54 protein-coding genes and 2 pseudogenes are annotated in these 57,005 nt (G+C 62.5%); 21 read left to right on the forward strand and 35 right to left on the reverse strand.

The window, feature by feature from the left end; genetic code table 11:
• Window positions 1-153 precede the first annotated feature (153 nt).
• From THEVEDRAFT_RS08200 to THEVEDRAFT_RS08215, 5 genes are all read right to left on the reverse strand, one after another.
• Window positions 154-738, reverse strand: a complete 585-nt coding sequence (locus tag THEVEDRAFT_RS08200) for a nucleoside deaminase (protein ID WP_006584259.1) — start codon at window positions 736-738, stop codon at window positions 154-156.
• Between the two features lie 141 nt (window positions 739-879).
• The gene (locus THEVEDRAFT_RS08205; protein ID WP_006584260.1) at window positions 880-1,191 is read right to left on the reverse strand and encodes a YcbK family protein; all 312 of its coding nucleotides are present in this window, start codon (window positions 1,189-1,191) and stop codon (window positions 880-882) included.
• Complete coding sequence (locus tag THEVEDRAFT_RS09395; protein ID WP_245522791.1) at window positions 1,184-1,342, reverse strand: YvrJ family protein; 159 nt, start codon at window positions 1,340-1,342, stop codon at window positions 1,184-1,186. The genes THEVEDRAFT_RS08205 and THEVEDRAFT_RS09395 overlap by 8 nt, the downstream gene beginning before the upstream one ends.
• 128 nt (window positions 1,343-1,470) lie before the next feature.
• A complete protein-coding gene (locus THEVEDRAFT_RS08210) occupies window positions 1,471-1,668 on the reverse strand; it encodes a DUF2922 domain-containing protein (RefSeq protein ID WP_006584262.1) in 198 nt (65 codons plus the stop codon).
• 43 nt (window positions 1,669-1,711) lie between these two features.
• Window positions 1,712-1,930 carry a DUF1659 domain-containing protein gene (locus THEVEDRAFT_RS08215; RefSeq protein WP_006584263.1) on the reverse strand — a complete coding sequence of 73 codons (219 nt, stop codon included), beginning with the start codon at window positions 1,928-1,930 and terminating at the stop codon, window positions 1,712-1,714.
• Between the two features lie 297 nt (window positions 1,931-2,227).
• Here THEVEDRAFT_RS08215 and THEVEDRAFT_RS08220 point away from each other — a divergent pair, with 297 nt between their 5' ends.
• The gene (locus tag THEVEDRAFT_RS08220) at window positions 2,228-2,935 is read left to right on the forward strand and encodes a glycerophosphodiester phosphodiesterase (protein ID WP_006584264.1); all 708 of its coding nucleotides are present in this window, start codon (window positions 2,228-2,230) and stop codon (window positions 2,933-2,935) included.
• Between the two features lie 84 nt (window positions 2,936-3,019).
• Complete coding sequence (locus THEVEDRAFT_RS08225; RefSeq protein WP_006584265.1) at window positions 3,020-4,288, forward strand: MFS transporter; 1,269 nt, start codon at window positions 3,020-3,022, stop codon at window positions 4,286-4,288.
• A 145-nt stretch (window positions 4,289-4,433) separates the two neighbouring features.
• Here the strand turns inward: THEVEDRAFT_RS08225 and THEVEDRAFT_RS10280 are convergent, their stop codons facing one another.
• The 3 genes and pseudogenes from THEVEDRAFT_RS10280 to THEVEDRAFT_RS08235 form a co-directional block, all read right to left on the reverse strand.
• A complete protein-coding gene (locus tag THEVEDRAFT_RS10280) occupies window positions 4,434-4,523 on the reverse strand; it encodes a hypothetical protein (RefSeq protein ID WP_342610160.1) in 90 nt (29 codons plus the stop codon).
• A gap of 109 nt (window positions 4,524-4,632) precedes the next feature.
• A pseudogene (locus THEVEDRAFT_RS08230) lies at window positions 4,633-5,913 on the reverse strand (AMP-binding protein); the annotation flags it as partial.
• Window positions 5,914-5,977: 64 nt separating this feature from the next.
• Window positions 5,978-7,534: an ABC transporter substrate-binding protein gene (locus THEVEDRAFT_RS08235; RefSeq protein ID WP_006584267.1), complete on the reverse strand. Its 1,557-nt coding sequence runs from the start codon at window positions 7,532-7,534 to the stop codon at window positions 5,978-5,980.
• 192 nt (window positions 7,535-7,726) lie between these two features.
• Between THEVEDRAFT_RS08235 and THEVEDRAFT_RS08240 the strand changes: the two genes are divergently transcribed.
• The gene (locus tag THEVEDRAFT_RS08240; protein ID WP_245522653.1) at window positions 7,727-8,860 is read left to right on the forward strand and encodes an HD-GYP domain-containing protein; all 1,134 of its coding nucleotides are present in this window, start codon (window positions 7,727-7,729) and stop codon (window positions 8,858-8,860) included.
• Between the two features lie 234 nt (window positions 8,861-9,094).
• On the opposite strand, the gene iadA is transcribed toward THEVEDRAFT_RS08240, so the two are convergent.
• A complete protein-coding gene (iadA, locus tag THEVEDRAFT_RS08245; protein WP_006584269.1) occupies window positions 9,095-10,267 on the reverse strand; it encodes a beta-aspartyl-peptidase in 1,173 nt (390 codons plus the stop codon).
• Window positions 10,264-11,001 (reverse strand): GntR family transcriptional regulator, encoded by a 738-nt coding sequence (locus tag THEVEDRAFT_RS08250; protein WP_006584270.1) that lies wholly within the window; start codon window positions 10,999-11,001, stop codon window positions 10,264-10,266. Before THEVEDRAFT_RS08250 ends, iadA begins: the two co-directional genes overlap by 4 nt.
• Before the next feature lie 205 nt (window positions 11,002-11,206).
• On the opposite strand from THEVEDRAFT_RS08250, the gene yfcC reads away from it, so the two are divergent.
• A complete protein-coding gene (gene yfcC / locus THEVEDRAFT_RS08255; protein ID WP_006584271.1) occupies window positions 11,207-12,733 on the forward strand; it encodes a putative basic amino acid antiporter YfcC in 1,527 nt (508 codons plus the stop codon).
• A 63-nt stretch (window positions 12,734-12,796) separates the two neighbouring features.
• Here the strand turns inward: yfcC and THEVEDRAFT_RS08260 are convergent, their stop codons facing one another.
• The 3 genes from THEVEDRAFT_RS08260 to THEVEDRAFT_RS09985 all read right to left on the reverse strand — a co-directional run bounded on the left by THEVEDRAFT_RS08260 (window position 12,797) and on the right by THEVEDRAFT_RS09985 (window position 15,627).
• Window positions 12,797-14,440, reverse strand: a complete 1,644-nt coding sequence (locus THEVEDRAFT_RS08260; RefSeq protein ID WP_040825435.1) for an alkaline phosphatase — start codon at window positions 14,438-14,440, stop codon at window positions 12,797-12,799.
• A gap of 97 nt (window positions 14,441-14,537) precedes the next feature.
• A complete protein-coding gene (locus tag THEVEDRAFT_RS09980; RefSeq protein WP_342610195.1) occupies window positions 14,538-15,230 on the reverse strand; it encodes a M24 family metallopeptidase in 693 nt (230 codons plus the stop codon).
• A complete protein-coding gene (locus THEVEDRAFT_RS09985) occupies window positions 15,154-15,627 on the reverse strand; it encodes an aminopeptidase P family N-terminal domain-containing protein (protein ID WP_245522654.1) in 474 nt (157 codons plus the stop codon). The genes THEVEDRAFT_RS09980 and THEVEDRAFT_RS09985 overlap by 77 nt, the downstream gene beginning before the upstream one ends.
• Before the next feature lie 141 nt (window positions 15,628-15,768).
• Between THEVEDRAFT_RS09985 and THEVEDRAFT_RS08270 the strand changes: the two genes are divergently transcribed.
• The 7 genes from THEVEDRAFT_RS08270 (at window position 15,769) to THEVEDRAFT_RS08300 (ending at window position 25,019) form a co-directional block, all read left to right on the forward strand.
• A complete protein-coding gene (locus tag THEVEDRAFT_RS08270; protein WP_006584274.1) occupies window positions 15,769-16,446 on the forward strand; it encodes a response regulator in 678 nt (225 codons plus the stop codon).
• A gap of 19 nt (window positions 16,447-16,465) precedes the next feature.
• Window positions 16,466-18,178 carry an ATP-binding protein gene (locus THEVEDRAFT_RS09240; protein WP_006584275.1) on the forward strand — a complete coding sequence of 571 codons (1,713 nt, stop codon included), beginning with the start codon at window positions 16,466-16,468 and terminating at the stop codon, window positions 18,176-18,178.
• A 76-nt stretch (window positions 18,179-18,254) separates the two neighbouring features.
• Entirely contained in the window at window positions 18,255-18,728 is a 474-nt protein-coding gene (locus THEVEDRAFT_RS08280; RefSeq protein ID WP_006584276.1) for a (2Fe-2S)-binding protein, read from the forward strand.
• 62 nt (window positions 18,729-18,790) lie between these two features.
• On the forward strand, window positions 18,791-19,549 hold the full coding sequence (locus tag THEVEDRAFT_RS08285; RefSeq protein ID WP_083830718.1) for an FAD binding domain-containing protein: 759 nt from the start codon (window positions 18,791-18,793) through the stop codon (window positions 19,547-19,549).
• A 1-nt stretch (window position 19,550) separates the two neighbouring features.
• Window positions 19,551-21,815 carry a xanthine dehydrogenase family protein molybdopterin-binding subunit gene (locus THEVEDRAFT_RS08290; protein ID WP_006584278.1) on the forward strand — a complete coding sequence of 755 codons (2,265 nt, stop codon included), beginning with the start codon at window positions 19,551-19,553 and terminating at the stop codon, window positions 21,813-21,815.
• 2 nt (window positions 21,816-21,817) lie between these two features.
• Window positions 21,818-23,320: an HAL/PAL/TAL family ammonia-lyase gene (locus THEVEDRAFT_RS08295; RefSeq protein ID WP_245522794.1), complete on the forward strand. Its 1,503-nt coding sequence runs from the start codon at window positions 21,818-21,820 to the stop codon at window positions 23,318-23,320.
• Window positions 23,321-23,423: 103 nt separating this feature from the next.
• Window positions 23,424-25,019, forward strand: a complete 1,596-nt coding sequence (locus THEVEDRAFT_RS08300; RefSeq protein WP_006584280.1) for a BCCT family transporter — start codon at window positions 23,424-23,426, stop codon at window positions 25,017-25,019.
• 122 nt (window positions 25,020-25,141) lie between these two features.
• Here the strand turns inward: THEVEDRAFT_RS08300 and THEVEDRAFT_RS08305 are convergent, their stop codons facing one another.
• Window positions 25,142-25,939: an ADP-ribosylglycohydrolase family protein gene (locus THEVEDRAFT_RS08305; RefSeq protein ID WP_006584281.1), complete on the reverse strand. Its 798-nt coding sequence runs from the start codon at window positions 25,937-25,939 to the stop codon at window positions 25,142-25,144.
• A gap of 138 nt (window positions 25,940-26,077) precedes the next feature.
• Entirely contained in the window at window positions 26,078-27,478 is a 1,401-nt protein-coding gene (locus THEVEDRAFT_RS08310; RefSeq protein WP_245522655.1) for a DNA recombination protein RmuC, read from the reverse strand.
• A 154-nt stretch (window positions 27,479-27,632) separates the two neighbouring features.
• On the opposite strand from THEVEDRAFT_RS08310, the gene THEVEDRAFT_RS08315 reads away from it, so the two are divergent.
• Both THEVEDRAFT_RS08315 and cls read left to right on the forward strand, forming a co-directional pair.
• Window positions 27,633-28,877 (forward strand): Glu/Leu/Phe/Val family dehydrogenase, encoded by a 1,245-nt coding sequence (locus THEVEDRAFT_RS08315; RefSeq protein ID WP_006584283.1) that lies wholly within the window; start codon window positions 27,633-27,635, stop codon window positions 28,875-28,877.
• A 14-nt stretch (window positions 28,878-28,891) separates the two neighbouring features.
• Window positions 28,892-30,481, forward strand: a complete 1,590-nt coding sequence (cls, locus tag THEVEDRAFT_RS08320) for a cardiolipin synthase (RefSeq protein WP_006584284.1) — start codon at window positions 28,892-28,894, stop codon at window positions 30,479-30,481.
• On the opposite strand, the gene THEVEDRAFT_RS08325 is transcribed toward cls, so the two are convergent.
• From THEVEDRAFT_RS08325 to THEVEDRAFT_RS08335, 3 genes are read right to left on the reverse strand one after another with little or no spacing between them, the layout of a single operon-like run.
• The gene (locus THEVEDRAFT_RS08325) at window positions 30,452-31,654 is read right to left on the reverse strand and encodes a metallophosphoesterase (RefSeq protein WP_156787149.1); all 1,203 of its coding nucleotides are present in this window, start codon (window positions 31,652-31,654) and stop codon (window positions 30,452-30,454) included. The two genes, cls and THEVEDRAFT_RS08325, sit on opposite strands and share 30 nt — an antisense overlap.
• Window positions 31,641-32,102 (reverse strand): nucleoside recognition domain-containing protein, encoded by a 462-nt coding sequence (locus THEVEDRAFT_RS08330; RefSeq protein ID WP_006584286.1) that lies wholly within the window; start codon window positions 32,100-32,102, stop codon window positions 31,641-31,643. The genes THEVEDRAFT_RS08325 and THEVEDRAFT_RS08330 overlap by 14 nt, the downstream gene beginning before the upstream one ends.
• Before the next feature lie 2 nt (window positions 32,103-32,104).
• Entirely contained in the window at window positions 32,105-32,545 is a 441-nt protein-coding gene (locus THEVEDRAFT_RS08335; RefSeq protein ID WP_006584287.1) for a nucleoside recognition domain-containing protein, read from the reverse strand.
• 145 nt (window positions 32,546-32,690) lie between these two features.
• On the opposite strand from THEVEDRAFT_RS08335, the gene THEVEDRAFT_RS08340 reads away from it, so the two are divergent.
• The gene (locus tag THEVEDRAFT_RS08340) at window positions 32,691-33,587 is read left to right on the forward strand and encodes a DMT family transporter (protein ID WP_006584288.1); all 897 of its coding nucleotides are present in this window, start codon (window positions 32,691-32,693) and stop codon (window positions 33,585-33,587) included.
• A gap of 1 nt (window position 33,588) precedes the next feature.
• Here the strand turns inward: THEVEDRAFT_RS08340 and THEVEDRAFT_RS08345 are convergent, their stop codons facing one another.
• Entirely contained in the window at window positions 33,589-33,999 is a 411-nt protein-coding gene (locus THEVEDRAFT_RS08345) for a hypothetical protein (RefSeq protein WP_006584289.1), read from the reverse strand.
• 70 nt (window positions 34,000-34,069) lie between these two features.
• On the opposite strand from THEVEDRAFT_RS08345, the gene THEVEDRAFT_RS08350 reads away from it, so the two are divergent.
• Window positions 34,070-35,287 carry an MFS transporter gene (locus THEVEDRAFT_RS08350; RefSeq protein ID WP_006584290.1) on the forward strand — a complete coding sequence of 406 codons (1,218 nt, stop codon included), beginning with the start codon at window positions 34,070-34,072 and terminating at the stop codon, window positions 35,285-35,287.
• Here THEVEDRAFT_RS08350 and THEVEDRAFT_RS08355 read toward each other — a convergent pair.
• Together THEVEDRAFT_RS08355 and THEVEDRAFT_RS08360 are read right to left on the reverse strand one after the other, a co-directional pair.
• A complete protein-coding gene (locus THEVEDRAFT_RS08355; RefSeq protein ID WP_006584291.1) occupies window positions 35,259-35,933 on the reverse strand; it encodes a GntR family transcriptional regulator in 675 nt (224 codons plus the stop codon). The genes THEVEDRAFT_RS08350 and THEVEDRAFT_RS08355 overlap by 29 nt on opposite strands.
• Window positions 35,927-36,370 carry a ribonuclease HI family protein gene (locus tag THEVEDRAFT_RS08360; protein ID WP_245522656.1) on the reverse strand — a complete coding sequence of 148 codons (444 nt, stop codon included), beginning with the start codon at window positions 36,368-36,370 and terminating at the stop codon, window positions 35,927-35,929. Before THEVEDRAFT_RS08360 ends, THEVEDRAFT_RS08355 begins: the two co-directional genes overlap by 7 nt.
• Before the next feature lie 100 nt (window positions 36,371-36,470).
• Here THEVEDRAFT_RS08360 and THEVEDRAFT_RS08365 point away from each other — a divergent pair, with 100 nt between their 5' ends.
• Entirely contained in the window at window positions 36,471-36,860 is a 390-nt protein-coding gene (locus tag THEVEDRAFT_RS08365) for an ATP-binding protein (RefSeq protein ID WP_006584293.1), read from the forward strand.
• A gap of 81 nt (window positions 36,861-36,941) precedes the next feature.
• Window positions 36,942-37,244 (forward strand): STAS domain-containing protein, encoded by a 303-nt coding sequence (locus tag THEVEDRAFT_RS08370; protein ID WP_006584294.1) that lies wholly within the window; start codon window positions 36,942-36,944, stop codon window positions 37,242-37,244.
• 49 nt (window positions 37,245-37,293) lie between these two features.
• On the opposite strand, the pseudogene THEVEDRAFT_RS08375 reads toward THEVEDRAFT_RS08370, so the two are convergent.
• The 8 genes and pseudogenes from THEVEDRAFT_RS08375 to THEVEDRAFT_RS08410 form a co-directional block, all read right to left on the reverse strand.
• A pseudogene (locus tag THEVEDRAFT_RS08375) lies at window positions 37,294-38,461 on the reverse strand (permease).
• Window positions 38,462-38,571: 110 nt separating this feature from the next.
• Window positions 38,572-38,808: a thioredoxin family protein gene (locus THEVEDRAFT_RS08380; protein WP_006584296.1), complete on the reverse strand. Its 237-nt coding sequence runs from the start codon at window positions 38,806-38,808 to the stop codon at window positions 38,572-38,574.
• A 91-nt stretch (window positions 38,809-38,899) separates the two neighbouring features.
• Entirely contained in the window at window positions 38,900-39,235 is a 336-nt protein-coding gene (locus THEVEDRAFT_RS08385) for an ArsR/SmtB family transcription factor (protein WP_006584297.1), read from the reverse strand.
• 191 nt (window positions 39,236-39,426) lie between these two features.
• Window positions 39,427-40,113: a cytochrome c biogenesis CcdA family protein gene (locus THEVEDRAFT_RS08390; RefSeq protein ID WP_006584298.1), complete on the reverse strand. Its 687-nt coding sequence runs from the start codon at window positions 40,111-40,113 to the stop codon at window positions 39,427-39,429.
• Window positions 40,110-40,619 (reverse strand): thioredoxin family protein, encoded by a 510-nt coding sequence (locus THEVEDRAFT_RS08395; RefSeq protein ID WP_006584299.1) that lies wholly within the window; start codon window positions 40,617-40,619, stop codon window positions 40,110-40,112. The genes THEVEDRAFT_RS08390 and THEVEDRAFT_RS08395 overlap by 4 nt, the downstream gene beginning before the upstream one ends.
• A 46-nt stretch (window positions 40,620-40,665) precedes the next feature.
• Window positions 40,666-40,878 (reverse strand): trimethylamine--corrinoid methyltransferase, encoded by a 213-nt coding sequence (locus THEVEDRAFT_RS08400; protein ID WP_040825440.1) that lies wholly within the window; start codon window positions 40,876-40,878, stop codon window positions 40,666-40,668.
• A gap of 199 nt (window positions 40,879-41,077) precedes the next feature.
• A complete protein-coding gene (locus tag THEVEDRAFT_RS08405) occupies window positions 41,078-41,308 on the reverse strand; it encodes a (2Fe-2S)-binding protein (RefSeq protein WP_006584302.1) in 231 nt (76 codons plus the stop codon).
• A gap of 6 nt (window positions 41,309-41,314) precedes the next feature.
• A complete protein-coding gene (locus THEVEDRAFT_RS08410; protein ID WP_006584303.1) occupies window positions 41,315-42,463 on the reverse strand; it encodes a PP2C family protein-serine/threonine phosphatase in 1,149 nt (382 codons plus the stop codon).
• 86 nt (window positions 42,464-42,549) lie between these two features.
• Between THEVEDRAFT_RS08410 and ybaK the strand changes: the two genes are divergently transcribed.
• Genes ybaK through THEVEDRAFT_RS08425 form a run of 3 tightly spaced genes read left to right on the forward strand, consistent with a single transcriptional unit; the run spans window position 42,550 to window position 45,888 of the window.
• A complete protein-coding gene (gene ybaK, locus THEVEDRAFT_RS08415) occupies window positions 42,550-43,029 on the forward strand; it encodes a Cys-tRNA(Pro) deacylase (RefSeq protein WP_006584304.1) in 480 nt (159 codons plus the stop codon).
• Between the two features lie 49 nt (window positions 43,030-43,078).
• The gene (gene trkA / locus THEVEDRAFT_RS08420; protein WP_006584305.1) at window positions 43,079-44,443 is read left to right on the forward strand and encodes a Trk system potassium transporter TrkA; all 1,365 of its coding nucleotides are present in this window, start codon (window positions 43,079-43,081) and stop codon (window positions 44,441-44,443) included.
• Window positions 44,440-45,888 (forward strand): TrkH family potassium uptake protein, encoded by a 1,449-nt coding sequence (locus tag THEVEDRAFT_RS08425; protein ID WP_006584306.1) that lies wholly within the window; start codon window positions 44,440-44,442, stop codon window positions 45,886-45,888. Before trkA ends, THEVEDRAFT_RS08425 begins: the two co-directional genes overlap by 4 nt.
• 34 nt (window positions 45,889-45,922) lie before the next feature.
• Here THEVEDRAFT_RS08425 and THEVEDRAFT_RS08430 read toward each other — a convergent pair whose 3' ends face one another.
• The 6 genes from THEVEDRAFT_RS08430 to THEVEDRAFT_RS08455 form a co-directional block, all read right to left on the reverse strand.
• Entirely contained in the window at window positions 45,923-47,971 is a 2,049-nt protein-coding gene (locus tag THEVEDRAFT_RS08430) for a bifunctional diguanylate cyclase/phosphohydrolase (protein ID WP_006584307.1), read from the reverse strand.
• Between the two features lie 2 nt (window positions 47,972-47,973).
• Window positions 47,974-49,215, reverse strand: coding sequence for an HDOD domain-containing protein (locus tag THEVEDRAFT_RS08435; protein ID WP_006584308.1), 1,242 nt, complete (start codon window positions 49,213-49,215; stop codon window positions 47,974-47,976).
• 99 nt (window positions 49,216-49,314) lie between these two features.
• The gene (locus THEVEDRAFT_RS08440; protein ID WP_245522657.1) at window positions 49,315-50,616 is read right to left on the reverse strand and encodes a glycosyltransferase family 2 protein; all 1,302 of its coding nucleotides are present in this window, start codon (window positions 50,614-50,616) and stop codon (window positions 49,315-49,317) included.
• Between the two features lie 2 nt (window positions 50,617-50,618).
• Complete coding sequence (locus THEVEDRAFT_RS08445; protein ID WP_006584310.1) at window positions 50,619-51,971, reverse strand: TackOD1 domain-containing metal-binding protein; 1,353 nt, start codon at window positions 51,969-51,971, stop codon at window positions 50,619-50,621.
• Window positions 51,972-51,983: 12 nt separating this feature from the next.
• Window positions 51,984-53,066 (reverse strand): HlyD family secretion protein, encoded by a 1,083-nt coding sequence (locus tag THEVEDRAFT_RS08450; protein ID WP_006584311.1) that lies wholly within the window; start codon window positions 53,064-53,066, stop codon window positions 51,984-51,986.
• Entirely contained in the window at window positions 53,063-55,282 is a 2,220-nt protein-coding gene (locus THEVEDRAFT_RS08455; protein ID WP_006584312.1) for a TolC family protein, read from the reverse strand. Before THEVEDRAFT_RS08455 ends, THEVEDRAFT_RS08450 begins: the two co-directional genes overlap by 4 nt.
• A gap of 282 nt (window positions 55,283-55,564) precedes the next feature.
• Here THEVEDRAFT_RS08455 and THEVEDRAFT_RS08460 point away from each other — a divergent pair, with 282 nt between their 5' ends.
• Window positions 55,565-56,968 carry an alanine/glycine:cation symporter family protein gene (locus tag THEVEDRAFT_RS08460; protein WP_006584313.1) on the forward strand — a complete coding sequence of 468 codons (1,404 nt, stop codon included), beginning with the start codon at window positions 55,565-55,567 and terminating at the stop codon, window positions 56,966-56,968.
• Window positions 56,969-57,005 lie beyond the last annotated feature (37 nt).

Here is a 57,005-nt window from a genome sequence, read left to right on the forward strand (position 1 = left end):
ATCGAGAGGGCCGCCCGGGGCAAATCCCGGGCGGCCCTCTCTAATTCGAACGCGCTTCCCCCTAAGGGGGCGCCCCCGGTGCCCATGGCCATCAAGGTTGAAAGCCCAGGCCGGGACGGAGGGGTGAGGGGCGGGGTCGAGTTAAAAGGGTTGTCACTTAAGTATCATCTTCTTCTCCCCCGCCTGGTAGACCTGGGACATCCCGGCGTAACCCTCCCTTATGGAGCTCACCCTAGCCTCCAGCTGGGACCTCTCGGGCTCCTGGATGGACTTGATCATCTCCATTATGGAGTGCTTGGTGTAGTACTGGTTCTTAGGGGTTGGATGGTCGCAGCCGAAGACCTCCTTCAGCATCTTGAGGTCGTGTGGTATGTTGAAGTCCTCCTTGGTGTGCTCGTAGCCGAAGAAGTAGAAGATGTCCTTGAAGCCGGACCAGGCGAGGGCGGATATGCACATGGAGCAGGGCTCGTGGGTGGACAGGAAAAGGCAATCCGATGGGTCCGGATGCCCCTGAAGCTCGTAGAAGAGCTTTATGGTGTACACCTCCCCGTGCCACAGGGGGGAGAACGCATCCTGGTTGGTACCCGCCACCACCAAGGACAGGTCATCCCGCCTCAACACCGCGGCGCCAAATACCTTGCAGCCTATCCGTACCGCCTTCTCCGTGAGGGGCATTATGTCCTGCTCGATCACGTCGAGGAACCTCGTTGCAAGTGCTAGGTGGTCGTACTTCTGCAACACACATCACCCCCTTGGATTTTATTTGATTATACACGATGAAAATCCATGTCCTGGGGTACCCCATGTGGGTAGGGCTAGTTAAACGCCAAGGCCCTTAGGGACCTATCCCCAAGGCCCGTACGGATGCCCCGCCGGGCCTTAGGTTTTCACGCCCAGGTGCACGAACCCCCGCATGGGGTACAGCACCACCTGGTTGAACCCCAGCGCTTTGGCCATCTCCCCAAGCTCGGGCTGCCTAGCCTTAACGCAGGCCACGTCCGCCGCTAACCCCTTGGTATGCAGGCTGTGAGCCACCCCGCCTACCGCCCGGTTGTGCCTTTGACACCGGTAGCCGCTGGTCACCCTAAGCGGTCCCCACCGGTCCTCCAGGGCATCGAATAGCTTAAGGTACCGCGGGTCCATGCGGCACTCGCCGCAGCAACGGCACTTAAAGCGCCTAAGGTCAGCCATTCCCTCCCACCTCCAACTGGAAGGTCCTCTCTATGGCGGATTTGAGATCCGACACCGCCTGGGTCAGCCCCTCTATCCGGGCCTCCATCCGGACCAAGAGGTATGAGGCCACCAGGATGGAGAAGGCGGTCTGAACGCCGGACGCTATCATCTCGTTCACTGCCGATCCCCCTTCCAGGGTCTAGAAAAGAGCCGGGGGCAAGCCCCCGGCGTCACACGAATCAGACATAGGTCACCGGCATCCCCAGGGCCCAAGGGCCCCGGAGGGGAATGGGGAACCTAGAACAGCTTGCTCGTCCCCGTATCCACCAGCAGGCAGGAGTCCACCGCTACGGGGACCGGGAAGATCCCCTTGGAGGCCATGAGCTCCATCACCGGGCGCACCTGCTCAGCGGTGAGATCCCCCTTGGGATGCTTAAGGTTCACCGTAAGCCCCTTGCCCTCCTGGGTAGTAAACCTCATGCGCAGCGTCTTCATCTATGGATCACCTCTCCGTGTATCCGTGTATTGGTGTTAAGCTTTAGGCCACAAGGCCGTCGGTATCCTGCTTCAGGACCTCCAGCACCGGGAGCTCCAGCAGGCCCCCAAGGGCCTGGGATACCTGGTGCAGGTCCTCTGCGCCGATATCACCCCTAACAAGCCCCAGGGGTACGGTCTTTATGACCGGCTTGCCGTTCTCCCCGATCCCTCCGTTAAGGCGGAGCACCACCCTGCTTTTAACGTTTTGATAACTGGCCAATGGGATCACCCTCCTTTGAACCCTTTTGATCTAGAGCCCGGGCCATGCCTTGTCGGCAAGGGCAGGATATCATGCCTCCTTTGGGTTGTCAACAATCAAGATAAAGATAACTATATGTAATCATATCCCGGGGTTGAATAAAACCAAAATTCTAAATACACCTTGACCCAATGGTTAATGTATGCTAACTTAGGATATTGAAGACCCCGCAAGAGCGCAGAGACCCGCGGGCCACAGGGTGGCTTGCGGGTCTCTCCTTATTAGTAGGGGTCATAAAAAAGGGGGGAGTGACGGCAGATGATGGTGATAGGACACAGGGGGGCCGCGGGGCTCGCGCCGGAGAACACCCTGGGGGCCATAAGGAAGGGGCTTGAGCTTGGGGTCCAGGGGATAGAGGTGGACGTGCAGCTCACCCGGGACGGCAAGCCGGTGATAATCCACGACTTCTCAGTGGACAGGACCTCAAACGGGACCGGGGAGGTGGCGAACCTCACCCTGGAGGAGATCCGACGACTGGACGCGGGGAGCTGGTTCGGTCGGGAGTTCCAGGGGGAACGGATACCAACCCTGGTGGAGGTGCTGGAGACGGTGCCACCGAACGTCATGTTGAACCTGGAGCTCAAGCAGATCACCTTCCAGCGCCGGGGCCTTGAGGAGGCGGTGGCCAAGGAGCTCAAGCAGTTCGGCAGGTGGGACAACGTGGTAGTATCATCCTTCGACCACAAGGCCCTTGAGACCATCAAGGGACTGCTGGAGGACCTTCGCATAGGACTTCTAACCTACAACTACCTGCTCAACCCACAGGTCTACCTGGACTCCCTAGGGTTCCAGGCCTACAGCGTGCATCCCGCGTTCGAGCTGGTGGACCAGCAGGACTGCAAGGCCTACAAGGAACGGGGGCTTAAGGTCTTCTGCTACACCGTGAACCACCACGAGACCGCCCGGGAGATCGAGGCCCTAGGGGTGGACGGCATCTTCACCGACCGGCCGGACCTGTTCCTCTAAGCCCCCGAGGGCCAATCATCGCTAAATCAACCCAGGTCCCAAGGACCACCGCCCATTAAAGAATGGAAAAGAGGAGGACTGCCCATGAACCGAAATGTTAAAAAGTGGATAACCCTGTTCTGCCTCGCCTTCTCAGGAGGCATAATCTATCAGCTTCCTTACCTTAGGGAACAGTTCTACATACCACTGCAGGAGGCCCTCAGGATAAACAACACCCAGATAGGGAACCTCATGACCGTCTACGGCATAGCGAACCTCTTCCTGTACCTTCCGGGGGGCATATTGGCGGACCGGCTGCCCTACAAGAAGCTGGTGCCCTTCTCCCTCATCACCACCGGCCTCACGGGCCTTTACTACTCCACCTTCCCGGGCTATCCAATTGCCCTGGGGATCCACGTGATATGGGCGTTCACCACGGTGTTCACCTTCTGGCCCACCATGCTCAAGAGCGTCAAGATGCTGGGGGACAGCTCCGAACAGGGACGACTCTTCGGCTTCCTGGACTTCGGACGGGGACTCTCCGCCACATTGAGCGCATTCGGGGCCCTCTTCATCTTCAAGGCCTTCGGCGCCACCCGGCTGGGGCTTAAAGGGGCCATCGTCTTCTACTCGGTGGCCATGATCATCCTGGGCGTGGTGGTCTACTTCCTGCTGGAGGAGAAGAAGGGAGAGGTGGCGGAGGGCAACACGTCCATCTTCGACGGCATCGGCGACGTCTTGAGGATGCCCGCCATATGGCTATCCGCCATGATAATCTTCGCCGGGTACAGCATAGGGGCGGGGCTCACCTATATAACCCCGTACCTGACCAACGTCTTCAAGATGTCGGTCTCCATGGGGGCCTTCATAGCTATCATAAGGACCTACGGCCTAAGGCTCGGCGGAGGCCCCGTGGGGGGCATAATAGCGGACCGGATCGGCTCCTCCACCAAGTTCATAAGGATCGGCTTCCTCGTCATCGCTACCCTGGTGGGCTGTCTGTACATAATACCCGGGGAACCCAAGCTGCTCATGGTGATGCTCGGCACCACCCTCGCCGCCTCGTTCTGCGTCTTCGCGGTCAAGGGCACCTACTTCGCACCGGTGGACGAGATCCGGATACCCAACTCCCTGGCGGGAGCCGCCTACGGGGCCATAAGCCTGGTGGGGTACCTGCCGGACACCTTCATCTACAGCTACTTCGGCAACCTCCTGGACAGGTACCCGGGCATCCAGGGCTACAGGCTCATATTCCTCTCCCTGATCGTCCTGGCGGGCATCGGCTTCGCCTCCGCCCACATGCTCTTAAAGTACATAAGGAACGAATCGGAAACTCCAGCGGAAGCCCTGGAGCCCGCAGGGGCGGAGGAGTAGATTCAAAGAACAAGGCCCTAAGCGCGGCTTGAACCCTTAAGACCAAAGGAGGGGGCACAAAGCCCCCTCTATCCTTCCACGCCTCTTTATCACTTCTCCGCCTCCGCCGCACTTCTCCTCCCCGCCGCCCAACCCCCGAAGGGCCTCAGTCCGGCATCTCCCTAAGCGCTCTGCGGCTCACCTTGCCGGTGCTGGACAGGGGCAGCTCCTTTAGGATGACCACCTTTCGGGGCACCTTGAAATGCGCCAGCCTCTCCTTGGCGAAGTCGATTATCTGGCCGGGGGGACGCCTCCTGCCCCTCCTTCAACACCACGAAGGCCTTAACCACCTGACCGGTCATGCTGTTGCTCTCCCCCACCGCCACCGCCTGGGACACCGCCGGGTGCTCCATAAGCGCCATCTCCACCTCCTGGGGATAGACGTTGAAGCCCCCCACTATTATTATGTCCGTGGCCCTGTCCAGAACGGTGATGTAGCCGTCCTGAATCCGCACCACGTCCCCGGTGTCAAACCACCCGTCCTTGAAGCGGGCGGCGGTGTTAACCGGATCCCTGAAGTAACCCCTAGTGATGGACGGCCCCTTTAGCCAAAGAACCCCCTCGGAGGCGTCGTCCAAGAGGTTGCCCTCCAAGTCCCTTATCTGATGCTCGTAGCCCCTTATCATGGTGCCAACCGTGCCAAGCCGCCTTGAGTCATAGCTCGGGTTTATGGACACCACCGGTGAGCATTCAGTAAGCCCGTAACCCTCGAGTATCGGGGCCCCCAGGAGCTCCTGGCAGCGCCTGTCCATATCCACGTTGAGCTTGTCCCCGCCGGATATTATGAAGGACACGCCTTCCGGCCTCTCCCCGCCCCTCAAGACCGCCCCCATGAGCATGGACAGCATGGTGGGCACCGCCACTATACCGGTTACCTTCGCGGCGTTAATGGCGCTCAACGCGGAGTCCGCGGGCACGAAGGAGGGCAGTATCGCCTGGGCTATATCACCCACCAGGGGAAGGATGCCGGACACGCTGTAACCCAAGGTGTGGAAGTTGGGCAGGGCGTTAAGCATCACCTCCCCGGGCCGCAGGAACTCCACGTGCTCGATGGAGGACGTCACGTTGTTCAGTATGTTCCCATGGGATATGGGAACCGCCTTGGGCAAGCCGGTGGTACCGGAGGTGCTGAAGACCACCGCGGTATCGGGGTCGTCAAGCTCCGAAGCCCCCCGGCCGGTGAAGGGCCGCAGGGGACCCTCTAAACCGCAGGGGGCGGAGGGCATCCCCGCCCTGGAAAGGGCCTCCCCTATCTCCGGGCGGTCCTCCACATAGGCCACCCCGTGAAGGTCCAGGATGGATATGGTCCTAAGAAGCGCCTCAGCCCCGGATCGGGCGTTCATGGGGGCCACGGCTCCCCCAAGGCTCCAGCAGGCTATCGACAGGGCCAGCACCATGGGACAGTTGGGCATGAGGATCCCCAGCCTCATCCCCTCCCGGAAACCCGACTCCTCCAGCACCCTCCGGCTCTTCAAGACCAGGTCCGCCAGATCCCCCCGGCCCCTCCAGTTCCCCATCCACCAGTAACAGGAAGCCCCGGGCGAATCCTCCAGCTTCCCCTTAAGAACCCTCTCCAGACGATCCATGTGCTATCCCCTCTCGACACTTAAAACTCAGGCATTCAATCGAATATTTTAATTATACCATCCCCTACCGGGGCCCCATCCATATCCGCCGCTGGAACGCCGCCCCCCGGGGCCCTACGTATATGAGCGCCATGGCCTTGTTGTGCGGGGCATGGGTGGAGGGATCTATCGACAGGGTGGCATGAACCAGCGACAAGGACCTGGTATCCGAGAGGGCATACCTTATCCCCTCCGGGGAGAAGGAGGAGGCCCTGGAAAGCGCGTCCCCCGCCCACCTCACCCCATCATAGGCCAGCATGGCGGGCAGGACCATATACCTCGGCAGACGGTCCTTGTACCTGTCCGCGTAGCCCTCCACGAAGGGCTGCACGTAAACGTCCCCAGGGGAGGCATCGGCGATCCACCAGCTGTTGGACATGAGCTTCATGTCCCTCCCCAACCCCTCCGGGTTGCCCAGGGCCACCAGGGGGCCGGCAAAACCCGAGGACCTCAAGTGGGGAAAAAGCCTCATCAGGTCCTCACCGAACACGAAGGCAACCACCGGATCGGAGCCGCCGGGAAGGAGCTGCAAGGGCACCAGGGAGCCGCCTCCCCCGGTGGACACGTCAAACCTGCCCCTGACCTCCCCGCCGATGGCCCCGAACGAGGCCTCAAAATGCCTCTCCGCCTCCACGGACCTCCTGCTGGAACCGTCGAACACGACAAACGCCCCGGTCCTGTTAAGCCCCTGGCGGACGAAGTAAGCGGATATGCGCCCCTCCATGGCGGGGGAGGCCAGCATGGCGAACATGAAGGGGTTGGGCTTGTAGGGGCTCACCGCCGGCACCAACGGGTCCTTGGCGTCCACCGCTATGATCGGGGTCCTGGCCCTCTCGCTCCATCCAACCAGCCCAAGGGCCCCCTTGTCACCCACCGCGGACAGCACCACGTGAGGACGGGTCCTCTCCTTCATCCGATCCCCCAGCTCCTCCCAAGGGGGAGATCCGGGATCATGGCTGTCAAAACCCAAAAGCCTCACCCGATACCCCCTGACACCCCCCTGGGAGTTGATCTGCTCCACCGCCATCTGGGCGGCCCTCAGCATCACCTGCCCCTCGGGGCCCCCAGGACCGCTCAAGGGGGCCAGAAGGGTTATCCTGAACTCCCCCCCGTCGGGCCCCCTTTCCGACATCATCCGATAAACCCCAAAGGATAGGGCGGCGAAAAGCCAAAGAACCCCCATGGCGGCCCAAAGCACCTGGGACGGGGTAAGACGGCCTATCATCCCCCTTCCATGGGAACCGCCCCTCCTGTCAGACCTCATCGCCTCGGAGCTGGTGCCGTAAAACCTCCGGGACAGCACCGCCAGGGCGGATGCCCCCCACAGGGCCTTATCCCTCTCCATCCCAAAACGGTCCTCCAGGGCCTCCGCCACGTAAACCCCCTCGGAGGAGTCCACCGGCATCTCGTACCCCATCTCCAGGGCGGTACGAAGGGCCATCACAAAGGTGAAAAACCACTCCCGGCCCTCCGCCCCATGGGTCTCCAAAAGCTGCTGGAGCCTGTCCGGGTCCTCCAAAAGGTCCCTGCCGTACCGCTCTATTACCTCCCCTATCCTATCCATGACCTTGGACTCTTCCAAACTCCCATTCCCCCGTTCCCAACGCTTAAGGCTAATTCTATAATAAATGCCGCCAAAACTAAGCCGCCGCCGGAAGAGCATGGGGTATGGAATTTTCTTGTTTTTCATATATACTTAAGCTGAGATAACCATCTTGGGGTCCTCCCCGGGGAGGAGTGGAGCATGAAACACGCCGCCAGGTATCGCAGAATCGTGCCGGTAGAGGAGGTCCCGTCCTATCCGGACGCGGTCTTCGTCCAGAACATCTTCAACGCCGCGGGAAGCGCCGTGCTGGTGCCCAATAAGGTCCCCATCGGGGAGATACTGGCCAAGTTCAAAAACCCAGACAGGCTCGTGTCATCCCTCAAGGGTCAGGGGATCGACCAGGTGGAGCTGGAGTTCTCCCACCGGGTGGACAATCGGGTCATGAAGGAGCTCCTCAAGCAGATAGACTCCTCCTTCGAGACCGTGAACCCCGAGGTGAGCCAGGAGGTGGGCCGCACCATGTCGGACATCTTCTCCAAGCTCACCATAGACCAGAAGTTCAACTTCCCAAAGGGTGAGGTGGACCGCCTTGGGGGCATGTTGAGCCAGGAGATCCGCAAGACATCCCAGATACTCTACTCCCTCACATCCCCGGAGCAGACCGACTCGTACACCCAGACCCACAGCCTCAACGTGTCCCTTCTGGCGGGGTTCCTGGCCAAGAGGCTGTGCGAGATAAAGAAGTGCGAGCAGCCCCTGGTGGACAAGGCGGTCAAGGCGGGGCTCCTCTTCGACCTGGGCAAGAGCGCCATGCCAAGGGAGATCCTGGAGAAATCCGAACCCCTCACACCGGAGGAGCGGGAGATCATAAAGCAGCACCCCCTGCACAGCGAGAGGATAGCAAGGCAGTCCGGCGTGGACGACCAGGACATACTGCTCGGCATAAGGCACCACCACGAGCGGTGGGACGGCTCCGGGTACCCCGATGGCCTCAAGGGGAAGGACATCCCCATGATAGCCCGCATCCTGGCGGTGGCGGACACCTTCGACGCCATGACCAGCAACAGGGGCTACAAGGACGCGGTATCCGCCAAGGCGGCCTTCAACTTCGTTATGAGCGCCAACGAGACCCACTTCGACCCCGACGTCTGCAAGGTGCTGCTCAGCGGCATGGGCATATACCCCCCGGGATCGGTGGTGGAGCTATCGGACGGCACCGTGGGAACCGTGGCGGCCTCCACGGAGGGCAACCTGCTGCAGCCCAAGATACTGGTGCGGGAGAAGGACGGCTCGGTCAGGATCATAGAGCTGCACAAGGAGACGCACCGGAAGCTCTTCATAAAGCGGGCCCTGGACGTGTAGCCCAAGGGGACTTGCCCCCTGTCCCCAAGACGCCTAAGGGGCCTCAGAAAGCCCCCAGGGGTGCAAGGGGCCTAGCCGTCGGGGGCAATTCCAGGGGCCGGTGGGTTCCTGCAGCACCGCAAAACGGCAAGAAGGACGGGCCCGGCGGGATAACCGCACCGGGCCCGGTTCCGTCCCGGGCAAAGGGCACCAAGTGCCCCACGAAAAACCGCCGGGGCCCCAGCAGGAGCGGTCTTAACGGGGGGAGAAGGTCCCCTTGAGCAGCAGCTCCCGGTCCCTCACGGCCATGACTCCGCGGCTCAGCACATGCCTTATCCTCAAATCCTGGTCCACCAACACCAGATCCGCGTCAAAACCCTCCGCCACAAAGCCCTTGCCCGGCAGCCGGTGGAAGAGGGCGGGGGAGCTGGTTATCACCCTGACCGCCGTCTCCAACGGGACGCCCTCCTCTTGCACTGCATCCCTCACCTCCTCCCAGAGGGAGGTAACCCTCCCGACCGTGAGCCCCTTGAAACGGCCCCCCTGGTCGAACACCGGAAGGCTTCCCTGGCCGTCGGAGCTGAAGCATATCCTGGAGGGGTCAACCCCCGCATGGAGCATCTCCTTCAACCCCCGGGAGCACTTCACCTCCCCCTCCTCCAGGAACTGCGGCGTGGTGCTGGTGGTGAGGTCCACCACCCCCCCGTCCAGGGCAAAGGCCACGGCCTCCCGGAAAAGATCCGGGTTCCGGTTCACGTGGGTGGGTATGAACTGGTCCACCGGTATCTCCGTACCTTGGGCGGCCTCCCGGAGCATGCTCAACCCCCTGGGGCCGTCTCCCATGTGGACGTTCACCTTTCCCCCAAAGCCCTTGAGCATGCCCCCAACCCTCGCGGCGGAGGCGATCTTGAGCAGCTCCTCCAGCGACGGCTGGCTCGATCGGTGGTCCGAAAGGGCCACCTCCCCCACCCCTATAACCTGCTCCACCAGGGCTATGTCGGACCTTATGGAGCCCGTAAGTGTCGCCACCGGCAGCTGATAGGACCCCACCATGACCCAGGCGCTTATACCCTCCGCCCAAAGCCCCCGGGCCTTGGCCACCAGGGAGGCCACGGATCGGGTAACGTCATCGGTGCCCAAGACGCCTATGACGGTGGTTATCCCGCCGGTCAACGGGTCCTCCACCGGCATCTCCGGGGTCCTGGTGGCGGGCCCCCCCTCACCGCCGCCTCCCAGGATGTGAACGTGGTTGTCGATGAACCCGGGGAGCAGCAGGAGCCCCCTCCCGTCCACCACCTCCATGCCGGGAATACACACCCCTCCAAGATCCCCCAACGCAACGACCTTCGGCCCCACGCACAACACGTCACAACAGCCCTTCGCCTCCGGGGCGAACACCTCCGCACCCTTAAAAAGATAAGACCTCAACCGTCCCTACCTCCCCGACGGGAAACCCGCCCTCTCCTCCTGTCCCCGTTCCACATGTCCAGGAACAGCTCCTCCCGACCGCCAAAGGCTATCCGGTATCCCCGAGTGCTCCTAAGATGCTCCTCAGCCGCCCGCCTGGCCCCTTCCGCGTCCCGCCTCTCTATGGCGTCCACGATTAACCGGTGCTCCGCCAAGCTCCCGCTTCCCCCGTCCTCGGAGGGGGGAAGGAAGTCGATCAAGGCGTGCACGTAGAGCTGACTCCTCCAGTAGACCAGCCGAAAGGCCTTTAGGAGGTACCCGTTGCCCCCCATCTCCGCCACCGCCATGTGGAACTCGTCGTTGGCGGCACAGTAGCCCTCCAGGTCCCCCAGGTCCGCCATCGCCTGCTCCCGGGCGTTTATCTCCTTGAGCCTCCCAACGTCCGACGCATCCGCCTCCTGGGCGGCCCGGAACGCCAGGTACCCCTCTAAAAGCTCCCTGGCGGAGAACACCTCCAGCATGTCCGACCGGGTAAGCCGGGGCACCACGTAGCCCCGCCTCCCCTTCTCCTTCACCAGCACCCCGTCCGCCACCAACGCCGCAAGACCGTGCCTGACCGGGGTCCTGCTGAGCCCAAGCTCCTCCGCCAGGGCGGGCTCGGTTATCCTGTCCCCCGGCATGTACCGGCGCTTAACTATGCCGGATATAACATGTCCCGTTACCTCCCTCAGTGCCCCCAGGTGATCTTCCTGCACTACTCCCCCTCCCATCTATGGATTCATTGTGCTATTATTGGATCCATTATAACGAAGCCCCGGGCCAAATCAACCCCGGATCGGAGGTGACAACGATGAGAGCCCCAGGGCCTTGGGAGTACGGCGAGGGGCACGAAGGTACCGGAGTTTTCTGCAGCACCTGTTCACCAAATCAAACATGCCTATGAGAGGGGGATGCGGAAGGATGAGCGGACCTTCCCAGCAAGACAAGAAGAACAAGACCACCTGGATGCTGGATACCTACATAATCATCTTCCTGGTGGTGGCGTTCATGGCGGCTCTCACGTACGTGGTGCCGGTGGGCAAGTTCGAGACCCATGAGGTAAAGTACACCGTTTCGGGCAAGGAGAAGAGCAGGACGGTGCTCAAACCCGAGACCTTCACCCTGGTGAAGGACGAGGCGGGCAGCCCCCTCAAGAAGGGGATCAAGCTCTTTGAACCCGGAGGGGAGGTGGGGTTCCTCAACTACGCCTTCGAGGGGCTGGTCTCCGGTGACAAGTGGGGATCCGCGGTCGGAGTGGTGGCGTTCATACTCATAATCGGCGGTGCCTTCGGGATAATCCTGAGGACCGGGGCGGTTGAAAACGGCATAATGGCCATCATAAACAAGCTACAGGGGAAGGAGATCCTGCTGCTGCCCATCCTGTTCGTCCTCTTCTCCCTCGGGGGCGCGGTGTTCGGCATGGGGGAGGAGGCCATCCCGTTCGTCATGATCCTATGCCCGGTATGCGTGGCCATGGGCTACGACTCGGTGACCGCCATCCTGGTGTCCTACGTGGCCACCCAGATAGGCTTCGCCACCAGCTGGATGAACCCCTTCAGCGTGGCCATAGCCCAGGGGGTAAGCCAGATACCGGTGCTTTCCGCCGCGGGGTTCAGGATAGCCATGTGGGGATTCTTCACCCTCTTCGGCATCGCCTTCACCATAAGGTACGCCCGGAAGGTCAAGGCCAACCCGGAAACATCGATCTCCTACAAGACCGATGAGTTCTTCCGGAAGGACATATCCTCCCACAAGGCAGAGGGAGGCAGGTTCACCCTGGGCCACGGCCTGGTGGTGCTCACCGTGGCGGCAGGCATAGCCTGGGTCATCTGGGGGGTCGTCCAGGAGGGCTACTACATCCCCGAGATAGCCACCCAGTTCTTCGTGATGGGCCTCCTGTGCGGGATCATAGGGGTCCTCTTCAAGCTTGAGGGCATGAGGGTCAACGACATCGCCACCAGCTTCCGCAAGGGGGCGGAGGACCTGGTGGGGGCTGCCCTCGTGGTGGGCATGGCCAAGGGCATAGTGCTGGTCCTCGGCGGCACCGATCCATCTAACCCCACGGTGCTCAACACGGTGCTCCACTACACCGGCGAGGCCTTCAAGGGGCTCCCCGCCGCGGTATCCGCGTGGTTCATGTACATCTTCCAGTCCTGCTTCAACTTCTTCGTGGTCTCCGGTTCCGGACAGGCGGCGCTCACCATGCCCCTCATGGCTCCCCTGTCGGACATCTTGGGGGTCTCCCGGCAGGTGGCGGTGCTGGCGTTCCAGCTGGGGGACGGCTTCACCAACCTCATCGTCCCCACCTCCGGGGTCCTCATGGCCTGCCTTGGGGCCGCAAGGATAGACTGGACCCAGTGGGCCAGGTGGCAGATAAAGTTCCAGGGGCTGCTCTTCTTCTTCGGCTCCCTCTTCGTGATAGGAGGGGTCCTGTTCGGACTCAAGTAGCGGCGCCAGGGAACGACAAAAACCGGGGCCCCTAAGGACCGGGGCCCCGGCGTCATTCATAAGCTACCTGGCGCTGGCCTTGAAGAGCTCCACCGCCTTAAGCGGCACGTAGACCTTGCCGGTCTTGGGGGAGAGAACGCATACCCCCCCCAGATCCACCACCCTGCCGCCAATGCGCATCAAGTCCTTGCTCAAGGGCATCTCCGCCCGGGCCGCCCCCTTGCGGACCACCAACACGGGGTTTGAGGGGTCCGTCTTGTCAAGCTCCGCCGATGCCCCTATCGCACGGAAGGCCTCTTCCGCGTCCACGAAAAGAGCCCCCGTGGCCTTCTCCAGGGACGTGCCCATCTCCCTTGCACATATCTTGGCTATATCGGTGTTCTCGATGGTGGCCAGGGGCTTATCAAGGCCGTAGTAGTTTATGAACAGGTCCTCCCCGGTGTGCCCGTTGGTGGTCCAGCCTATGGGGCTCCTCTTGGATATTATGGGACCCAGCACGTAGTTCATGCTCCCCTTCTTTGCATCCCTTACGGCCTTGACCTCGTCGTCCGTGAGGTCCGACACGCCGTAGAAGCTCGCCACCACCTCCCGGATCTTCATCTCCGACCGATCATCCCCAAGCACCTTCTCCACCCCTTCGCCGGTGAGCTTGGCACCCTTAAGGGGATCCAAAAGGGCGTTAAGGGGGAGCTTGGAGTAGTTCTTATCGGTCACCTTGCTGCCCAAGGACATCCCACCGTTGCCGTGGTCCGAGAAGACCATCACCAGGGTGTTCCGATCCTTCCGGGCAAAGTCCATGGCCACCCTCACCGCATCGTCGAAGGCCAGCACGTCGGACACCACCCCAACCGGATCGTTGGCGTGGGAGGCCCAGTCTATCTTGGAGCCCTCAACGAATAGGAAGAACCCGTCCGGGTCCTTGGATAGGAGCTCGATGGCCTTGGATGTCATCTCCGCCAGGCTGGGCTGCGACGGGGCCACCAGGGGACGGTCGAACTCATAGGCCAGGTCGTCCTCCGCGAAAAGACCGAACACCGGGCCGGAGGAGAGAGACCTCATCTCATCCTTGGTGGTGATGACCTTGTAGCCCCTGCGGTTGAGCTCCTCCAGGAGGTCCTCACCGTCCTCCCTCGTACCCCCCTTGGACTTGGGCAGGAGGTACTTACGGCCTCCCCCGAACACCACCTGGAAACCGCCGTAGACCTGCTGCTCCCCGATCTCGTTGTAATCATTTCTGTCCGGCCAGTGGGCGGAATATCCCGCGGGGCTCGCATGCTGCACGTTGCTGGTCACCACGATGCCCGTGGCCTTACCCATTAGCCTGGCGGCCTCCATAACCGACGCCACGGGACGCCCCATGTCACCGGAGGCCACCTTGGGCACCCCTGGCATGGTGACGCTCCAGGGCAAAACCCCTATGGCCTTGTCGCTGGCCTTGTGACCGGTGGCGAAGGCGGTGGCGGCGGGGGCAGAGTCGGTTATGAGGCTCTCGGCAGCCCAGGTCCTGACCCTTCCCACCTGCATCTGGTCCATCGCCAGGGGGCCTCCCTTGTACCACCGGGCAATGGTGGTGTGGGTGGCTCCGGTACCGTCACACATGAGCACGATCACGTTCTTAACCTTGGCGTCCGCGACTCCCCCAAGGGCCAACACGAAAAGCCCCAGCAGAAGACCCAAAACCCTCAACCTCACCGAAGAACGCCTCATGGACAAAGAACCCTCCCTACCGAAAATGGATTGCCGTGCGATTCACCATGTTAATCCAGCACGGTAAGTAAAATTCTACACCAAAATTACAGAAAACTTAAGGTGTCGTCATGAGCTCCTTCGGGAAGGAGTTCAGCACCTCCGCACCGGCCTCCCCCACCGCCACCAGGTCCTCTATGCGAACCCCCAGCTTGCCTGGGATGTATATCCCGGGCTCCACGCTGAACACGTTCCCCACCTCCAGGGGGGTATCGTTACCCTCCACGATATAGGGCCCCTCGTGCACCTCCAGCCCTATGCCGTGGCCAAGGCGGTTGAGGAAGTGCTCCCCGTACCCCGCCCGGGCTATCACATCCCGGGCCGCCCGGTCAACCTCCTGGGCCGCCACCAAGGGTCGCACCGCCCCTATGCCCTTAAGCTGGGACTCCAAAACCACCCGGTATACCTCGGCGGACTCGTCCGGCACACCCCCCAGGAAGAAGGTCCTGGTCATGTCGGAGCAGTACCCCCCCACCCGGCAGCCGAAGTCCAGCACCGCACAGTCCCCCTCCTCTCCCACCGCATCCCCTCCCCCATAGTGGGGCATGGAGGCGTTGGCCCCAAAGGCCACTATGGGGTCGAAGGAGGGCACCGTGCCAAGCTCATCGAAACTCTTGAGGATGAACTCCTTCACCCGCCTCTCGGACAGGCCAGGCCGCAGGAATCGGTACACCTTATCCATCACAAGATCCGCCAGACCAGAGGCCTTGCGCATCAGGGCCAGCTCCTCCGGGGACTTGACACGCCTCATGGGATCCAAGACCTTGGCGCCGTTCACGTACCGGGCCTTCAACACCCCTTGAGCATCTATCAGGTCCACCGCCCGCATGCCGCAGTTTATCCCTATCACCTCCCCCCTCGAGGCCCAGGCTCCTGCAACCCTCCCCAAAGGCCCCCGCAAAACCATCCCGGTCGTCCCACACGAAAAGGGGCACCCCCTCCATGTGCCGCCCCATCTCCTGCCGGTAAAGCAGGGGCACAAGGCCGAAACAGCCCTTCCTCGACACCATGAGCCCCTTGCAGCGCTCGTCCTGGAACAGGTCCAGCCCCACAAGGTACAAGAGGTCCCCTGAGGGCCCCACGAACAACCCGTCCAAACCCTCCTCCTCAAGCCTCTCCATCAACCGCTCCAGCCTCTCCAGGTTCAATTACCCCACCCCCTAGGCGTTGATATGACAATAATACATCAGCGCTAACCCATTAAAGGAATTTTTTGCTACCCCTATGGCGGTATTGGAATTTATGATATATATTATTATCCGTCAGAACTAAAGGAGGTGCTCCTCTCCATGAAGCCCATTCGTATACTCATAACCGAGGACGACCCCATGGTGTCCTTCATCATAGGACGGCTCGTCAACTCCCTGGGGGACTTCCTGCTGGTCGGTCAGGCCCAGAACGGCAGGGAGGCGCTGGAGCAGATCAGGGCCCACAAGGTGGACCTGGTGCTGCTGGATCTGTCCATGCCGGAGGTGAACGGCAAGGAGGTCATGCTGGATCTTAGGAACAACGGCATGGACTCCGACGTGATAATAATAACCAGCTCATACCGCAAGGAAGACGCGGTGGAAGCCCTCCGGCTCGGGGCCTGGGACTACATCGTAAAGCCCTTCTCCTACGACCGGCTCCGGGTCTCCCTGGACTCCTACAAGGACGCGTTCCGCTTCCGGGCATCCCTCCCGTCGGAGCTAAGCCAGGAACAGCTGGATCGGGTCTTCTACCCCGAGAGCCGGCTCAACCTCTACTCCACCTCGGGGATCCAGCGGGGCGACACCGCCCAACGCATAATGGACGTACTGACCCAGGAGGAACGCCCCCTCTCCGCAGGGGAGATAGCGGACAAGATCGGCATATCCCGCATAACCGTCCGCAAGTACTGCGAGGCCCTGGTATCCACAGGAAGGCTGATATCCCAGAACCACTACCAGCCCAAGGGACGACCCATAAAGAAATACCAGCCCATATAGACGGGTCGGTGATGATCGGATGGCCCTTAAAATAGATCTGGAGGATGTCCCTCACCCAGCCGTGCTTTTCCCCCCCGGCGGGACCCCAATGGGGGCTAACTCCAAAGGGGAGGAGTTCCTGGCCACCTTTGGCTGGGATGGTCCGGCCCCAGCCGGGGAATCCGTATCCATAGGGGGTAGGCGGTTTTTCCCCGTAAGGCTCGCATCTCTACCGAGGGGAGATGTCTTCGCACTGGTGGAGGAGTCGTGTCCTCCCACAAGGGACCTCTTCATATCCCAGATAAGCCACGAGATAAGAAACCCCTTGAACAACATCATAGGCATGTCCGAGATGTGTCTTTCCGCGGAGAGCCCTAACCGGAGGTGGCTTGAGTGCATAAAGGAGGCCTCGAGCCACTTGCTTAGGATAGCCAACGACCTGCTGGACCTGTCCTCCGCCAGAAACGACCTGGAGCTCCGGCTTGCCCCCTATGAGGTCCGCAAGCTCATATCAAACACGATCCGCTTCGTGGCCCCCATGGCGGAGGCCAAGGGACTCATCCTTTTAACCAAGATAAGCCCCTCGCTGCCCAAACTGCTGAACGGAGACCAGGACAGGATAAGGCAGATCCTGCTCAACCTGCTCACCAACGCCATAAAGTTCTCGGAACAGGGCAAGATAACCGTAGAGGCCACCATAGAAGGCTCGGATCTCGTCATATCCGTCACCGACAGCGGCCGGGGAATACCTAAAGAACAGCTGGACAAGATATTCCTCCCCTTCTACCAGACGTCCCCTTCGGACCGGGGACAAGGGCGGGGACTGGGGCTTGCCATATGCATGAAGCTTGCGGAGTCCATGGGGGGCACCATCTCGGTTCAAAGCGTCCCCGGCAAGGGGTCCTCTTTCTCCCTAAAGGTGCCCGCGGCGGAAGCGGAGGGGCAACCCGCCTCCTTCGAGGACGCCCAGAAGGCCCAAACCCTCCACGCGGCCCCCGACTCAAGGCCCCTGCAAATACTCCTGGCGGAAGACGACCCCCTCAACCGGGAACTGGTTCAAACCGCCCTATCCGCCATGGGACACTCGGTGAAATCCGCGTCCACCGGCATGGAGGCCCTCCGGGCCTTCTCAACCCATCGTTTCGACCTGGCAATACTGGACGTGAACATGCCACAAGGGGACGGGGTCTGGCTTGCAAGACAGATACGGCTCCTGGAGTCAAAAGACCCCTCGCGGGCAAGAACCCCCCTCATAGCCCTCACCGCCTGCGCCACGGAGGAGGACCGGCAGCGGTGCCTCAAGGCGGGGATGGACCTTTTTCTCACGAAACCGGTCCCCCTGGCGGAGCTGAAGGCCGCGGTTGAGGGAGCCGCCGGCGGAGGCAACCCCGCAGGATCGAGGGCAGATGCCCCCGCAGTGGACACCCAGCGGCTAATGGACCTCTCCTCCGGGGAGCTGGAGGTGGTTGGCAAGGCCCTCACCCTCTTCAAGGAGGGGGTCCCCATAATGTTGGAGACATTGCGGCTTCTGCTGCACCGAAACGACCTTAACGGCGCCGCGTCGGTGGTCCACAAGCTCAAGGGCCGGTTTGCCACGGTGGGGCATCAGGAGGCGGCGGAATACCTGGCGGCCCTGGAAGACCGACTCAAGAAAGGCCAAGGGGATGACCCGGACCAAGTGATAAGCCGGATCAACCAGGCCACCAGGGAGGTGCTCGCGGCCTACGAGGCCATAAACATCAAGCCGATTTAATACTGCTTGGCACCACGGATGACGATGTATTGACGGTCCCGTGTTACCATCCCCCCTTGGAAAGGGGGGATTGGTTTTGTCCATAGGCTTCACTTTGAACGGCCGGGAGGTCCGCTTCTGCCCCTCCCCCAAACAGCGGCTGCTGGACATGCTGCGGGAGCTGGGGATGACCAGCGTCAAGGAGGGCTGCTCCGAGGGGGAGTGCGGGGCCTGCACGGTGGTAATGGACGGCGAGCCCGTGGCATCCTGCACCGTCATGGCCTTCCAGGCGGAGGGATCCCGGATAGTAACCCTGGAGGGGCTGGCAGAGAAGGGGCTGCTTCACCCCATCCAAAGGGCCTTCGCGGAGCACGGGGCGGTGCAGTGCGGCTTCTGCACCCCGGGGATGATAATGGCCCTGTATGCCCTCCTCGTGAAAAACCCCTCCCCCACCAGGGAACAGGTGGCGGAGGCGATATCCGGCAACCTGTGCCGATGCACCGGGTACCTGCCCATCATAGAGGCCGCCATGGACGCCTCCAGGAGGATCGATGCCCATGCTGCGCCTTAGACCCAAGAGCTTGGGAGAGCTCGTAGAGCAGGTCCTGCAGGCCCCCCACGGGCTTCCGATACATCGCCGGGGGGACGGACCTCACCATAAGGATTCACCTTGATGGCTTAGACCTCCACCTGGCGGACATAACCTCCCTGGAGGATCTAAAAGGGATCTCCCTCTACCCCCATGGGTACCGGGTGGGCTCCACCGTCACGTTCTCGAGGATAAGCGCTTCAAATCACCTTCCCGGGGGCCTTCGGGCCATGGCCTCCAAGGTGGGGTCCCCCCAGATAAGGAGCCGGGGAACCATGGGGGGCAACGTGGGGAACCTGTCCCCCGCGGGGGATGCGATCCCCATGCTGATGGCGCTAAACGCCACCATGGAGGTGCTTCAGTTCCAGGAGGAAGCGGTGATCCCCGGGTCCATCCCCATGGGGGACATGAAGCCCGGCCCCTTCGGGGTTCTACCGGGCCCCAGGGACCTCATAACCGGCTTCTCCATCCCCCGATGGGACTTCTCCCACTTCGGCAAGGTGGGGTCCCGGAGGACCGTGACCATATCGAAGCTCAGCGTGGGCTGTGCCCTCGACCGAGGTGGGAAAAGGTGCCGGCTGTACCTTGGAGCGGTTGGATCTCTCCCCATCCGGTGCGGCGAGGCGGAGGACGCCATCGTGAACCTCTCCGGCCGAGAGCTCCTGGCGGAGCTCCCGGCAATCCTGTCCCGGGCGGTGGAGAGGGCGATACCCAACAGGGCCTCCATGCCCTACAAAAGGGAAGCGGTAAAGGCTCTGGGACTTGAACTGGCCCAGGACTTGGTTTCCGAAGGGGGGGTCTGAGATGAGCCGCTGGAACTGGATTGGCGTATCCGTGCCCCGGCTGGACGGGCTCCAGAAGGTGACCGGGGAGTTCCTATTCCTGGAGGACCGGGGAAGGCCAAAGGGGCTCCTGTACGGCCGCCTCATCACAAGCCCGGTGGCCAACGGCATAGTGCACGGATTCAGGACTGAAAAGGCCAAGGGGATAGGGGACCTGGTCAGGATCTTCACCCCCATGGACGACCCCATGAGGACCCCTTACAACAGCTCCGTGTACCTGGACGACCAGCAGGACCTAAGGGACGAGAGGATATTCACCGACCGGCCCCTCTTCCTGGGTGACCCGGTTGGGGCGGTGTTGGCGGAGACCCCGGAGGGGGCCCTGCGGGCCGCTCAGGCGGTGGAGGTGCTTGTCCAGGAGCTGCCCCCGGTTCTGACCCCCCTCAAAGAAGGGGTCCCTTCTCCGCTCCCCAAGAAGCCCCGGTTCATAGAGGGAAGGATCGCATGCGGAGAAGACCCGCCCCCCATGGAGGGGACGGTGGAGATCGCGGTAACGGTCCGCACCCCCAAGGTCCACCACGGGGCCATGGAGAACCACATATGCCTGTCCTACATGGACGGTCCGGTGCTGACGGTGGAGTCCCCGTGCCAGATGCCCTTCACGGTGCGCCACGCCCTGTCCAAGGCCCTGGGGCTTCCCATGAGCCGAATAAGGGTGATAAAGGCCCCCATGGGGGGCTCCTTCGGGGGGAAACAGGAGGTCTTCCTGGAGACCCGATGCGCCCTCATGACCCTCCTAACCGGCAGACCCGTGCTGCTCAAGACCAGCAGGCGGGAGAGCATCATATCCACCAGGAGCAGGGCCGCCGTGGAGGGTACCGTCAGGATGAGGGCGCTTCCGGATGGCACGTTGCTCAGCCGCTCCGTGGAGGTGCTGTGCGACTCCGGGGCCTACGCCACCGGGGGACACCGGATAACCATGGCCATGGGGAAGAAGACCTTCAGGCTCTACCGCATACCCCGTCAGGAGTTCGTGGGCCGCACTTACTTCACCAACACGGTGCCCAGCGGGGCCTGCAGGGGCTACGGCTCCCCTCAGATTCACGCCATAACCGAGATAGCTCTGGACCTGCTGGCCCGGAAACTCCACATGGACCCGGCGGAGCTCAGGCTCAAGAACCTGGTCCACCCCTTCGACCTGGACCCCACCGGGGCTCCCCCGCTTGGGAACGCCCGGGTCAGGGACTGCCTTGAGGAGGGGCTCCGGGCCTTCCGCTGGGAGGAGCGGAAGCGGCACATCCTGGGATCCAGAGGTGACGGGAGGTTCAAGACCGGCATAGGCCTCGCCTGCTGCACCCACGGCAACGGCTACTACGGGTCCCCCTTCGCGGACGTGATGGGCATGACCATAAGCCTCTGCGAGGACGGTTCCGTCCTGGTCAACGGGGCCTTCGAGGAGCTGGGCAACGGCACCATGACCGCCATGACCCAGATAGTGGCGGACGCCATGGACCTACCCCTGGAGCGGGTCTTCGTGGCCGAGGCGGACACGCACCTCACCCCCTTTGACGTGGGCTGCGTGGCCAGCCGGGTGACCCACGTGTGCGGCGCCTGCGCCCTGGAGGCGGCGCTCAAGCTCAGGTCCCGGATAGCAAGGGCATTCCTCGCCCTTAACGGCATAGGGCAGGACCGGGCGGACCAGGTGGTGTTCCAGGACGGGGTGGTTAGCATGGATGGCCTGTCCATGAGCTACGGCTCCCTGGCCAGCAGGTCGACAAAGGAGCTGGGGGATATCCTGTGGGAGAACGTGATCTTCAAGCCCCAGGGGAACCCCGCCTCGTACGCGGTACACTTCGCCCAGGTGGAGGTGGACACCCTGACGGGGCTCGTCCGGGTCACGGACTACCTGGCCTGCCACGACGTGGGACGGGCCATAAACCCCATGATGGTGAAAGGCCAGATATACGGGGGGGTCCAGATGGGCATCGGGTTGGCCCTCATGGAGGAGATCCGCTACGACAAAAGGGGGGTACCCCTCAACGGGTCCTTCAGCAGGTACCACATGCCCAACGGCCCGGAGATGCCGGACATAAAGGTGATGTTGGTTGAAAGGGGGGAGGAGGGGGGGCCCTTCGGGGCCAAGAGCGTGGGGGAGATAGCCACCGTTCCGGTGGCGCCCGCCATATGCAACGCGGTCAACATGGCCGTTGGAACCAAAATGACGGAGCTGCCCTTCACCCCAGAGCGGATAGTGGGGGCACTGCGTTCCAGGGGGGATGGGGATTGACCGTGACGTTGGGAGAGGGCCCCATAGGGGTTGAACAGGTTGTGGCGGCGGCGTTTGGGGAGCCCGTCAGCGTGTCCGGCGAAGCTCTGGCCCGCTGCAGGGCGGTTTGGAAGGCCCTGATGGACATAGCGGACCGGGGGAACCCAAAGGTCTACGGGCTCAACACCGGGGTGGGGATAAACAAGGACCAGACCGTGACCCGGGAGAGCTACGGGGTCTACAACCTCAACATGCTCAAGGTCCACTGCGTGGGGCTCAGCCCCTACGCCTCGGCGGAAGAGGCCCGGGGGACCATGTTCCTCAAGCTCCACCACCTGGCCATGGGCTACACCGGGATAACCCCCGGCTACGTGGAGCTCCTAAGGGAGATGTTGAACCGGGGGATATACCCCGCCATCCCGCTGCGGGGGTCCGTCGGGGAGGCGGATATAACCTCCCTATCCCACCTGGGGCTGGTGATGGCCGGGGAGGGCTTCGTCATGGACACCCAAGGGCTCCGCCCCGCCGGGGAGGCCTTGAGGGAAGCGGGACTACAACCCATCAAGCCGGGCCCCAAGGACGGGCTGGGGCTTGTGACCTCCAACGCCCTGGGAGAGGCTCTGGGGTGTCTTGCGCTGCACCGGGCCAAGTCCCTCATGGACCTGGCGGACCTGTCCTATGCGATGACCCTGGAGGGCTTCCATGGGAACCTGTCCCCCCTGGACGAGAGGGCCCTGGCGCTCCACCCCTCCAAGGGGGTCAAGGTCACCGCTTCCAACGCAAGGCGGTTCCTGACGGGAAGCTACCTGGAAGGGGGGGCCAAATCCCTTCAGGACCCCCTGTCCATAAGATGCTCCCCCATGGTCCACGGGGCGGTAAGGGATGCCTTGAACGCCGCGGAGGAGGCCCTCACGGGGTACATCAACACCCCGGACGACAACCCCCTGGCCTTCGAGGACGGCACCGTAATCCCCTGTGCGCTTTTCGAACCCCTGGGGTGGGTCTTGGAGTTCGAGAAGCTGAAGGCCGCCCTCTGCCACCTGTCCCAGACGGTGGCCCGTAGGACCCTGCGGCTCGGCTCTGACCGGTTCACCGGGCTTCCCCGGTTCCTCAACCCATGTACATCCATGTGCCACGCCTTCGGGGTAATCCAGAAGACCGTGTCTTACCTTCAGGCGGAGAACCGGCATCTAAGCAACCCCTGCTCCTTCGACGTGGAGTCCCTGTCGGAGGACCAGGAGGACCGGGGGTGCAATACCCCCATGGTGATGGACCACCTCAAGAGGATGTTGGACAACCTCGAGGTGATGCTGGCCATAGAGATCCTCCACGGGGCCCAGGCCATGGACATGAGGGGGGCCTCCTATGGAAGGGGGACCTCCAGGGCCCTAGGGAAGCTCAGGGAAAGGGTGCCCTTCATGGATGAGGATAGGGACCTCTCGCTGGACGTGGCAAGGGCGGTGGAGGCGGTGAGATCCGGGGAGCTGATCGAGGCTGCCAGATCCCCCTGGGGATGCGGGGGGTGATTGGAGGGCAAACGGTTTTCCCTAGGCATTGGGTTTGGGGTTGACGACACAGCGCGTCGTGTTTGGTCGAAATCTTCTGTATCAGGGGAAGGGAGGAGTAGGGATGATATCCAAGGAAGGGATGAGGATAAGGGGAGAGGTCTTCTACCCCATGGCGGCGATATTCCTTGGGGCCATAGCCCTTGGGGTCTTAGCACCGGAGGCCTTTTACAAGGCCGAGTCCGCCATAGTGGAGTTCGCTTTCGTCAAGTTCGGCTGGCTCTTCCAACTCTCCAGCGTGATGTTCCTCGGGATCTGCATTTACCTTGGGCTGTCCAAGTACGGGGATATAAAGTTCGGCGGGAAGGACGCCAAACCCACCCTAACGGACTGGCAGTGGTTCTCCATATCCCTCTGCGGAGGCATCGCCACCGGCATCCTCTTCTGGGGAATCGCGGAGCCCATCACCCACTTCATGAGCCCTCCGGACTTCCTGGGCCTCAAGCCCGGGACCGAAGGGGCCGCCATGTTCTCCATGACCACCACCTTCATCCACTGGACGTTCATCCCCTACGCCATGTACGCCATAGCGGGGCTTGGGATAGCCTACTGCGCCTACAACATGAAGCTGCCCTACGCGGTGAGCTCCACCCTCTACCCCCTGTTCGGCCGGAGGGCCACGGGGCTCACCGGAGCGGTGGTGGACAACATATGCCTCCTCGCCATAGCCGGAGGGGTCGCGGCGGTGCTGGGGGTGGGGGCCATGCAGGCGGGAAGCGGACTTAACAGCCTCACGGGGATAAAGACCGGCAAGACCGTGTGGGCCGCGGTGCTGGCTATCACCGTGTCCATATACATCATATCCTCCTACTCGGGGATAATGAGGGGCATAAGGATACTGTCGGACTACAACGCCAAGATATTCCTCTTCATGATGCTCTTCTTCTTCGCCGTGGGCCCCACCAGCTTCATCCTTAACCTCGGGGTCCAGGGCTTCGGGCACTTCATAAACCACTTCTTCGAGCGGACCATGTACCTATCCCCCATAGACGGCAGCCCCTGGCCCAGGTGGTGGCCCGTGTACTACTGGGCCATCTGGCTGGCCTATGCCCCCCTCATAGGCATGTTCCTGGCGAGACTCTCCTACGGCAGGACCATAAGGCAGTTCCTGCTCTTCAACCTGGTGCTCCCCTCGGTGTTCGGCCTCGTCTGGTTCTCCATCTTCGGGGGCAGCGCCATCTACTCCCAGATCCACGGGGGCAAGATATGGGAGTCCATCCAGGGCTCCGGCCTTGAGGTCTCGGTGTTCGCCTTCCTGAAGAACGCCCCGCTGGGGGTCCTGTGGTCATGGGTTTTCATAGCGGTTCTGATACTCTCCATCGTCACCCTCTGCGACTCCATGACCACCACCGTGGCATCCCTGTCAATGAGCGGATCCCACATGGAGGGCAAGGAACCCCCGGCGAGGATGAAGATATTCTGGGGCGTGGTCATGGCCTCCATGGCCATAATCAACCTCCTGAGCAGCTCCGGCAAGATCTCCGGCATAGACGCCACCAAGCAGATCGCCACGGTGGCGGGCTTCCCGATACTGTTCTTCATGTGCCTCATGGCCTTTGGGACCGTGAGGGCCATAGTCAAGGGCATGGGGGAGACGGTGGAAGACCAGGAGGAGCTCCGGGGAGCATTGGAAGAGGAAGGGGCGGAGGAGGCCATATAGGGCCGAACCTTGGGTTCCCCAAGGTTATACCTGACGACAGAGTCCACGGGCCTGGAGGGGCATGCCCCTCCAGGCCCGTCTCACCTGTAAGCCCCGGTTTCACCGGGACTGCCCCAGGGCCCTCAGGTAATGCTCGGGGGGTATTGGGCCTCGAACTCCCCCAGGATCCCCCTGAGGCGTTCGTCCAGGAAGGCCATCGCCTGATCCCGCAACGCCCTCGGTATCCCGTAGAAGGCCTCCGCCACGGAGCCCGCCACGGCCCCAAGGGTATCCGTGTCCCCCCCTAAGGACACGGCGTTCCGCACCGCCTCCTCGAAGCTCCGGGACTCAAAGAAGGCCTGCAGGGCCTGGGGAACCGTGTCCTCACAGGCGGAGCTGAAGGAGTATCCCTCCCTTATCTCATCCAGGGTGAAGCCCGTGGGATAGTAGTTGTCTTGCACGTGCCTCCGCATATCCTCCAGGGATGCCCCGGAGCGGGCCAGGAACACCGCGGAGGCCACCGCCTCCGCCCCCTTAATGGCCTCCGGATGGTCATGGGTCACCCTGGTGACCTCAAAGGCGAGCTCCCTGGCCTCCTCAAGGCCCCTGGCGGCGAAACCGCAGGGGCTCACCCTCATGGCGGCCCCGTTGCCCCGGCTCCCGTAAGGGGCGGGCTCGGGGGACGAGAGCCAGCGGGCGAACATGGAGCCGTAACCCCGGTCCGGGTAGAGCCTCCCAAGCTCCCTCATGCACCTCACCGCGTTATCCCCCACCAGGGAGACGATACCCCGGCTAACCAGGATCGCCTTCGCCACGGCGAGGGTCATCACGGTGTCATCGGTGAACCGGCACCGGGGGTGGAAGAGCTCGAAATCCCTACCCTTGTGCCCGGTCCTCTCGAACCGGGAGCCCACGATGTCCCCTATTATGGCTCCCAACATACAACGTCCCCCCTCACCTTGATGACAAGCGCAACCCCGCCCCCCAGGACGGGGCGCTGCCCTGCGGCGTCCAACCCCTGGATCTGCTCGAAACGAACCGGCACCTCCAGCAGGCCCCCCTGGAGGCCGGCTGCCCCCCTACTCCCAGTAGCCCTCCCCGGAGAGATCCTGGGCCTCAATCTCCCCGGAGGGGACCGCCTCCACCCCCTTGAGGCGCCTCTCTATGGTCTTGGTCTTGCCGCTCACCTTTTCAAGGTGGTTACCCGCCTCCTGGATCTTCTTCTGGGCCTTCTCCAGGAGATCCCCGAACTTGCCGAACTCCGTCTTGACTTGGCCTAAAAGGTTCCACACCTCCGAGGAACGCTGCTGGATCGCCAAGGTCCTAAATCCCATCTGGAGGCTGTTCAAAAAGGCCCCCAACACCGTGGGCCCCACCGGCACAACCCGGTGCTGGGTCATGAGCCGGTCCAACAGCCCGTCCGCCCGAAGGGCCTCCGCGTAAAGCCCCTCCACCGGGAGGTACATGATCGCAAAATCCGTGGTCCTAGGAGGACACACGTACTTATCCCTTATCTTCTTGGCCTCCTCCTCGAGCCTCTTAAGAAGGGCGTTTCGGCTGGCCTCCGCCCTCCCCCGATCCCCCTCCTCCAAGGCGCTCTCCAACCGCTGGTAGTCCTCCTGGGGGAACTTGGCGTCTATGGGAAGCCACACCGGCTCCTGATCCCCCGGCAGCTTCACCGCGAACTCCACCTGGCCGCTACCCAAAGTCACGTTCTTGCCGTACTGCTCGGGGGTCAACAGCTGCTCCAACAGGTTGCCCAGCTGGACCTCCCCCCAGGTGCCCCTAACCTTAACGTTGGAAAGCACCCGCTTAAGGTCCCCCACGTCCCCCGCCAGGGTCTTCATCTCCCCAAGGCCCTGGTGAACCTTCTCAAGCCGCTCGGAAACGCTGCTGAAGGCCTCCCCAAGACGCTTCTCAAGGGCACTGTGCAGCTTCTCCTCCACCACCTCACGCATCCTGTCCAGCTTCTCCTCGCTGCTGCGCCTCATGTCCTCAACACCGGCGGTCATGGACTTCCTCACCTCGTCCAGGGACGTCCGAACCGTATCGTTTATCCCCAAGAGCCTGGAGTTCACCGTCTCGGAGAGCTCGCTGAGCCTCCCGGAGAAGCCGTTCATCCCCTCGTTCAAAGACCTCAAAACCGCCTCGTTCCCCCCGGAGAGCTTGGCGCTCACCGTCTCGGAGAGCTCGTTAAGCCTCCTCGAGAAGTCCATCATCCCATGGTTCAACACCTCAAGCTGCCTCTTGCCCGAGGACTCCACCGCCTCCCGAAGCTCCATCCGCTGATCCGACTGCCCCCGGGACAGCTCCTCCCGAAGGGCCCGGAGCTCCTGCCTTATGAGATCCCCCTCCCGCCTCAAGGACTCATCTAAACGGCTGAGCTGCCGTTCCAGCTCTTGGGCGCTTAAAACCCCCTTCATCATCCCAAGAACCCTCAGCAGTAGCCCCACCGACAGCAAGATACCGACCAACCCCAACGGGACTAAAATACCCCCCAAACCACCTCAACCCCCTCAACTTAAGCTAAATTTCGCATCCCATGCGCCCTTAACTGATATGATATTTCAAAGCCCCTGGGGGGCTCAAGGTGAATCCTTTGATCCTAAGCATGAAGCCAAAGGGGGGTCTTTGATGGTCTACGACCTTTACTCCATGTTCAAGAAGCAGGTGTTGGCGGCGGAACCGTACCTGGGGGCCAACTCGGAGCTCTTACCGATCTTCCTGGAGCCCAAGGAGGTTACGGAGTACACGCTGCCCCTTAGGATGTCCGACGGGTCGGTCCTGCCGGTGAAGGCCTGGCGCAGCCGGCACAACAACGCCCTAGGCCCCTACAAGGGGGGGGTCCGGTTCTACCGGGAGGCATCTCGGGAGGAGATAATGGCCCTCTCGGGATGGATGACCGTGAAGTGCTCCGCCGCGGGCCTGCCCTTCGGGGGGTCCAAGGGGGGCGTCAAGATAGACCCTCACCAGCTGGATCAGGAGGAGCTGGAGCGGCTCGCCAGGCTCTACGCCGCCGCCACCGCTCAGGACAGCGGGGAGGACGTGGAGATACCGGCCCCGGACGTGAACACCAACCCCCAGGTGATGGCCTGGTTCCTGGACACCTACGAGAAGCTCAAGGGCATCAACTCCCCTGCGGCCTTCACCGGGAAGCCGCCGGAGGTGGGGGGCTCCAAGGGACGGGGGGAGGCGGGGGCCATGGGGGGCTCCTTCGTGCTGGAGGAGTTCCTCAAGGGAAGGGGCCTGGACCCCCGGGATCTGAAGGTGGCGATCCAGGGCTACGGGAGCCTCGGGATAACCGCCCACAAAGCCTTGAGCTCCATGGGGCTCAAGGTGGTGGCCATATCGGACAGCCACGGGGGAGTCTACCGGGAGGGGGGGCTGGACCCGGAGGACCTGAGCGCCCACAAGATGATGACCGGCCTGCTCAAGGACTACAAGGACGCGGACAACATAGCGGGGGACGAGATATTCCAGGTGGACTGCCACATCCTGGTACCCGCGGCGCTGGAGTGCGCCATAACCGCTCACAACGCCGGATCGATAAGGGCCAAGGTGGTGCTTGAGCTGGCCAACGCCCCCACCACTCCCGAGGCGGATCAGATACTGCAAGCCGGCGGGACCGTGGTCATCCCGGACGTGCTGGCCAACTCCGGGGGGGTCACGGTGAGCTACTTCGAATGGGTCCAGTGCCGCTCCGGGGAGATGTGGCGGCAGCAGAAGGTGGTCCGCAAGCTCAAGGAGAAGCTCCGGGAGGCCATTGGGGAGACCATGGCCCTGTCGGACACGTACAAGATACCCTTGAGGACCGCCGCCTTCGTCCGGGGGGTAGGAAGGGTGCTCAGGGCGATGAAACTGAAGGGGATATGGCCGTAGGGTGATCCGGGGCGATGCGCCGGAGGTCCTTCTCGATAGCACTGCTGATCCTTTTGGTGCCGTTTGGGCTGCTCCTCCTGCTGAACCTGAGGTCCAGCAGGGCGGCCCTCTTCTGGCTTCTTAAGAGCTGGTCCCACGGGGGGCTCCTGGAGGAGCTCTTGAACCTCCTCCGGGACACCGCAAGGCAGGTCCTTAAGACCGCCGCCAGCCCCGTGATGGTGGCCGCCTACGGGACCATCGTGGGCATCATCATCCTGCTCGAAAACCGCAACCCCGACAGGACGGTGGCTTGGCTCATGGTACTGGCCTTCGTGCCCCTCCTGGGGCTTGGGCTTTACCTGCTCCTGGGCCCCCGGTTCGCCTCCGCCAAGAGGCTGAGGCAGCGGCACCTAATAACGTCCCGCAGGCGCCAGAGATCTCAAAGGCCCCTGGTATCATCCAGTGACCCGGGCCCTGGGGACGGGTTGGACGGGGCATCCAGGCTGCTGTCCCTCGTGGGGGAGTCGTTACCCCTGGGATACCGGGAGCTGCTGGTGACATCGGATTCCTCGTCCGCCTTCGGGGCCCTCTTCTCCGCCGTAGAGGGGGCCAGGGAGTTCGTCCACTGCGAGTTCTTCTCCATCTCGGACGACCGGACCGGACAGGCCTTTGGGGAACTCCTCAAGGCCAAGGCCCGGCAAGGGGTTCAGGTCCGGCTCCTTTACGACGGGGTTGGCAGCTGGGGGCTCCGGCACCGGTTCGTGGAGGACCTGAGGGAGGCGGGGGTGAAGACCGCCCCGTTCCTTCCCATATCGTTCCCCATGTTCCGCAGGGAGTTCAACTACAGGAACCACCGGAAGATCGCGGTGGTGGACGGGCAGGTGGGGTTCATCGGCGGTTTCAACATAGGGGACAAGTACATGGGGCTTTCAAAGCGCCTGAGTCCCTGGCGGGACACCATGGCGAGGTTCACGGGTCAGGCCGCCATGGGGCTGGACAACCTGTTCCGGAGGGACTGGCTCTTCGCCGCCTCGGAGGAGCTGCCCCTCCACACCCTTTGCCCCAAGCCCAGTCCCCCCTTCGTCCAGCTGGCCCAAGGAGGCCCCGACTCACCCCACGAGGACCTCATAAAGCACGCTTACCTGGCGGTGATAAACGGTTCCCGACGGCGCCTTTGGATCACCACCCCGTACCTGGTACCAGGCCAGGAGATCCTCTGGGCCCTCACCAACGCATCCCTCCGGGGGGTGGACGTGCGGGTGGTGATACCGTCCATCCCGGACCATTTCACCGTCTTCTGGGCATCCCGCTATCACGTAAGGGAGCTCCTGGAGTCGGGGGTACGGGTGTACCTGTATCGGCGGGGGTTCATCCACGCGAAGACCCTGATAGCGGACGACTCCACCGCATCGGTGGGAACGGTCAACATGGACGTTCGAAGCCTGGAGATAAACTACGAGGCCCAGGCCTTCGTGTTCGACCCCAGGGCGGTGGAGAGGCTGGAGGCGGACTTCGTAAAGGATTTCATGGACAGCCAGGAGGTAACGTTCGACCAGTGGCGGGATAGGCCCTTGGGGCACCGGCTCCTTGAGTCCTCATTCCGCCTCCTTTCCCCGGAGCTCTAGGCCGAATATGAGGTCGAACACCGTGACCTCCGGGGGGGCCAGCAGCCTCACCGGTGCCCCCCAGGTACCGGTGCCGGCGCTCACGTACATGAGGCTCTCCCGGAAGGGCCCCTTGAGCCCCACGAGCCCCATGGAGTGCCGGTAGGCGGAACGGGCCAGCAGGGAGAAGGGGAAGATCTGCCCCCCGTGAACGTGGCCGCAGAGCATGAGGTGGAACTTGCCGGCGGAGGCCCGCCGAAGGGCGGGACGGTGTTTCAGGCCTATGACGAAGGCCCCTTCCGGCCTCTTAAGCCCCTCCCAGAATCGGTCCTCCCCCTCCCGGTCCTCCCGGCTCAAGGAGGCCCTGGGGGCGTCATCCACCCCCGCCATGACCACCGGGCCGCTGGAGACCGCCTCGTTCCTCAGAACCTTAAAGCCGCAAAGCCGGTGGAACTCCTCCGCCATCCTATCCCCCGCGTAGTGTTCGTGATTCCCCAACACCGCAAAGGCCCCAAGGGGAGGGGCCACCGAACGCAGCTGCTCCGCCACGTCCTCTAGCCCCTCCGCCGGACCGTCCAACAGGTCCCCGGTGGAGACCAACATGTCCGGGCGCAGGTCCTTTATGGCGGCCACCAGGCGTCTCACGAAGGGCCTGTCGTTCACCATCCCAAGGTGCAGATCCGATATCTGGACCACCCGCAGGGATAGGCCCCTTGGGATGTCCGGCGAGGCGATTACGAACCGGCGGACCTGGACGGATGAGGCCTCCTTAAGCCCGAAGGCCACGGCTCCTATGGCCCCCACCAGGGAAAGCCAGAGGTCCAGAGGGGGCCTTAGGAAGGCGAAGGGCCAGGCGGGGGGAAGCCCCAGCATCACCAGGGGCAGCCAGAGGGCCCTAAGTGCCAGCACCACCCACACCAGCACCGCCCATAGGAAACAGAGGGGGACCATGAGGTACGACCCCTCCTCGAAAAGCCTGAAGAGCCACGAGAGCCCCGCGGGAACCCTTATGAGGTGGCGGATGAACGGGAAGGCCGCGAGGGGCACCAGGACTATCATGGCCGTAACCGCCCCATCGAATGGGTAGACCCATCTCCTGTAGGCCCACAAGGTCAACCCCAGCAGCAAGAAGGCCCCCAGGGCAGACAAGGAGTGCCCCAGCCTGTCCCGGCGGAGCGATTCAACGGCCCTCATCTTCCCGAACCCTGAAAGCCCCAAGGGGGAGGAACCTAGCGCAAAGGGCGGTCACCGCCACCGCCACGGAAAGCCGGGATAAGAGCAGGAGCCATCCGTTGGCCCCCACCGCCACGAAGACCATGGTGTCCTCCACCACCGCATGGCAAGCCACCAGGAAGAGCACCACCAGGAAACGGTCCTTGAAGGACAACCCCTCCTCCTCGGAGACCTGGATTATCACCCCCGCCCCATAGGCGAGCCCGAAGGCAAGCCCCACCAGAAGGGGAAGGGCTGCCCGCCTGGACATGCCGAGCAGCCTGGAGACCGGGGAGAAGAGCCCCAGCATCCTCTCCATCAGTTTGTAGTCCCGGGCCAGCTGCATGAGGATCATGAGGGGCACCACGATCACCGCCAGGTTCTTGACCGTCTTAAAAGCCCCTAGGGTTATCTTGAAAGCCAGCTCCATGATCAGCCCCCCCAAGCCATGCCCAAGACCATCCCCGCCGCGGACGCCATGAGCACCCTTATGGCCGCCATTAGCCAAAAGGAGAGCCCGAGCCTTCGGCACAGGGCCCCCTCCACGAATAGGTTGTGGGAAAAGGACAGCATCAGGGCCAGGGTGGTTATCTGGTGTCCCGTGAGCGCCAGGGCCTTCATGGCCCCTATGGCGGCGTACAGGTTAAGGGCGTTCCCTATCACCAACACCATGGCGGCCTCCCCGGGAAGCCCGAAAAACCGCATGAGGGGCTCACAGGCCCTGGATATCCAGCCAATCACAGGGGTGGCCCCCAAGAGGGACACCACGATGTAAACCGGAACAGATATCTTAACCAGCGTCCAAGTGGTCTTGAGCCCAAGACGCAGCCCCCGGACCAAGGAACCCTTGAAAAACTCCCAACCTCCGTCCAAACCTCATCCCCCCCGACGGGGAATAGATTAACACATTCCACCCCGAAGCACACGGACCAAGGATCCATCAGCTGCCCCCTTTGACCTTTTGAACGGTTAGACTTATCCTGAAGCTTACCAAACACGGGAGGATGCGGGATAAGACATGACTCTGTTAGGACTATTCCTTGGATTAGTTACCGCTTGTCTTTGGGCGCTGTCCCCCATACTGCTCAAGGTGGGGATGAGGGGGGTGAGACGGGAGGACATAAACCCCATGCGGTCCTTTGGGTTCTTAGGCGGTATGACCCTGATAGCCCTGGCGTCTCGGTCCGGGGGGTTCGTTCCGTCCACCCTTTGGGCGGTGCCGCTGGTGGTGGTCAACGTATACCTTGGCAACGTGCTGGGGGACTACCTTTACTTCGGGGCCATAAAGGAGCTGGGGGTGAGCAGGGCTGTTGCGGTGGGGAGTTCCTATCCTCTCATGGTGATGATCGTATCCTCCCTGTGGCTTGGGGAGAGGCCCTCGATCTGGCACGCGGGGGCCACCCTGGCCATAGTGGCGGGGCTTGCCCTCCTTAGGATGGAGAGGTCCCGGGAGGAGGCGGAGGCCTATCCTCTCAAGGGTTACGTTAAGGCCCTGTCCGCTTCCCTATGCTGGGGTGTGAGCATCCCGATAACCAAGTGGCTCGTGACCAGCGGGGGATTCTCCCCGGTGGGGGCCAACTGGTGGAGGTCTTTGGCGCTCTTCGTGATCGCCTGGGGCATGTGGTTCCTGGGTCCGGGCAAGCAGCGTAGCCGGAGGGCGGCGCTGCTCAAGATACCCCTTAAGACGTGGCTCGTGCTCAACGCCTCCGGTGCGGTGGGGTTGGCCCTGGGGGGCTACACCTTTGCGGTGGCCCTGAGGATATGCCCCGCGTCGCTCATAACCCCCATAACCGCCTCCAGCCCTCTCATAACCGCCCTGGCGGCGGTGTGGTTCATGAAGGAGCGGCTGGCAAGGCACCAGTGGATAGGGGTGGGCATGGTGGTCCTGGGCTCTGGGGTTATAGGGATACTTTGAGCTAGCCCTTGACGTCCAGGCGCCCCTTGGGGGGGGAGGTCCGACGGGGAGGCTCCAGGGAATCCTCTGGGCGGGGCTCCGGGGGCAAAAGGTCTATCATGGCCTTGACGGAGGAGTATATCTCCTCCAGCTCCGCGGGTTCCAGGGGCTCGTTGGCGATCCGGGAGCGCCGCTTGCCCTTTATCAGGTAGTAGTCGTCCAGCAGGGCCTCCACGTTGCCCATGAACTTAAGGGAGGCCTTCTGGAACTCCTTGGTGTAGTGGTCCAGCAGCTCCTGGTTGCCGTTGGCCCGGGCCTGGTCGATCCTGTCCGCCAGGGTGGAAAGCACCGCCACCAGGCGCTCGGCGTTAAAGGCGCACCTTTTGATCCGCTCCGCCGGGGAGCCCTGTGGAGTATCGGCGGTAACGCTCAAGACAACACCTCCGAAAGGCATGTGGAGTGATTTGCGGCTTTATTATACTTCGGAACGGCGGTGAGAATCCATGAAGGGGCTTGTAAGGTCGCTTAGGCACAGGAACTTCCGGCTCTTCTTCACTGGCCAGGCCATATCGCTCACCGGGTTTTGGATGCAGAAGGTGGGCACCGGCTGGCTGGTGTACCGGCTCACCAGCTCCCCCATGGCGCTTGGGACCGTGGACTTCGCCGCCTCGATCCCCATGTTGTTTCTAACCCCCTTCACCGGGGCGCTGCTTGATCGGTGGGACCTTAAGTCCGTGCTGTTCCTGTGTCAGGCCCTGTGCGCCCTTCAGGCCCTGGCGTTAGGGGTGTTGACCCTGACGGGGCTCATATCCTACTGGCACGTGATACTCCTAAGCCTGGCCATGGGGGTCATAAACTCCTTCGAGATGCCCACCAGGCACTCCCTGGTGCCCTACCTTCTGGAGGACCGATCGGACCTTGGGAACGCCCTGGCACTGAACTCCTCCCTTTTCAACCTGGCCCGTCTGGTGGGTCCCAGCGTGGCGGGCTTCGCCATAGCCAAGATGGGGGAGGGGTTCTGCTTCATGGCCAACGCGGCCTCTTACCTGGCCACCCTTAAGGCCATAAGGATGATGCGGCTGCCCCACAAGACGAGGCCCGAAGGGGAGAGGTCTTCGCCCCTTCAGGACATCTCGGAGGGCTGGCGATACGGCTCCTCCAACCGGGTCATAAGGGCGGTGCTGCTCGCCATGACGGCCCTCTCGTTCTTCGCCTTCCCATATCTTGTGATGCTCCCCGCGGTGGCGAAGGACGTGCTCCAGGGGGACAGCAGGACCCTGGGGTTCCTCACCTCCGCCACCGGAGTCGGGGGGATAACGGGGTCCCTGTTCATGGCCTCCGGCGCCATGGGGATGGACCTAACCCGCCTGCTCCCGAGGGCCACCGTGGCGTTCGGGGCCGCCCTGGTGGTCTTTGGGCTCTCAAGCTCTCCCCTGCCATCCATGCTCTCCGTGGGCGCCGCCGGGTTCTTCATGGTCCTGTGCCTCATAGGGGCCAACACCCTGCTGCAGCTCACCTCCGAGGACTCCAAGAGAAGCCGGGTAATGGGGCTCTACATCCTATCCGTGATGGGCATGGGGCCCTTCGGAAGCCTCATAATAGGCGGCATCTCCAAGGCCTTGACCGTCGGCACCGCCCTGTCCGTCGGGGGAGCCATGACCGCCCTGTGCGGCCTGGGGCTCTTCAGGGCCTTCAGGCCGGGGAAACCCCAGGATCTCTAAAGGGGAAACCCATCCGACCCGCCACCTCCCGGATGTGGAGCCTCATGAGGCGCTCCGCCTCATCCGCATCACCGGCGGACAGGGCGTTTATCACCGCCTGGTGGTCCATCGTGGAGGCCCTGCCCTCCCCCACCTCTTCGGCGAAGAGGTCCCGGTGGAACACCGCGAACGCAAAGGTCTTGGCCAGCGGACGCTCCAGGCACTCCCGCAAGGTCCTGCTCCCCGATGACTCCGCCACCAGCCGGTGGAAGCTCCAGTTGGCGTCTATGTAGGCCTCCAGATCCATCCCCTTCACCGCCGCGATCTCCCGGTGAAGCTCCTCCTCAAGGCGCCTTATCACCGATGGCTTCATCCGCAAGGCCCCCTTCCGGGCCGCCATGCCCTCGAGGACCTCCCTTATCTCGAAGGCATCCCGTATCTCATCCTCCGAGGGATCCGCCACCCAGGCCCCCCCGTTCCTCACCACGTTTATGAGGCCGTCCGCATCAAGCCTCCTGAAGGCCTCCCTCACCGGGGTCCTGCTTATGCCCAAAAGGTCCGCCAGCCCGTTCTCGTAAAGCCTCTCCCCGGGCTTGAGCTCCCCCAACATTATCTTCCGCCGAACCACCCTGTAGGCCTCGTCGGCGGCGGTTGAACCGATCAACAAGTCCCTTCCCCTCCTTCTTCAAAACCCACGGCCCGGAGGTCCCTCCTGTCTATGGCCTCGTTGGACAGCCGGTCCGCCTGCCGGTTCTCCTCCCTGGGAATCCACTTGAAGGATACCTCGAGCCCCCGGCAAAGTTCCCGAACCCTGGAGGCCAGCGCCCTTAAATGGGGCATGTTTATCTTCCACTTCCCGGTGACCTGGCTTATCACCAGCTGGCTGTCCCCCATGACCAAAACCGACCTTATCCCCCTGCGGCGCACCTCCTCCAAGAGGGCTATCAAGGCCTGATACTCCGCCTCGTTGTTGGTCCGGTGACCGAGGAACCCCCGGTACTCCCAGATCACGGATCCGCCGTCGTCCACAAGGAGCGCCCCGGCACCGGCAACGCCGGGGTTGCCCCTGGAGGCTCCGTCAAAATACCCCTTTACCAAACTCATCTCCGCCTTTCGCGCCAAACGGATCAGCCGCTGTGGCATCATCTAAAATGTTATATAATCTCTGGAAAACAAGGCCCCTTGCAAGAAGGGAGGGTACCGGGTGATATACGTCTTCAAAAGCCATAGGGACCTCATATCCGCCAGGGAAGACATACTGAAAACCCTGCGGGAGCTCAACCCCGCTAGGGCCCTGCGAATCTACGTGGCCATCAACGAGGCCCTCAACAACGCCTTCTTTCACGGCAAGGCCCCGGTAACCCTTAAGATAGAAAAGGATACCAAAGAATCGGGAAAAGGGGAACGGCTTGTCATATCCGTTTCCTGCGGCGGAAGTGGTTTTACCCCGCCAAAGGGGCTTCCGGAAGACCACGTGCCCAACGGCAGGGGTCTTTACCTGATGCGGGCTATGGCGAACAGCGTTCGGTTCGAGGACCGGGGGAGACGGGTCGTCATGGAGTGCCCCACGGGGGATTCATCGTCCCGGGGTTGAACCGTGGGGATCCGGGGCGGCATGGACAAGGACTTAAATCAACCTGGGAGGGACTCAGGTTTCTGCAAAGGGGGAGCTGCCATGAGCTACCAGGTTTCTCTAGAAGACCAGGCTGTAAGGGTAACGGTTCAAGGACATCTCTACGTGGAGGACGCGGCGGACCTGAAGGGACTGCTGTTCGAACACATAGACGAGGGACGCTGCAACTTCATCTTCGACTTCAACAAGCTGGACTACATCGACAGCGCCGGGCTCGGGCTCCTCATAAGCATCCAGAAGCGGGTAGTGCCCATGGGGGGCAAGGTGTTGGCCCTGGGGGCCCACGGGATCGTGAGGGAGATATTCGAGCTCACCAGGCTGGACAGGATATTCTTCCCAAGGTAAAGGGGCGGGGAGGCGCTACCCCCGCCCCTTTGGGAGGAGCATCTCTAAGCTAACCCACCAGGGAACCGAACAGCATCCCCGCCACGGTGGAGAGCAGAACCACCAGGACCAGGTAGGTGACGGTCTTCTTGGGCCCCAGTATGCTGTTTATGACCAGCATGCTGGGCAGGGAGAGGGCAGGCCCCGCCAGGAGCAGCGCCAGCGCCGGGCCCTTGCCCATGCCGGCCCCCATGAGGCCCTGCAGTATCGGGACCTCCGTCAGGGTGGCGAAGTACATGAACGCACCGGAGACGGAGGCGAACAGGTTGGCCCATATGGAATTACCACCCACCAACATGGCCACGTAGCGGCTTGGGATAAGCGCCTCGTGGCCGGGACGGCCAAGCAGGAACCCCGCCACCATGACGCCGCCGAAGAGCAGGGGCATCACCTGAAGGGCGTAGCCCCAGGTGGAGTTGAACCACTCCCTTCTCTCCTCGGAGCTGAACCAGGCAGCGGAAGAGAAGACGGTCATGCCAAGGCCCAACAAGGCAACGTACCACTTAACGGAGTATATGCTCCGCCAGAGCTGGTTGTCCGTCTTGGGGGAAGCCCAGTTGGCGAACACCAGGAATATAACCATGCCGGCCATGTAGAACACGGTCTTCCAAAGGGGCCTCCCGGAGTAATCCTCTGGGAGCTGGGCAAAACCCTCCTGACGGACCATCTCCTCCTTCCGGAATAGGAAGGCCATGATCAGCCCTATCACCACGCTGAAGACGATCCGCCCCCACCGCCCGGGCAAGCCCCATCTGGAAACCCAGGATCCGGGCGGTCATGACTATGGCCAACACGTTTATGGCAGGTCCCGAGTACAGGAACGATGTGGCAGGACCAAGGCCGGCGCCGCGCTTGTATATGCCCGCGAAAAGGGGCAGCACCGTGCAGGAGCAGACCGCCAGTATGGTTCCCGAAACCGATGCCACCGAGTACGCCACCCATTTCTTAGCGGAGGCCCCTAGGTACTTCATCACCGACTGCTGGCTTACGAAGACCGAGATGGCACCGGCGATGAAAAAGGCGGGGATGAGGCAGAACAGCACGTGCTCCCGAGCGTAGTCGGACATCATGGCCACGGACTCGTAAAGCCCCGCCATGACCCGGGGGTGCCCCTCGGGGAGGAAGTAAAAGACCAGGAAGAACGCCAATATGCCAAGGAACTTGTTCCTGTCGCTCATGGAATCATCTCCATATCCTTACGTTATTTGAACTCAACTTGAACCTTCGTGGCATATATTTCACCTATGCACCCCTTAAAAGGGCCCCTCGGGGCCCCTTTAGGTCCAGGCTAAATATCGGATAGCAGCTCCTTCACCCTCTCATACGTGGGCAGCTGACCCGCTATGAGCACCTTACGGTCCACCGCCAGAGCCGGGGTGGACATGACGCCGAAGTCCATTATCTCGTTTATGTCGCTCACCTTTCGGATCTGGCAGTTCAACCCCAGCTCCGCCGCGGCCTTCTCCGCCATCTCCTGAAGCTTCTTGCACTTAGGACAACCGGTTCCCAGTATCTGGATCTCCATCTTTAAAACCCCTCCGATCGTTTGGTATTCGAACTAGTTGGGCACCCCACGGCCCATATCCCCTACCTCTTATCCGTTTTTACATCGAGGTTCAACCACAGGAACAGCTGCGGCATCCCTCAATGTTCCCCCCATTGGGGACGGAAGAAAGACGGCCTATGCAGGAGACCAGTGACACAAGGCATGTCATCCTGAGACCGTAGTAGACGTTGAGGCCCTCCTTCCGGCAGTACAGTATCCCCGCCTCCTTCATCAGGGACAGATGCTTGCTTATGGTGGTCCTGTCAAAGGGGAACAGGTCCGATATCTGGCACACGCACATCTCCCGGCTTCCCAGGGCCTCCAGGATCCTAAGCCTGACCGGGTGGGCCAAGGCCTTGAGCACCTCCACCCGGGGATCGAAACCGGTCACGCCGTCCGTATCCAAAGGCTAACGACCTCCCATCTCGCAGAACCGCTTGATCCACATCTCCCACATGGCTCCCCCGTGAGGACAGCCCTTGAGATCGACGAACACAAAAGCCCGGGGCACACCCTGAACCTCACAACCCAAGATATGTGGCAATTTTATCACATATATTGCACAAGTCAACCAACCGCGGGGCAAGGGAAAGCGGCCTAGAAGGCCAGGTACAGGAACCGGGCGGCGGCGGCAAGCATTATCAGCCCCGCCAGGAGGCGGAAGGCCCTTTCCCCGGCGCTGAGCCACCGGCTCTCAATGACTCTCCTTATGGCGGCCCCGGAAAGGCCCGCCAGGATGAACGGCACCGAGTGCCCCATGGAATACACGAGCATGAGTAGCGCCCCACTTACCGCACTTCCGGATCCCACCGCCGCGCTCAGCATGGCTATGAGGAACGGGGAGGAACAGGGAGAGGACACCACCGCCAAGGCAGATCCGGTGAGCACCGCCCCAAGGGGGCCCGGGGGGAAACCGATGGTGCGAAGCCTTGGCGTTGGGAGCTCCACAAGCCCCAGGACCGCGAGCCCGGACAGTAGGAGCATCCCACCTATGAGGCCGTAAAAAAAACCTCCTCCCCTGCCTAAGAGGGCCCCCAGGGCGGAGGCACCAGCCCCAAGGGGAACGTAAACCAACCCAATGCCCAAGGCGAGACACCCACCGAGCAGCAGCCCCTTCCGGGTGGAGACGTCCCTATCCCCCCCCACCACCGCCATGGTCAGCGGTGCGGTGACTAGGAAGCAGGGGGACAGGGCGCCCACAAGCCCTATGGCCCCTGCGTACAGCAGCTTATGGGCAAAGCCCACCCGGGAGAGGGCAGAAAGATCAAGGAGATCGAGGATCAATCCACCGGCACCCCCATCTGCCGGAACAACCCCACTATCTCATCGGCGGTGAGAGGCCCTTCGTGGAAGGTGAAAAGGTGCTTCCCATCACCGGAGCGATACTCCACGAGACCCAATACGTCCCCCTTGGGCACCTCCATGGGAACCCCCTTGGGGCCAAAGAAGAACTGGGTGGGGATTACCCGCAGGGGGAAACCCTTCGCCAGGGACTGGTCCTCCCAGACGTCCGCGAAGATCACCCGCACCTTACCCTTAAGCAGCCTCTCCGCCTTCACCAGCTCCGGCGCCATCTCACGGCAGGGACCGCAGTACTCGGAGCCGAAGTCTATCATAACCGGCATGGGGGATGCCAAGGCCTCGGATATCGCTCCCCGGTCCCTCACCTGAAACGTAAACCCTCCGGCCTTTACCTCCCTCCTCCTGTCCCATTCCCTCATGCCCCATGCGGAACCTATTACCAGCACTGCCAAAGCCAGAGCCCACAACCTCTTGTCCTTCCAGGCCAAACGCAACTACCTCCTAACCCTCAAGAAAGCCCTCTCCAACGAAACGTCACTCCACGAGCCGGAATCTAAGACGCCCCACCCCTTCGACGAAGAATAGATAGTCCCCCTCCGGGGATGGGCGGCTCCGCTCCATCCAGGCCAGAACCTCATGATGTATCCAGCAGGCCAAATCCTCCCGCCCCTCCACCGGGAAGGGGCTGAAACTATGATGATCCTCCTCCGGAGGACCCCAAAGGCCCATGGGGCCCTTGTAAGCCATTCATCACCCGGCCACTATGGTGCTCATGATCATCCGGAAATCCCTGCCGTGCCTTGAAACCATCTCAAGCCAGTACTCCGACGTGATCCGCACCTTCATAACCTCACCTCACATCCTACAAGGCCGGGGGAAAATCCCCCTTCCCGGATTGCATGAACTTCAAGCAAGGAGCTCACGGCCCCTGAGCTTAAGAAACCCCTCAGCCGCAGCCCGGGGGCTCATCACCTTGGGGAACTGCAACACGGGACAGCAGGTCCCGGATGTCCTTTGAGCAGCAACGGCCCTCGGGGTGGAGCTCCTTGCACCTCATGAGGGTGCATGCCCCGGTCATGGCCTTCACGTCCTCCAGGGTCCTGGCCCCCTTTTCCACGGCCCTGATTATGTCCCCCTCCGTAACGTTGGAACACCAACACACCACCGGATCGTTCAACGATGCCTACCTCCCAAAACACAGCATTGTAACGTCATCCCTCGCGGGGGAACCGCCCAGGAAGGCCTTGAACTCCTGGGCTATCCTGTCCAGTATGCCCTTGGGGTCCAGGTGACAGGCCCCCTCAAAGGCCTCCTTCACCCTGCGATGGCCAAACCTTGCGGCCCCGGCCTCCTGATCCGCCATCCCGTCGGTACACAGGAGGAGCCTCGCCCCCTTGGGGAACGACACCCTCACGGACTGCAGGGTCTCCATTTCCCCGAGGCCCGCCACGGGGGTCCCCACCGCGTCCAGGAACTTGGCCCCCTTGCCGGGGACGAACAGCAGGGGACGGACGTGGTTGCCCGCGTTAACCACCTTGCACAGCCCGTTCCCCGTGTGGATCACCGCCGCCTGAAGACATATGAAGTAGTCGTACAGCATCTCCTCCCCGGCGAACCGCTGGGCCACGGAGCGCACCAAGAGCTCCGGCTCAAGGGGACCCTTCGTCAGCCGGACCCAGTCGGACACCCATTCCCTCACGAAAAGGGAGATGAGGGCCCCGTCCAGTCCATGTCCGCTCACGTCCACCAGGTAAGCCAGGGTCTGTTCCCCCATGGAGATCACCTCGTAGAAGTCCCCCCCTATCTTAGAGGCGGGTTCGAAGTAGGCGGCCCCCTCAAGCCCATCCATGGGGGGTATCTTGGGCAGCAGCTTCCTGTGTATGCTGGCCGCCTTGGCGAACTCCTCCTCCAAGGCCCGCCGGGCCTCCCTTAGCTTTGCGGTCATCACCTCCAGCTCCTCAAGGTACACCTCCGCCTGGGCCTCCGCCCTCAGCCGCTCGGACAGATCTATGGCGGTGACGAAAAGGGCGTCCCCCCCCTCCCAGCGGCCCCTGGCGAAGTGGAACTCCATCTCCATGGGCTTGCCGGATGAGGCTAAAAGCGAGTAGCGGCCGATGCGCAGCATCCTTTCCCTGGATATGAAGGACCTAAAGGCTTCCCGCTGATCCTGGGGCAGGAAGCTGGCGAAGTCCGCGCCCTTCAACACCTCCAAGGGGAGCCCTAAAAGGAACGCGGCGGGCAAACCCGCCTCCAGCACCCGACCGGTACGGTCCAACACGAAAAAGAGGTCCGGATGATAGTTGAACACCGCAGATAGGTTTTCCCCTTCCAAAATCCCACCCCCAAAGGGTCCTCGAAGAGATTATAATCTTTCCTGCCAAGGGCGTCCTCAGCGTCCCAAGGAGGAGGATGGGTTAGTTGAAGCATAAGGCCAAGACCAATGCGGTGAGGATAATGGAGTCAATGGGCATAGATTTCAGGCTGGAGGAGTACGAAGTGGACCCGTCGGACCTGTCCGCCCAGGCGGTGGCGTCCAAGGTGGGGCTCCCGCTTAGACAGGTCTTCAAGACCCTGGTGCTCAAGGGGGACAAGACCGGGCATCTGGTGGCGGTGATCCCGGGGGACAAGGAGCTGGACACCAAGGCCCTGGCGGCGGAATCGGGGAACAAACGGGTGGAGCTGGTGAACCTCAAGGACCTTCAGCCCCTCACGGGATACGTCCGAGGGGGATGTTCCCCGGTGGGGATGAGGAAGCAGTTTCCCACGTACGTGGACCAAAGCGCCCGGGAGTTCCCCTTCGTATCGGTCAGCGCCGGCTTGAGGGGGCTTCAGGTCCTCATAGCTCCCGAGGACCTGATAAGGGCCTGTTCCGGGAAGTGGGCTTCCATAGCTAGATGATCTTATAAAAAGGCAAACCGATAAGGCCTCTGGAAGGAGCGTCACGGCATTGAGGATAGTCATCGTCGGAGCCGGGGAAGTGGGTTTCAACGTGGCCCGGAGTCTCTCCCAAGACGGTCACGATGTAGTGGTGGTGGAGGAGAACCAAGAGAGGTTCTCCAAGGTCTCGGAGGAGCTGGACGTGATGACCGTGGAGGGCAACGGCTCCCGGCCGATGATCCTGGAGAGGGCCGGGGTGGCTCCCGGGGGCAGCACGGACATGCTCATAGCCTGCACGAACCGGGATGAAGTGAACATCCTGGCCTGCTGGATAGCCAAACAGGCGGGGGTGCCTAAGGTCATCGCCCGAGCGGTGGGGCTGGAGTTCACCGACTCGCCGGAATGGGGGGAAAAGCTGGGGATAGACATGATGGTTTCCCCTGAACGCTCCGTGGCCTACGAGGTCGATAACCTCCTGAGGGCCCGGTGGGCAACCCACTCGATGGACGTGGCCTCCGGGGCGGCCTCCATCTACGCGGTTCCGATCAGGGAGGACTGCCCCTCCTTGGATTTGAGCCTGGCGGAGATACGAGAACGCCACCGGGACCTAATAATGCTGGTGGTGTACATAAAGCGGGGGGACAGGGGCTTCATCCCCAACGGCAGAGACCGGTTGAAGCGGGGGGACCTCTGCTATTGCCTTTGTTACAAAGGGCAAACCCCCATGATGGCGGGGGTCCTGTGGCCCCCCATGGCGGGGGGGATAAAAAGGGCCTTTGTGGTTGGTGGGGGCAAGGTGGGCTTCCAGGTGTCAAGGAGGCTGGCCTCCAACGGGGTGAGCGTGAAGCTCATAGACCATGAACGGGAGAAGTGCAAGCGTCTCTCCAGGGAGCTCGAGCGGGTGGATGTGATATGGGGGGACGGTTCCGACGAAGGGCTGTTGCTCCAAGAGGGCATCGACAGCTCCTGCGCTTTCATCAGCACCACCGGCTCGGACGAGAACAACATAATCCTGAGCGTGCTCGGCAAGAACCTCGGCGCCGCCAAGAGCATAGGGGTGGTGAAGAAGCGGAGCTACCTGAAGATGGCGGGGATCCTTCCCATAGATTCGTTGGTAAACAGGAACATGGCGCTGTCGGATCTCATAATAACCAGCGTCCGGTACCCACAGGGTAATGAGCGGGTCTCCCTCCTTGAGGACATCGGGGCGGAACTGGTGGAGACCGTGATCCCCACCGACAGCCCCTCGGCGGGCAAGACCCTCATGGAGCTTGATATTCCCCAAGGGGCGGTCATCGGCATGATAACCCGTGGGGACAGCAGCTTCATACCCAATGGGCTCACCAGGCTGATGCCCCACGACCAGGTGGTGGTCTTCTCTGAAGAGGACAAGACCCGGGACGTATTGGCATCGTTGGGGGTGCGCGAGGATTGAGGCCCCTCATAGCGGTGAAGTTCGTCTCCCTCCTGGTGTTCGTGGTGACCGCCTGCATGATATGGCCCTTAGGCTGGGCGATCCTGTCCCACGGCACCGACGTGATGCCCCTGTGCGGCTCCATCGCCACCGGGGGCCTTCTCTCCACGGCCCTCTGGTCCCTTTCCCGCCGGGCGGATGCGTCCAAGATGACCACCCGGGAGGCCTTTCTTGCGGTCACCATGTCCTGGGCAGCCGCCTCTGCCGTAGGGGCCATGCCCTTCTACCTCTCCGGAGCCACGGCCACTTACACGGACGCATTCTTTGAGGCCATGTCAGGCTTCACCACCACGGGCTCATCGGTGCTCACGGACGTGGAATCCCTCCCCAGGGGGATACTCTTCTGGAGGAGCCTTACCCACTGGCTCGGGGGCATGGGGATAATCGTCTTGACATTGGCGGTTCTGCCCGCTCTAGGCATAGGGGGTGTTCAGCTATTCAAAGCGGAGGTCCCAGGACCGGTGCCGGAGAAGCTCACCCCTCGAGTGGGGAGGACCGCCGCCATCCTTTGGGGGGTATACCTAGCCATGTCCGCCGCCCAGACCCTGTTGCTCCTCCTGGGGGGGATGAGCCTGTTCGACTCTCTCATACACACCTTCGGGACCATGGCCACCGGAGGTTTTTCCTCTTACAACCAGAGCGTAGGGCACTTCCAAAGCCCGTTCATCCAGTGGGTTATAATAACCTTCATGTTCCTGGCGGGGGCCAACTTCTCCCTTCACTACACGGCCCTGAAGGGCAGGGACCTGCGGGTCTTCCTAAAGGACAACGAGTTCATGTTCTACCTGGCGGTTACCACCGCATCCACCCTGGCGGTGATGGGCTTTACCCATGGGCATTTCAGCCGCTTCGAGGAGAGCCTCCGGGCCTCTGCCTTTCAGGTGATAAGCATACTAACCACCACCGGGTTCGCCACCGTGGACTATGAAAAATGGCACCCCGGGGCGCAGGGGATACTGTTCTTCCTCATGTTCATAGGGGGATGCGCTGGCTCAACCGGTGGAGCCATAAAGAACGTGAGGATCCTTGTCCTGCTTAAGCACATCGCCCACGAGGCATACCTCCTCATACACCCGAGGGCCATAAGGACCATACGGCTGAACGGCAGAGCCATCCCCCCGGGGGTCATAAGCTCCATAGGGGCCTTTTTCTCCCTCTACATGATGGCCTACGGTATAACCGCCGCCTTGGCCTGTGCCTTCGGGACCGACCTGACCACCGCCCTCTCCGGAGCCGCCGCAACCCTTGGTAACATCGGCCCCGGCTTCGGCATGGTGGGCCCCGCGGAGAACTACGCGGGACTCTCCGGTGGAGCTAAGTGGACCTTCGCCATCGCCATGATGGCAGGACGGCTGGAGCTCTTCACCCTGGCGGTCCTCTTCAGCCGGGCCTGTTGGACCAAATAGACAAGGCGCAAGGGCTTGACCAGGCCCCATTCGCTCAGCCCACCAACCCCGTGAGGGCCCGGACCACAAGGGGATCGTACCAGGTGCCCGCCTTGGAGGCTATCTCCTCCAGGGCGGCCTCCGCGGAGAACGGAGGCCTGTAGGGCCGGCCGGAGGTTATGACCTCATAGGAGTCCGCCACCCGAAATATCCTGCATAGCAGGGGGATCCCCTCCCCCTTGAGGCCGTGGGGGTAACCGGTGCCGTCGTAGTTCTCGTGGTGGTGCAGTATCAACCTGGCAATGCCCACCAGGTCCTCGGAGGACGCGTTGGCGATCCGATAGCCCGTCTCCGGGTGCTTGCGAACCAAGGACCATTCGTATTCGTCCAGCTCCCCCGGACGGGTGAGCATATCCGGGTCCGCCTCCACCATCCCCACGTCATGGTACTCCCCCAGCAACATGAGCTTCTCCATCTCCTCGTCGTCCAGCCCCATGCACCGGCCTATGCCTATGCAGAGGTTCGCCACCCTCCGGCGGTGCTCCGGGCTCTCGCAGGACCGACTCCCAAGGTCCACCATGAGGGACTTCACTATGTTCTCCCTCACGAAGTCCCGCTCCTTGAGCTTAAGGGCGTACATGTCGTCCTCCGAGCGTTTCAGCACCAGCCCCATGTCCTCCCCGGCGGACCTCTTCACCCCCACCCCAAAGGTTATCTTGTAGGGCACCGGACGTCGGTTCATCTCCATCAACGAAAGCCGGCGGGCTATCTGGGCGGCGGTCTCCGGATCGGTCTTGGGCAGCAGCACCACGAACTCGTCGCCTCCCCAGCGGGCCAGCACGTCCTCCTTCCGGAGGCTGTTCTTCAGGCGTTCCGCCACGTCCACCAGCAGCCGGTCCCCCTCGTGGTGGCCGAAGACGTCGTTGGTGAGCTTAAGGCCGTCCACGTCCCCCATGAGGACGCATATGGGAAGCTGCCGCTCCGTGTCCAGGCGCCGCATCTCCTCCTCGAAGAAGCGGCGGTTGTAAAGCCCAGTAAGGGGGTCGTGATAGCTCATCTGCTTCATTACTTCCTCCGCCGCCCGCTTCTCGGTGACGTCCCTGCATATGACGCCAAGGGCCGCCACGAAGCCGTCCACCCCCCTCATGGGGTGCACCGAGGCGTCAAAGACGGACCTCCTGCCTTCAAGACGAACCTCCATGTCCCGCCTTTTGGCGGCCCCCTCCGCAAGGGCCGATGACAGGAAGTCCCGCCACGACCGGGCATACTCCCCTTCCCCCAGTATCTCCTCCGGCGTAAGGCCCTTCACATGCTCAAGGGTAAGACCCCTGCGGGACAAGAAGGCGGGGTTGGCGTAAAGACACCTCAAGTCCCGATCCACCACCACCACCAGCTCCTCCATGGAGTCAAAAAGCTCTATTATCCGCTCCTCCATGTTCTTGGCGTTCCGCCGGGCCTCCTCCGCCTCCCCTGCCAGGGCCTTTTGGGCAATCACGGCGTCCCTGCGGCTTGCCTCCAGGGAGAAACAGCGGCCCACCAGCTCGCCGTTCAGCTCCTTGAGGACCCTAAAAAGCTGCCGGTTCTGCAGGGACCCCGCCAGGGAGTTGAGGATCACCGACAGGAAGACCAGCTTCACGTCCGGCACGTCCTCATAGGGCATGATGCCCACGAACATTCCCATCACCCGGCTGCTGGTGGCGATGGGATGCAGCATCACCTGGAAGGACTCGTCCGACGAGGTTCTCACGGTGCGCCTGTTGACCTCCAAGGCCCAGGCGAAGGAACCGTCCTCGATGAGCACGTCCTTCTCCCGTTCCACCAGGGGAAGCTTTGAAGAGGGGTAGCAGCCCGCCAGGTTGAAGCTCGGAAAGTCGTGCCCCACGATGTAAAAGGCGAAGGCGATAAAGGGCAGCACCGATCGGATCTGGGAGGCGGCGTCCTCTACCACGTCCTCGTCGCAGGAGCCGTCCTGGGAGCGCATGTGGCGGTTGAACTCCATGGCCAGCTGCAAGGCCCTTACGGCCTCCATCTTCTCCTTCAAGGCCTCCTCAAGCTGGGCCTCCAGCTGGGTTATCCGGGCCTCAAGCTTATTCACCAACCCCATGGCTAATCCTCCTCCCTTGAGGGGAAGAATATGCCGCTTATCTCCCGAACCTGGCGCTCCGCCTGGACGAACACCGGTTCTATGACGTTGACCGAAAACCCCAAAAGGTCCCAATGATAGGGGGAGATCTCGGGCACCATGAGGCTTCCGCTGGTGCCGAACCTGGACGCCACCGCGAAGGCGTCCGCCACGTGTATCAGCACCTCCTCCGGCACCTTGGCCCCCGAGGGATTGTGGTGGAACCTCACAAGCTCGTATATGCTTGAGGGGATCTTCCACTCCTTCATGGCGTAGTAGCCCAGGTGGGCGTGGTCGAACCCCAGCACCTCCCGCTCCGCCTCGTAAAGCGGCATCCCCTTGGACGACAGGGCCACCGCCTCCGCCATGGCAAAGGGGGCCTTAACGTATAGGATCATCCGCCCTATGTCGTGCATGAGCCCCGCCAGGAAGAACCGCTCCTCCTCCTTGAGGCCCATCTTGGCGGCCAGCACCCGGGCAAACACCCCGCAGCACACCGAGTGGTCCCAAAAGGACCGCATGGACACGTAGCCCGGGGCCACCCCCTTGAAGGCGGATACCACCGATATGCCCATGGCCAACGTCATGAGCTCCCGGACCCCCACGATGGTTATGGCCCGGCTAACGCTCTCAACCCGGGAGGCAAGGCCGTAGAAGGAGCTGTTGACGAGCCTTAAAAGCTTGGCGGAAAGGCTCTGGTCCTTGCTCACCACCCGGGCTATCTGCTCCACCGAACTGGAGGGGCGGCTTACCACCTCCCCTATCTTGTGGTAAACGTCCGGGAGGGTGACGAAGGACACCATGGCGGCGAGCTCCTGGGGGCTCAGCTTCCGCCTTGCCCCCTGCCTTGCGGGGGGAAGACAGCCGATGTCCACCAGCGGCACGTGGCCCCCCCTCTTAAGAGCCCTGGCCAGGGCCATGGAGGAACACCGGAAAAGCTCCTCCATGTGGGGAGCCATGGCCCCCTTGGAGTGGAAGAATGGGGACAAGAGCTCCCTGGCCCTCTCCATAAAGGCAGCGTCGGAGGAGGATCCCTCCCTCTTAACGGGAGGAATAGAGCCCTCCTGGGCCACCGACGCCTCCACCACCCCCCAGGCCTTAAGGGTCTTTATGTAGGAGTCCCTTATGACCGCCCCCTTGGGAAGGATGAACCGGCCGTTAGGGGCCAGAAGGTCCTCCTCCAGCACCATTCCATCTTTGAGCTCCGAGACCTTGACCTTAGGCACCTCTACCCTCCCCCAACACCGCTTGGGACGCGGCTAGAAGATCGTTTAATCATGCTTCTTAATTCTACATCCAACCGGAGCCTCTTGTGGTTAAAATTTCTAGAACTTGCCTCGCCTTAGCACCCACCAGGGGGCCATGGAGGAGTCCCGGTGGCCCTGGGCCGCGATCTCCCAGAGTATGGCGAAGGCGGACCACAGGCGGCACATGAAGGTGAAGGCCGGGAAGATGGGGATGAGGGGAAGGAATCGGATGTCGTCCCGGGGCCGCTCGGTGAGGCACAGCATGGCCGCCAGGTAGAAGAACACCGTCACCCCAAGGTAGAAGAGGTATATCCAAAGAAAAACGTAAAGGACCTTGCCGAGGCTCAAGGTTAAAAACGAAAAGCAAGTGTAGACCAGCAGCATCAGTGGCGTGATTATCTGGAAGTAGAAGCCCCCAACCAGGGTCACCAGGAAGTTGCGCCACCCCATGAGGGACGGGGAGAAGGACTTGAGGTGTTTGCGGACGTAGATGTAGAACAGATCCCCGTCCCAGCGGAGGCGCTGTTTTAAAAAGCCCCGGAGGGTGTCGGGCACGTCGGTGTGGCCCATCACCTCCGGGTCGAAGACTATCCGCATACCCGGGTTCCTGCCGAAGTAGTTCTTTATCCTCATGGTGAGGTCCAGGTCCTCGGCGCTTCCGCTGTCCCATCCCAGCACCAGCTCCAGGATCTCCCGGCGGAAGACCCCGAAGGCGCCGGATATGTTGTTCACCGTGTTGAACTGGCTCAAGCCGGTCTTGGCGGTGAGTATGGAAAGGAGGTACTCCAACCCCTGGAGGGCCGCCACCGGGGAGGCCCTCCAGTTTCGGACCCTAAGGCAGCCCGCCAGGGCCGCCACGTTGGGGTCCGCGAAGTGGCGCACCGCCTTCAGCACCATGTCGTTGTCGAAGGAGGTGTCCCCGTCCAGGGCCATGACCACCGCCCCTTCCGCCGCGTTAAGCCCCGCGTTCAGGGACGACACCCGCCCTCCCCGCTGCCACTTGGGGAGCACCCTGAGGGTGCGGCCCGGAAGGGACTTCACCATCTCCTCCATCTCAAGGGCCGCCCGGTAGGTGTCCCGGTTCCGAACCGCCCCGTCTATGACCGGGATTATCTCTATCTCCCCGTCGTAAAGCTGAAAGGCCAGGCTTTTTATGGTCTTCTTCACGTCCTCGCCCTCGGAGTAGCAGGTGATGACGCACGACACCTTGGGCCTGCCGGTGGGCATCTTATGGGGCACGTGGACCTTGTGCATCACGTAGCGAATGAGCCCCAGGGCAACCAGAAGGTAATAGGGAAGCTCCAGGAACACCACCCACGGCACGAACCTAAGGAGCTCCACAAAGGCCCTTGAGTCCTGGAGGTTAAGCGGAGGCCACAAGGTCAATCCCCCCGAAGGCGGGCCGCGAAGAGGTCCCCGTCGTCGTCCCGCTGCAGGTCCTCGGGCACCGAGAGCATCTTTATCTCCATGCGCAGGGGGACCCCGCGGCTTTCAACCTTTCCCGCCAGGGCCTCCAGGCGGCCCTTGAGCACGCTGCCGCCGGACCTTGGGGTCTTGGGGAGCAGAAGCAGCACCTCCCCCGCCTCGGTCCTGGTGCTCACGTCGGTGGCCCGCACCATCTCCCTTATGCGGCCTATGAGCTCCCGGAAGGCCTGGCTTCCGGCGGTCCTTCCCATGGAGTCCAAGAAGGCCTCCAGGTTGGGGAATCTTATCAGCATGAGGCAGAAGGGCTCCACCGGGGGACGTTTGGAGAGGCCCACCATCCAGTTCAGTATGTGCATGAAGGGCTCTGGCTTCATGTAGTTCAGGGTGTCCAGCACCGCGTACCGGTCCTCCATCTCACCGGTTTGAACCGCCAGTATGCCCTTATCGGTTATCCGGTAGCGGTAGAAGTTCCTGGGCACCAGGGCCTCCGGCTCGGTCATGAGGCCGCACAAAAGGCAGTGGCAGGACACCTGGGGCTCCGGGAAGGACTTGCCGCAGTCCCGGCAGCGGTAGCTCTCCATGGGCCTGTCGTAGTCGGCACCTATGTGCCTGAGCCTTGAGCCGCAGAAGGGGCACCGCATCTCCCCGGACTTCAGGAAGTCCTCCTCGGGACCCACCCGGCCACACACGAAACAGTGTATGAAGGGCACCTGCTCAAAGTCCATGCTGGAGCAGAAGGGACACAGGTCCACGCAGTTTATGTGCCCACCGTCGCACCTGGGACAATAGCGAACCCGCTCCACGAGCCCCGAAGGGGTTGCCTCCCTTATGAACCCCCTGTCGCTAAGGTTCGATATCCATCCCCGGGGCTCCAGAAGGCCGTTCCCGATGGCCTCCATGAGGGGCCAGTGGTAGACCTGGGAGGTGAGGGGGATCAGGACCGGTTCCAGGTCCCTCTGGGGACGGGTGTAGAGGAACGCGAGGAGTCGGTAGTCCAGGCTCTCCGCCAGCATCGAGGGGGACACGTCATCGATCCTCATCCTGGCGTCCTGGGTGAAGCGCACCAGGTCCTCCTCCGAGCGCCCCACCCCGTCGCACAGGTGTTGGGTCAAGTTGTCCAGCGGGGCGGTCAGGAAGACCGGGATGAGGACCCCGTCAAGCCTACCCCTTATGCGTCGGATCGCCTCCTCCGCCCCCTGGAAGGGCTCCACCAGAACCCCCGCCACATCGCCCAAAGGCAGTGTCTCCGGGGACGCCGGGGAGGTCAGGCGAAGGAACGAAAGGCCGTTAAGATCCACCCTGTCATTCATCGGGATACCTCCTCAGTCGAAGACCTTCCGGAACAACCCGCAGATGCCCCCCAGGTATTGGGGGCACAGCGGGAACGACACGGTCACGGGCAGCGAGTCCACCAGGCTCTGAGGTTCCACCGACCGATCCAGCCTTACCGGCACCAACACGGACCGCCCATCCGAACGTGGGTCCTGGACGGACAGCACCGGGGAGCCCTCCACATGCCCCGGGAGCTTCCTGCCGTCCGGGAAGCGTACCGTCACCGGCACACCGGGGCTAGAGCGGCCCAGCTTCCTGGGGTCTAGATAACAGATCACCCTCACGTCCCCGAGGCTGCCGAGGGACAGCACCGGCCCCCCCAGGGCCACCCCGTGCCCCTGGGGGGCGAAGACCTCGAGGATCACCCCGTCCTCCGGGGAGGCAACGGTCCGTTCAAGGGTCCCCTCCAGGGCCTTGAGCTCCCCCTCCAGCTGGGCGATCCTAGCCCGCCTCTGGGCCTCGTACTGCCTTATGGATGTATCGTCCACCTCCTGGGGCTCCAGCAGCGCCGACGACTGGGCAAGCGCCGCCCTGGCGGCCTCCAGCCTTCCCCGGGCCTCCTCCAGCTCCGCCCTGGTGGCGGCCCCCTGTCGGAAAAGGGTCTCCACGGACCTCAGGTACTCCATCTGGCGGGACAGGTTCAGCCGGTTGGCCCTCACAAGGGCCTCCTGCCCGGACCCGGGCCTGAGGGCCGCCGCTTTAAGCCCCGCCCCCTTTAGGGCCCGAAGCTCCTCCCGCAAGGCATTGGCCCTAAGGGGGGCGGAGGGGTCTTTCACGACGAAAAGCACGTCCCCGGCCCCCACCCTATCCCCGGGCCTTAAGGACAGGGAAGCCACCACCCCACCCAATGGGGACGATATGACCCGCCTCTCCATGACCAGCACTCCCGGGGCGGAGGCCAACAGGTAAAAGGCCGTTGCGCGCCACAGGAGCAGGATAAGCGGGGAGGACACCACCAGCAAAAGGGCGTACCAACGCCAGCGGAGGAAGGCCCTCTTAGGGGGGCCGTACTCAACCCTAACCCCCCGGTCCACGTCCTCCCTGACCTTCTTAGGGCTGAAGCTGATCTTCATCTAGGACCACCCCCTTCGGGCATTGATAAGAGGTCCTCCAGTGACTGGATCCATATGCCGGAAACCGACCCCGCCAGGCGCTCCTTGAGCTTAGGGAGGACGCCGCTGAAGAGGCCCATCCTTCCCAGGGGATAAAAGCTCTCATCCGGAGGCCCTCCCCTCTCCACCGAAACCGCCATGGACAGTCCCACGGCCCCGGCGGCCCTGACCAGGCGTTCCATCCTCTCCGCGGCGGCAAGGGGGTTGGATACGTATATCATGCAGGTCACATCCTGGACCCCGGAGACCTTGAGCAAGCCCAAGGTCTCCGGGAGGAACTCCCCCTCCAGGTACCTTGGGTGAATTGCCATGGATACCCGCCAGGGGGAGGCGCAAGCGGCGGCCCTAACGGACTCCAGGGTCTCCCTCAGGTACTTGACCCGGTTCCCCGGGGTTACCGCCTCCAACTGGTCCGGCTCAAGGTCCAGGTGGAGCCCCTCGAAGGGAAGGTCCCGAAGGGATGACACCAATGAGACCAGATGGGGCCTGCCCTCGGGGGTTATCCACCAGGGGTCCCCCAGGCAGAGCTCGATTTTAATCCCCATATCCGAGGCCCTGCGCAGGGCTTCAATCAGGTTATTCCTGGCCCCTTGGTTCTTAAGGATCTCCCGGACCCCTTGGGAGGTGAACGAGACCCGGAGGGCGGTTATCCCCAAGGCATTAGCCTCCTCCAACACGTGAAGCCCCCCCTTGAGAAGCCCGTCCCCGCCCCACATGTACGCCCCAAGGGGGACGGTATCGGCGGAGGGTTTGGACCGGTTGGCCGCAACATCCCGGTCGTAAGTCCCCGTGCCGTTGGATGGGGCCTTGAAGCTGGAGAGGCCGGAGAACCAGAGGGAGATTAGCCTCTCCCCCTCGGCGTGGAGGGCCATGGGGGTGACCGCCCAGACCTGGCCGGGGGCTTGGGAGGGGATCCCTGGGTCCTCCAGCACCTCCAGCAGCTCCGCGTGGTACTGGGCCCCGGTGCCCTCCGCGTCAATGAGGGCAAGGGCGGAGTTCATCACGTCCAGGTGGGCCCGGAGCAGCCTCTCCGCCGTGTCCCCCGGGATCGCCCCGTGCCTCAGCCGGGCGGTCCTTAGGGCCTCCAGGGCGGCCTTGAGCCTGGCCAGGGAGAACTCCCCCTGGGCCAAGGCATACCGGAACTTGGAAGATCCCTCCGCCAGATAGGATTCGAGGCCCATCCGATGGGCGGACATCTCCGCCTCCAGGGCGTTAAGGCGCCTTATCTCCGCGGAAGCCTCCAGGGAGGCCGCCTTAGGCTCCCCCTCCGGGAAGGCAAAGCTCAGGGACACGAAGGCCTCCTCCCCGTAGCGCCCCGGGGACTCCTTGGTGATCTGGAAGCCCCCCTGCAGGTAGGAATCGTACTGTCCCCTGGCCCTGTGGCCCACGAGGGAACTTCTAAGGTCCGCCGCATCCCTCATGGCCTTGAGCTCACCGCTGAACTCCCGGGCGATCCTCAGGGCTTCATCGCAGGAAAGGCTCACGGGCTTCATCGGCGGCACCCCCACGTCCAGGTCCAGGGGCAAGGGGTTCAGGATCCCGGCGGACCTCCTTATGACCCCAAGGGCGGCGTCCTCCACCGCCTTTGAGGCCGCCGCCTCCCGGCGGGCCAGGAGGAACCAGCTCTTCATCTCCATGAGGTCGGACTCGAGGAGGAACCCCTGGGAGGCCCTGGCCTCCATCACCGGGATGAACCGTCCCTCCAGGGCCAGGAAGCCGTTTAGGACCTCCATCCTGCGTCGGGCGGTCCAGAGGGACACCCATGCCTTTCTCAGGGCGGTGAGGTTGGCCCGTTTTACGTAGTAGAACCGCCGCAGGGCCTCCAGCTCCGCCAGGCGGGCCTCCGCCTCCGCTATACGCTCCTTGTGCCAGGAGCCGAAGAGCGGTAGCCTGGTCCCAACCCGGAGCGAGTAACTGGAGTATCCCTCCACCTGGGAGGATCCGCTTCTGGAGAGGGGCTCGTTGACCCCCCTGGCGGAGAGCTCCGCGAAGAACCAAGCGCCAGACCGCTCCCTCACCGCCTCCAGCGCCAGGTGGGCCGCCGCGAGCTCCTCCGAGGCCTTCAGCACCTCCAGGCCCAGGGGCACCCGGGCCTCCAGCTCGGGAAGCGTGAGCGGGGAAGCGCTGACCGCCGGGACGAACAACAGCACCAACAAAAAGGCCAAACGAAAGACCACCGCGCTCCCTCCTTTGTGGGACGCACTCCATGGGACCTGGTCCCAACCGCCCAGGCTAATTATTAACGATTATACCCCTTGAGCAGCACAACCCCCAGCACCAGTTCCCCCAGCAGATGCGGGCATGTGGTTCGTCAGTTCAATGTTCTAAATATTTAGCTTATATTGACTAAGCCTATTAATTTGAATAATATTTTGATGCCCGCCGACGACGTTCTTAAAGACATAACGACAATGCGCGGTTAAAGGGCTAAAAATCCCAAGCAAACGGAGGTTTCATCCATGGATTCCATCTTATCCTCCCTGCAAGGGGCGGTAAGCACCGCCAACGGGGTGCTCTGGGGCAAGATCATGGTGTGGCTGCTCCTGGGCACCGGTGTCTTCTACACCCTGCGTCTCCGGTTCCCCCAGGCAAGGCACTTCCTTCACATGTTCAAGGCCACGTTGAAGGGTCGGGACTCCTCCGGCAAGGGGATAACCCCCTTCCAGGCCCTCTGCACCGGCCTGGCGGCCCAGGTGGGGACCGGGAACCTGGCAGGGGTGGCCACCGCCCTGGTGTCCGGAGGCCCCGGCGCGGTCTTCTGGATGTGGATGACCGCGGTGCTCGGCATGGCCACCATCTTCGCCGAGGCAACCCTGGCCCAGGTGTTCCGGGTGAAGGACAAGGACGGCAACTACCGCGGGGGACCCGCGTACTACCTCGAAAAGGGGCTGGGCCAGCGCTGGATGGGGGTTCTGTTCGCCCTGTCCATAATACTGGCCATGGCCTTCGTTTTCAACGCGGTGCAGAGCAACTCCATAGCCGCGGGACTTAGGGGGGCCTTCGGCATGAAGGAGCTGCCGGTGGCGCTCTGCCTCATGGCGGTGACGGGCCTTGTGATATTCGGGGGCCTCAAGCGGATAGCCAAGGTGGCGGAGGTGGTGGTGCCCTTCATGGCCATGGCCTACATCCTGGTCTCCCTCTACGTGGTGATCTCTCACATCACCCTTTTGCCCCAGGTGATATCCCTCATCTTCAAGAGCGCCTTCGGCGTAAAGGCCGCGGCGGGAGGTGTCCTGGGTCACACGGTGGCCCAGGCCTTCCGCTACGGGGTGGCCCGGGGCCTCTTCTCCAACGAGGCGGGCATGGGCTCCACCCCCAACGCCCACGCCACCGCGGAGGTGAAACACCCCGCAGGCCAGGGCTTCGTGGCCATGATGGGGGTCTTCGTGGACACCATACTCATCTGCTCCGCCACCGCCTCCATAATCCTCCTCTCCGGGGAGCTCCAAAGCGGCAAGACCGGCATAGAGCTCACCCAGATGGCGGTCCGGAGCACCATAGGCCCCCTGGGCCCCTCCTTCATAGCCGCGGCGGTGCTCTTCTTCGCCTGGACCTCCATACTCGGCAACTACTACTACGGGGAGAGCAACCTCCTCTACCTCTTCCCCAACTGCGGCAAGGGCGGGCTTGCGATCTACAGGGCCATGGTGCTGGGGATGCTGCTCTTCGGCGCCATGACCTCGGTGCCCCTGGTCTGGGAGCTGGCGGACCTTTTTAACGGCGTGATGGCCCTCCTCAACCTCGTCGGCATACTGCTGCTGTCCAACATAGCCGCAAGGCTCCTTAGGGACTACGAGGACAATATCCTGTCCCAAGCGGAGATCCCGGAGGGCTCCGAACTAGCCCCGGACAGGAGCTGCTGAGCCGGCGGGAGGCGCCGCTAGACCCTCCAAATTCAAA

It is taken from the genome of Thermanaerovibrio velox DSM 12556, assembly GCF_000237825.1.
GTDB classification, from domain to species: Bacteria; Synergistota; Synergistia; order Synergistales; family Synergistaceae; genus Thermanaerovibrio; species Thermanaerovibrio velox.

Coding starts and splice junctions, on each gene's coding strand:
- THEVEDRAFT_RS08205 (WP_006584260.1), bottom strand. CDS start 1,191: ATGGCTGACCTTAGGCGCTTTAAGTGCCGTTGCTGCGGCGAGTGCCGC.
- THEVEDRAFT_RS08445 (WP_006584310.1), bottom strand. CDS start 51,971: ATGAATGACAGGGTGGATCTTAACGGCCTTTCGTTCCTTCGCCTGACC.
- THEVEDRAFT_RS08340 (WP_006584288.1), top strand. CDS start 32,691: ATGACTCTGTTAGGACTATTCCTTGGATTAGTTACCGCTTGTCTTTGG.
- THEVEDRAFT_RS08225 (WP_006584265.1), top strand. CDS start 3,020: ATGAACCGAAATGTTAAAAAGTGGATAACCCTGTTCTGCCTCGCCTTC.
- cls (WP_006584284.1), top strand. CDS start 28,892: ATGCGCCGGAGGTCCTTCTCGATAGCACTGCTGATCCTTTTGGTGCCG.
- THEVEDRAFT_RS08430 (WP_006584307.1), bottom strand. CDS start 47,971: ATGGGGTTGGTGAATAAGCTTGAGGCCCGGATAACCCAGCTGGAGGCC.
- THEVEDRAFT_RS08290 (WP_006584278.1), top strand. CDS start 19,551: ATGAGCCGCTGGAACTGGATTGGCGTATCCGTGCCCCGGCTGGACGGG.
- THEVEDRAFT_RS08400 (WP_040825440.1), bottom strand. CDS start 40,878: ATGGCTTACAAGGGCCCCATGGGCCTTTGGGGTCCTCCGGAGGAGGAT.
- THEVEDRAFT_RS08330 (WP_006584286.1), bottom strand. CDS start 32,102: ATGGAGCTGGCTTTCAAGATAACCCTAGGGGCTTTTAAGACGGTCAAG.
- THEVEDRAFT_RS08315 (WP_006584283.1), top strand. CDS start 27,633: ATGGTCTACGACCTTTACTCCATGTTCAAGAAGCAGGTGTTGGCGGCG.
- THEVEDRAFT_RS08460 (WP_006584313.1), top strand. CDS start 55,565: ATGGATTCCATCTTATCCTCCCTGCAAGGGGCGGTAAGCACCGCCAAC.
- THEVEDRAFT_RS08300 (WP_006584280.1), top strand. CDS start 23,424: ATGATATCCAAGGAAGGGATGAGGATAAGGGGAGAGGTCTTCTACCCC.
- THEVEDRAFT_RS08220 (WP_006584264.1), top strand. CDS start 2,228: ATGATGGTGATAGGACACAGGGGGGCCGCGGGGCTCGCGCCGGAGAAC.
- THEVEDRAFT_RS08325 (WP_156787149.1), bottom strand. CDS start 31,654: ATGAGGGCCGTTGAATCGCTCCGCCGGGACAGGCTGGGGCACTCCTTG.
- yfcC (WP_006584271.1), top strand. CDS start 11,207: ATGAGCGGACCTTCCCAGCAAGACAAGAAGAACAAGACCACCTGGATG.
- THEVEDRAFT_RS08380 (WP_006584296.1), bottom strand. CDS start 38,808: ATGGAGATCCAGATACTGGGAACCGGTTGTCCTAAGTGCAAGAAGCTT.
- THEVEDRAFT_RS09395 (WP_245522791.1), bottom strand. CDS start 1,342: ATGATAGCGTCCGGCGTTCAGACCGCCTTCTCCATCCTGGTGGCCTCA.
- THEVEDRAFT_RS08305 (WP_006584281.1), bottom strand. CDS start 25,939: ATGTTGGGAGCCATAATAGGGGACATCGTGGGCTCCCGGTTCGAGAGG.
- THEVEDRAFT_RS08360 (WP_245522656.1), bottom strand. CDS start 36,370: ATGAGTTTGGTAAAGGGGTATTTTGACGGAGCCTCCAGGGGCAACCCC.
- THEVEDRAFT_RS08350 (WP_006584290.1), top strand. CDS start 34,070: ATGAAGGGGCTTGTAAGGTCGCTTAGGCACAGGAACTTCCGGCTCTTC.
- THEVEDRAFT_RS08270 (WP_006584274.1), top strand. CDS start 15,769: ATGAAGCCCATTCGTATACTCATAACCGAGGACGACCCCATGGTGTCC.
- THEVEDRAFT_RS09980 (WP_342610195.1), bottom strand. CDS start 15,230: ATGAGGCGTGTCAAGTCCCCGGAGGAGCTGGCCCTGATGCGCAAGGCC.
- THEVEDRAFT_RS08370 (WP_006584294.1), top strand. CDS start 36,942: ATGAGCTACCAGGTTTCTCTAGAAGACCAGGCTGTAAGGGTAACGGTT.
- THEVEDRAFT_RS08210 (WP_006584262.1), bottom strand. CDS start 1,668: ATGAAGACGCTGCGCATGAGGTTTACTACCCAGGAGGGCAAGGGGCTT.
- THEVEDRAFT_RS08450 (WP_006584311.1), bottom strand. CDS start 53,066: ATGAAGATCAGCTTCAGCCCTAAGAAGGTCAGGGAGGACGTGGACCGG.
- THEVEDRAFT_RS09240 (WP_006584275.1), top strand. CDS start 16,466: ATGGCCCTTAAAATAGATCTGGAGGATGTCCCTCACCCAGCCGTGCTT.
- THEVEDRAFT_RS08260 (WP_040825435.1), bottom strand. CDS start 14,440: ATGAGGCGTTCTTCGGTGAGGTTGAGGGTTTTGGGTCTTCTGCTGGGG.